This is a genomic window from Burkholderia singularis (assembly GCF_900176645.1).
GTDB lineage: Bacteria > Pseudomonadota > Gammaproteobacteria > Burkholderiales > Burkholderiaceae > Burkholderia > Burkholderia singularis.
This window is the reverse complement of sequence record NZ_FXAN01000034.1, coordinates 57,672-115,342: the sequence shown is the minus strand read 5'-3', so window position 1 is coordinate 115,342 and position 57,671 is coordinate 57,672. Positions and strand designations below refer to the sequence as shown.

The 57,671-nt window shown below is 63.1% G+C and carries 53 protein-coding genes (2 of these 53 cut by a window edge); 35 read left to right on the top strand and 18 right to left on the bottom strand.

Annotated features, from left to right (window positions below):
• Positions 1–1,770: the 5' portion of a patatin-like phospholipase family protein gene (locus BSIN_RS04305; protein WP_089339594.1), read on the bottom strand. 711 nt of this gene lie to the left of the window's left edge; 1,770 of the gene's 2,481 nt are visible here — the first part of the coding sequence; it begins with the start codon at positions 1,768–1,770; the stop codon falls past the left edge of the window.
• Positions 1,771–2,027: 257 nt separating this feature from the next.
• Between BSIN_RS04305 and BSIN_RS04300 the strand changes: the two genes are divergently transcribed.
• From BSIN_RS04300 to BSIN_RS04275, 5 genes are all read left to right on the top strand, one after another.
• Positions 2,028–3,125, top strand: coding sequence for a rod shape-determining protein (locus BSIN_RS04300; RefSeq protein ID WP_089339593.1), 1,098 nt, complete (start codon positions 2,028–2,030; stop codon positions 3,123–3,125).
• 446 nt (positions 3,126–3,571) lie between these two features.
• On the top strand, positions 3,572–5,839 hold the full coding sequence (locus BSIN_RS04290; protein ID WP_089339607.1) for an amylo-alpha-1,6-glucosidase: 2,268 nt from the start codon (positions 3,572–3,574) through the stop codon (positions 5,837–5,839).
• 277 nt (positions 5,840–6,116) lie between these two features.
• On the top strand, positions 6,117–6,380 hold the full coding sequence (locus BSIN_RS04285) for a hypothetical protein (protein WP_059514721.1): 264 nt from the start codon (positions 6,117–6,119) through the stop codon (positions 6,378–6,380).
• A gap of 636 nt (positions 6,381–7,016) precedes the next feature.
• A complete protein-coding gene (locus BSIN_RS04280) occupies positions 7,017–7,496 on the top strand; it encodes a VOC family protein (protein WP_069235658.1) in 480 nt (159 codons plus the stop codon).
• A gap of 1,226 nt (positions 7,497–8,722) precedes the next feature.
• Positions 8,723–9,007, top strand: coding sequence for a hypothetical protein (locus tag BSIN_RS04275; RefSeq protein WP_125910386.1), 285 nt, complete (start codon positions 8,723–8,725; stop codon positions 9,005–9,007).
• A 231-nt stretch (positions 9,008–9,238) separates the two neighbouring features.
• Here the strand turns inward: BSIN_RS04275 and BSIN_RS04270 are convergent, their stop codons facing one another.
• From BSIN_RS04270 to BSIN_RS25105, 3 genes are all read right to left on the bottom strand, one after another.
• Entirely contained in the window at positions 9,239–10,621 is a 1,383-nt protein-coding gene (locus tag BSIN_RS04270; protein WP_059514715.1) for a sensor histidine kinase, read from the bottom strand.
• Complete coding sequence (locus tag BSIN_RS04265) at positions 10,618–11,280, bottom strand: response regulator (protein WP_069235660.1); 663 nt, start codon at positions 11,278–11,280, stop codon at positions 10,618–10,620. The genes BSIN_RS04270 and BSIN_RS04265 overlap by 4 nt, the downstream gene beginning before the upstream one ends.
• A 158-nt stretch (positions 11,281–11,438) precedes the next feature.
• Complete coding sequence (locus BSIN_RS25105) at positions 11,439–11,891, bottom strand: hypothetical protein (protein ID WP_143757322.1); 453 nt, start codon at positions 11,889–11,891, stop codon at positions 11,439–11,441.
• Between the two features lie 192 nt (positions 11,892–12,083).
• Here BSIN_RS25105 and BSIN_RS04260 point away from each other — a divergent pair, with 192 nt between their 5' ends.
• Positions 12,084–12,353, top strand: coding sequence for a YodC family protein (locus tag BSIN_RS04260; RefSeq protein ID WP_082711774.1), 270 nt, complete (start codon positions 12,084–12,086; stop codon positions 12,351–12,353).
• A 78-nt stretch (positions 12,354–12,431) separates the two neighbouring features.
• Here BSIN_RS04260 and BSIN_RS04255 read toward each other — a convergent pair whose 3' ends face one another.
• Together BSIN_RS04255 and BSIN_RS04250 are read right to left on the bottom strand one after the other, a co-directional pair.
• A complete protein-coding gene (locus BSIN_RS04255; RefSeq protein WP_089339606.1) occupies positions 12,432–12,734 on the bottom strand; it encodes a superinfection immunity protein in 303 nt (100 codons plus the stop codon).
• A 122-nt stretch (positions 12,735–12,856) separates the two neighbouring features.
• Positions 12,857–13,282, bottom strand: a complete 426-nt coding sequence (locus BSIN_RS04250) for a rhodanese-like domain-containing protein (protein WP_089339591.1) — start codon at positions 13,280–13,282, stop codon at positions 12,857–12,859.
• Between the two features lie 109 nt (positions 13,283–13,391).
• Between BSIN_RS04250 and ftrA the strand changes: the two genes are divergently transcribed.
• From ftrA to BSIN_RS04220, 5 genes are all read left to right on the top strand, one after another.
• The gene (ftrA, locus tag BSIN_RS04245) at positions 13,392–14,348 is read left to right on the top strand and encodes a transcriptional regulator FtrA (RefSeq protein ID WP_059514706.1); all 957 of its coding nucleotides are present in this window, start codon (positions 13,392–13,394) and stop codon (positions 14,346–14,348) included.
• A 165-nt stretch (positions 14,349–14,513) separates the two neighbouring features.
• On the top strand, positions 14,514–15,965 hold the full coding sequence (locus tag BSIN_RS04235; RefSeq protein ID WP_089339589.1) for a M20 family metallopeptidase: 1,452 nt from the start codon (positions 14,514–14,516) through the stop codon (positions 15,963–15,965).
• Positions 15,966–15,975: 10 nt separating this feature from the next.
• The gene (locus tag BSIN_RS04230; protein WP_089339588.1) at positions 15,976–16,356 is read left to right on the top strand and encodes a TfoX/Sxy family protein; all 381 of its coding nucleotides are present in this window, start codon (positions 15,976–15,978) and stop codon (positions 16,354–16,356) included.
• 113 nt (positions 16,357–16,469) lie between these two features.
• Complete coding sequence (locus BSIN_RS04225) at positions 16,470–17,048, top strand: NnrU family protein (RefSeq protein ID WP_059514700.1); 579 nt, start codon at positions 16,470–16,472, stop codon at positions 17,046–17,048.
• Positions 17,049–17,446: 398 nt separating this feature from the next.
• Positions 17,447–17,665, top strand: a complete 219-nt coding sequence (locus tag BSIN_RS04220; protein WP_089339605.1) for a DUF1653 domain-containing protein — start codon at positions 17,447–17,449, stop codon at positions 17,663–17,665.
• Positions 17,666–17,974: 309 nt separating this feature from the next.
• Here the strand turns inward: BSIN_RS04220 and BSIN_RS04215 are convergent, their stop codons facing one another.
• Both BSIN_RS04215 and BSIN_RS04210 read right to left on the bottom strand, forming a co-directional pair.
• Entirely contained in the window at positions 17,975–19,189 is a 1,215-nt protein-coding gene (locus tag BSIN_RS04215; protein WP_089339587.1) for a winged helix-turn-helix domain-containing protein, read from the bottom strand.
• 458 nt (positions 19,190–19,647) lie between these two features.
• On the bottom strand, positions 19,648–21,045 hold the full coding sequence (locus BSIN_RS04210; RefSeq protein ID WP_089339586.1) for an MFS transporter: 1,398 nt from the start codon (positions 21,043–21,045) through the stop codon (positions 19,648–19,650).
• On the opposite strand from BSIN_RS04210, the gene BSIN_RS25965 reads away from it, so the two are divergent.
• The 4 genes from BSIN_RS25965 (at position 21,032) to BSIN_RS25100 (ending at position 26,356) form a co-directional block, all read left to right on the top strand.
• Complete coding sequence (locus BSIN_RS25965; RefSeq protein WP_173678621.1) at positions 21,032–21,181, top strand: hypothetical protein; 150 nt, start codon at positions 21,032–21,034, stop codon at positions 21,179–21,181. The genes BSIN_RS04210 and BSIN_RS25965 overlap by 14 nt on opposite strands.
• A gap of 236 nt (positions 21,182–21,417) precedes the next feature.
• On the top strand, positions 21,418–23,103 hold the full coding sequence (gene treA / locus BSIN_RS04200; protein WP_089339584.1) for an alpha,alpha-trehalase TreA: 1,686 nt from the start codon (positions 21,418–21,420) through the stop codon (positions 23,101–23,103).
• Positions 23,104–23,424: 321 nt separating this feature from the next.
• Positions 23,425–25,377 carry an asparagine synthase (glutamine-hydrolyzing) gene (gene asnB, locus BSIN_RS04195; protein ID WP_089339604.1) on the top strand — a complete coding sequence of 651 codons (1,953 nt, stop codon included), beginning with the start codon at positions 23,425–23,427 and terminating at the stop codon, positions 25,375–25,377.
• Between the two features lie 463 nt (positions 25,378–25,840).
• Positions 25,841–26,356 (top strand): hypothetical protein, encoded by a 516-nt coding sequence (locus BSIN_RS25100; protein ID WP_143757320.1) that lies wholly within the window; start codon positions 25,841–25,843, stop codon positions 26,354–26,356.
• Between the two features lie 189 nt (positions 26,357–26,545).
• Here BSIN_RS25100 and BSIN_RS04190 read toward each other — a convergent pair whose 3' ends face one another.
• The 4 genes from BSIN_RS04190 to BSIN_RS04175 all read right to left on the bottom strand — a co-directional run bounded on the left by BSIN_RS04190 (position 26,546) and on the right by BSIN_RS04175 (position 32,577).
• A complete protein-coding gene (locus tag BSIN_RS04190) occupies positions 26,546–27,064 on the bottom strand; it encodes a winged helix-turn-helix domain-containing protein (RefSeq protein WP_245637148.1) in 519 nt (172 codons plus the stop codon).
• A 421-nt stretch (positions 27,065–27,485) separates the two neighbouring features.
• Positions 27,486–29,168 (bottom strand): M4 family metallopeptidase, encoded by a 1,683-nt coding sequence (locus tag BSIN_RS04185; RefSeq protein WP_089339603.1) that lies wholly within the window; start codon positions 29,166–29,168, stop codon positions 27,486–27,488.
• Between the two features lie 719 nt (positions 29,169–29,887).
• Positions 29,888–32,110: a xanthine dehydrogenase family protein molybdopterin-binding subunit gene (locus BSIN_RS04180; protein WP_089339583.1), complete on the bottom strand. Its 2,223-nt coding sequence runs from the start codon at positions 32,108–32,110 to the stop codon at positions 29,888–29,890.
• 5 nt (positions 32,111–32,115) lie between these two features.
• On the bottom strand, positions 32,116–32,577 hold the full coding sequence (locus BSIN_RS04175) for a (2Fe-2S)-binding protein (protein WP_069235669.1): 462 nt from the start codon (positions 32,575–32,577) through the stop codon (positions 32,116–32,118).
• Between the two features lie 213 nt (positions 32,578–32,790).
• On the opposite strand from BSIN_RS04175, the gene BSIN_RS04170 reads away from it, so the two are divergent.
• From BSIN_RS04170 to BSIN_RS25095, 3 genes are all read left to right on the top strand, one after another.
• Complete coding sequence (locus tag BSIN_RS04170) at positions 32,791–33,792, top strand: AraC family transcriptional regulator (RefSeq protein ID WP_369828126.1); 1,002 nt, start codon at positions 32,791–32,793, stop codon at positions 33,790–33,792.
• Positions 33,793–33,800: 8 nt separating this feature from the next.
• A complete protein-coding gene (locus BSIN_RS04165) occupies positions 33,801–34,202 on the top strand; it encodes a nuclear transport factor 2 family protein (protein WP_059515482.1) in 402 nt (133 codons plus the stop codon).
• Between the two features lie 112 nt (positions 34,203–34,314).
• Positions 34,315–34,650 (top strand): hypothetical protein, encoded by a 336-nt coding sequence (locus BSIN_RS25095; RefSeq protein ID WP_143757319.1) that lies wholly within the window; start codon positions 34,315–34,317, stop codon positions 34,648–34,650.
• 395 nt (positions 34,651–35,045) lie between these two features.
• Here BSIN_RS25095 and BSIN_RS04160 read toward each other — a convergent pair whose 3' ends face one another.
• Complete coding sequence (locus tag BSIN_RS04160; RefSeq protein WP_069235671.1) at positions 35,046–35,408, bottom strand: DUF3564 family protein; 363 nt, start codon at positions 35,406–35,408, stop codon at positions 35,046–35,048.
• A 196-nt stretch (positions 35,409–35,604) separates the two neighbouring features.
• Between BSIN_RS04160 and BSIN_RS26370 the strand changes: the two genes are divergently transcribed.
• The 6 genes from BSIN_RS26370 to BSIN_RS04130 all read left to right on the top strand — a co-directional run bounded on the left by BSIN_RS26370 (position 35,605) and on the right by BSIN_RS04130 (position 43,828).
• Positions 35,605–37,401, top strand: coding sequence for a sugar ABC transporter ATP-binding protein (locus BSIN_RS26370; protein WP_256583613.1), 1,797 nt, complete (start codon positions 35,605–35,607; stop codon positions 37,399–37,401).
• Complete coding sequence (locus tag BSIN_RS04150) at positions 37,398–38,459, top strand: ABC transporter permease (protein ID WP_089339582.1); 1,062 nt, start codon at positions 37,398–37,400, stop codon at positions 38,457–38,459. Before BSIN_RS26370 ends, BSIN_RS04150 begins: the two co-directional genes overlap by 4 nt.
• Before the next feature lie 256 nt (positions 38,460–38,715).
• The gene (locus BSIN_RS04145) at positions 38,716–39,960 is read left to right on the top strand and encodes an SfnB family sulfur acquisition oxidoreductase (RefSeq protein WP_069235673.1); all 1,245 of its coding nucleotides are present in this window, start codon (positions 38,716–38,718) and stop codon (positions 39,958–39,960) included.
• A 4-nt stretch (positions 39,961–39,964) separates the two neighbouring features.
• A complete protein-coding gene (locus BSIN_RS04140; protein WP_089339581.1) occupies positions 39,965–41,185 on the top strand; it encodes an SfnB family sulfur acquisition oxidoreductase in 1,221 nt (406 codons plus the stop codon).
• Positions 41,186–41,220: 35 nt separating this feature from the next.
• Entirely contained in the window at positions 41,221–42,606 is a 1,386-nt protein-coding gene (locus BSIN_RS04135) for an LLM class flavin-dependent oxidoreductase (RefSeq protein ID WP_089339580.1), read from the top strand.
• A 166-nt stretch (positions 42,607–42,772) separates the two neighbouring features.
• On the top strand, positions 42,773–43,828 hold the full coding sequence (locus BSIN_RS04130; RefSeq protein WP_089339579.1) for a substrate-binding domain-containing protein: 1,056 nt from the start codon (positions 42,773–42,775) through the stop codon (positions 43,826–43,828).
• A 45-nt stretch (positions 43,829–43,873) separates the two neighbouring features.
• On the opposite strand, the gene BSIN_RS04125 is transcribed toward BSIN_RS04130, so the two are convergent.
• A complete protein-coding gene (locus BSIN_RS04125; protein WP_089339578.1) occupies positions 43,874–45,202 on the bottom strand; it encodes an ATP-binding protein in 1,329 nt (442 codons plus the stop codon).
• Entirely contained in the window at positions 45,203–45,925 is a 723-nt protein-coding gene (locus BSIN_RS04120; RefSeq protein WP_059515478.1) for a response regulator, read from the bottom strand.
• 247 nt (positions 45,926–46,172) lie between these two features.
• Here BSIN_RS04120 and BSIN_RS04115 point away from each other — a divergent pair, with 247 nt between their 5' ends.
• Positions 46,173–46,919: a MipA/OmpV family protein gene (locus BSIN_RS04115; RefSeq protein ID WP_173678625.1), complete on the top strand. Its 747-nt coding sequence runs from the start codon at positions 46,173–46,175 to the stop codon at positions 46,917–46,919.
• A 30-nt stretch (positions 46,920–46,949) separates the two neighbouring features.
• The gene (locus tag BSIN_RS04110) at positions 46,950–48,140 is read left to right on the top strand and encodes an SDR family oxidoreductase (RefSeq protein WP_089339576.1); all 1,191 of its coding nucleotides are present in this window, start codon (positions 46,950–46,952) and stop codon (positions 48,138–48,140) included.
• 25 nt (positions 48,141–48,165) lie between these two features.
• On the opposite strand, the gene hpaR is transcribed toward BSIN_RS04110, so the two are convergent.
• A complete protein-coding gene (gene hpaR, locus BSIN_RS04105; RefSeq protein WP_059572840.1) occupies positions 48,166–48,606 on the bottom strand; it encodes a homoprotocatechuate degradation operon regulator HpaR in 441 nt (146 codons plus the stop codon).
• Between the two features lie 153 nt (positions 48,607–48,759).
• Between hpaR and BSIN_RS04100 the strand changes: the two genes are divergently transcribed.
• The 7 genes from BSIN_RS04100 (at position 48,760) to hpaI (ending at position 54,717) form a co-directional block, all read left to right on the top strand.
• Positions 48,760–49,449, top strand: coding sequence for a fumarylacetoacetate hydrolase family protein (locus tag BSIN_RS04100; protein WP_089339575.1), 690 nt, complete (start codon positions 48,760–48,762; stop codon positions 49,447–49,449).
• Positions 49,446–50,210 (top strand): fumarylacetoacetate hydrolase family protein, encoded by a 765-nt coding sequence (locus tag BSIN_RS04095; RefSeq protein WP_089339574.1) that lies wholly within the window; start codon positions 49,446–49,448, stop codon positions 50,208–50,210. The genes BSIN_RS04100 and BSIN_RS04095 overlap by 4 nt, the downstream gene beginning before the upstream one ends.
• A gap of 23 nt (positions 50,211–50,233) precedes the next feature.
• Positions 50,234–51,700, top strand: coding sequence for a 5-carboxymethyl-2-hydroxymuconate semialdehyde dehydrogenase (gene hpaE / locus BSIN_RS04090; protein WP_089339573.1), 1,467 nt, complete (start codon positions 50,234–50,236; stop codon positions 51,698–51,700).
• A 66-nt stretch (positions 51,701–51,766) separates the two neighbouring features.
• Positions 51,767–52,615 (top strand): 3,4-dihydroxyphenylacetate 2,3-dioxygenase, encoded by an 849-nt coding sequence (hpaD, locus tag BSIN_RS04085; RefSeq protein ID WP_089339572.1) that lies wholly within the window; start codon positions 51,767–51,769, stop codon positions 52,613–52,615.
• Positions 52,616–52,672: 57 nt separating this feature from the next.
• Positions 52,673–53,065, top strand: a complete 393-nt coding sequence (locus BSIN_RS04080; RefSeq protein WP_089339571.1) for a 5-carboxymethyl-2-hydroxymuconate Delta-isomerase — start codon at positions 52,673–52,675, stop codon at positions 53,063–53,065.
• 24 nt (positions 53,066–53,089) lie between these two features.
• Entirely contained in the window at positions 53,090–53,893 is an 804-nt protein-coding gene (gene hpaH, locus BSIN_RS04075) for a 2-oxo-hept-4-ene-1,7-dioate hydratase (protein WP_089339601.1), read from the top strand.
• 14 nt (positions 53,894–53,907) lie between these two features.
• On the top strand, positions 53,908–54,717 hold the full coding sequence (gene hpaI, locus BSIN_RS04070; protein WP_089339600.1) for a 4-hydroxy-2-oxoheptanedioate aldolase: 810 nt from the start codon (positions 53,908–53,910) through the stop codon (positions 54,715–54,717).
• Positions 54,718–54,809: 92 nt separating this feature from the next.
• Here hpaI and BSIN_RS04065 read toward each other — a convergent pair whose 3' ends face one another.
• On the bottom strand, positions 54,810–55,682 hold the full coding sequence (locus BSIN_RS04065) for an MOSC domain-containing protein (protein WP_089339570.1): 873 nt from the start codon (positions 55,680–55,682) through the stop codon (positions 54,810–54,812).
• A gap of 248 nt (positions 55,683–55,930) precedes the next feature.
• Entirely contained in the window at positions 55,931–56,680 is a 750-nt protein-coding gene (locus BSIN_RS04060) for an SDR family NAD(P)-dependent oxidoreductase (RefSeq protein ID WP_089339599.1), read from the bottom strand.
• Between the two features lie 107 nt (positions 56,681–56,787).
• On the opposite strand from BSIN_RS04060, the gene BSIN_RS04055 reads away from it, so the two are divergent.
• The gene (locus tag BSIN_RS04055) at positions 56,788–57,021 is read left to right on the top strand and encodes a hypothetical protein (protein ID WP_089339569.1); all 234 of its coding nucleotides are present in this window, start codon (positions 56,788–56,790) and stop codon (positions 57,019–57,021) included.
• A 243-nt stretch (positions 57,022–57,264) separates the two neighbouring features.
• Positions 57,265–57,671: the beginning of a porin gene (locus BSIN_RS04050; RefSeq protein WP_089339568.1), read on the top strand. It continues 796 nt past the right edge of the window; the window shows 407 of its 1,203 coding nt (coding positions 1–407); its start codon is at positions 57,265–57,267; the stop codon falls past the right edge of the window.

The window sequence follows — 57,671 nt, the reverse complement described above, 5'->3', positions numbered from 1 at the left end:
ATCGCCGAGGTGGCCGATCGGCCAGCCGACGTCGACGCCGACGCGCTGCGTCTGCAGCCGGTACTGAGTGAGCTTGACGTCGTCGTCGTACATGTTCACGAAGCGCCGCTGATATTCCGCGTAGGGCGCGACATACAGGCCGGGACGGTTCAGCAGCGGCTGGCGCAGTTCGACGTGCGCCGATTGCAGATCGCTGCCGAGCGTCGTGTCGACGCGGAATTCGAGGCCGGACGGCGTTAGCCACGGACGGCGGTAGCCGATGTGCAGCCGGAAGCCGCCTTCGTCGCTCGAACTGCTCGACAGGCCGAGCCCGAACAGCAGGAAGTTCGGCCCCCAATATTTCTCGCGCGCGTCGATCACGAGGCGATGTTTGTCGCCGTCGCTGACCACCTGTTGGGTGACGCTGTCGAAATTGCCGCTGGTCGTCAGCGCAAGCAGATCCTGGCTGATCTGCTTCGGATCGTAAGTGTCGCCGGGTTTGATGTGCAGCGCGTCGCGCACGATCCGTGCCGGGACGGGGCCGTTGGTTTCGACGTCGATCGCCGTGATGCGGATCGGTTGCGGCGGCGGTTGCGTGTGCGCGGCGCGGTATGCCGCGTATTGTGCGGGCGACAGCGCATAGCGCTTCAGGCTCGGCAATGCATTGGTGGCGGCTTTCTCGCCGGCTGCGATCGCATCCTGCGCGTTCTGGAAATCGGTGAAGCTGAGCTTGCCGAGCGCCGGTTCGAGCAGCACGTCGCCCGGCCTCAATTGCTTGCGCTGTCCGGCGAGGTTTTGCCGGATCAGGATGCCGACCATCTGCTGCATCACGTCGGCCGGCGACGCGAGCGAGTCGAGCGGCTTGAGCTGCGAGCCGATGTTGACCGCGATGACGACATTCGCGCCCATCTGCCGCGCGGTGTCGACTGGCAGGTTGCTGACGAGCCCGCCGTCGACGAGCGTGCGGCCGTCGATCTCGGCGGGGGAGAACAGGCCCGGCATCGCCATGCTGGCGCGGATCGCGAGCGGCAGTGAGCCGTGGTCGAGTTCGACCATCTCGCCCGTGCGCAGATCGGTCGCGATCGCGCGAAACGGAATCGGCAGTTGATCGAACGGCTGATTGGTCGGCACGGCCGCCGTCCAGGTCGATAGCAGCCCTTGCAGCCGGTTGCCCTGCACCAGCCCGACGGGCGCCTTGAAGCCTTTCTTGCTGAAACCGAGCGTCAGGCCATCGATATACAGCCGCTCGTCCTCGCGCCGTTTTTGCGGCAGATCCGAGCGCTCGGTGACGTCGAATGCGATGTCGGACAGATTGACCTGCGACAGCCGCCGCTGCATCTCGTCCGCGGTCATGCCGCTCGCGTACAGGCCGCCGACGACCGCGCCCATGCTGGTCGCCGCGATGCAGTCGACCGGAATGCGGTTTTCCTCGAGCACTTTCAGCACGCCGAGATGCGCATAGCCGCGCGCGCCGCCGCCGGACAGCACGAGGCCGATCGCGGGACGGCCGTCGGGGCCGCCATCGGCCGCGCAGGCCGCCGGCCCCGCGCGCCGGGCGGCCGCCGCAGCGGCCGGCGCCGGCGTGGGTGAAGGGGACGCGGCAAGCGTCGCGGTCGGCTGCGCCATTGCCGGCGCGGCTGTACGGGCGGCAGCATCGGCGGGCGTGCCGGACGTATCGGCGGCCCGGGCGCGCGCGGGCCATCCCGCGGCGGCGCAGACGATCAACAGCGCGGCGACAAGGCCGGTGCAACAAGGAATGGGCCGGATGGAATCGGGCGTGGACGCCGTCATTGTCTTGGCTATCGCTGAAGTGAACGGGATAGTCGGAATACCGGACCAGGGCCGGCGGAAGCGAGAGAGTACCGCTTTTGTCCATCTATCGCTAATCGGTCGAAGATATTCGATAAAAATCAGCGAAATTGCCTAAAGTATTTTTGCGTCCTGCCGCTAAGCGACTGAATGGATGGCGCGCGTCGCAGCGGATTGCGCTTGAGGCGCCTGCGGTTTGCCCGCATCGTCGTTTTACCGATTCGAATAGAGGCTTCACCATGGCGGCACCGTTTCTCGAAAGGCTCTTTGCGCACCAGGTCGCGGTTGATCCGGGCACGGCAAGCACGTTGATCTATGTCCGCAACCGCGGCGTCGTGCTCAATCAGCCGTCGGTCGTCTGTTTCAGCAGGCGCGGCGACGCGAGCGCGAAAGCGCGCGTGGAGGCGGTCGGCGAGCAGGCGAAAGCGCTGCTCGGCCGTTCGCCGGAGCATCTCGAGGCGGTCCGGCCGCTGCAGCACGGCGTCGTTGCGAACTACCACGCGGCTGAGCAGATGATGCGTCTGTTTGTCGGCATGTCCAATGCGCGCTCGATGTTCGGGCGACGCGTCGCGTTCACGCTCTGCGTGCCGTCGAATGCGACGGCGCTCGAACTGCGCGCGATCCGCGATGCAGCGCTCGCGGCCGGCGCGTCGCGGGTCAGCGTGATCAGCGAGCCGCTTGCGGCCGCGCTCGGCGCGGGGCTGCCGGTGTCGGCCGCGATCGGCTCGATGGTTGTCGACATCGGCGGCGGCACGACCGAGGTTGCGGTGATCGCGCTCGGCGGCATCGTGTATCGCGAGACGGTCCGCGTCGGCGGCGAGCAGTTCGACGCGGCGATCATCAACCACGTGCGCAACGTCTACGGAGTGCTGCTCGGCGAGCAGACGGCCGAGCACGTGAAAAAAACGATCGGCGCGGCCAGCGGCCGCGTGCCGCGCGTATCGATGCAGGCGGTGGGGCGCAGTGTCCGGGACGGCTTGCCGCGCACGATCGAGCTGAGCAACCATGACATCGCCGATGCGCTTGCGATGCCGTTGAATCAGGTGGTCAGCGCGGTGAAGGGCGCGCTCGAGAATGCGCCGCCCGAACTTGTCACCGATATCGCGGATCGCGGCATCGTGTTGACGGGCGGTGGCGCGCTGCTCGCGAATCTCGGCAAGCGGCTGTATGACGAGACGGGGCTCGTCGCGCGGGTGGCGGACGATCCGCTCACGTGCGCGGTTCGAGGCGCCGGCATCGCGATGATCGAGCGCGGCGGGTTCGACGTCGGCGCGCAGGAGATGAGGGTGCGATGGGGTTCGATGCGGCTGCTGGGGCGAAGCGGGGTATCGATTTGACCGCGGTGGCAGGCCGCCCCACGTGCACGCGATGGCCGGACCGAACCGGACGTCGCGCGAACTCCGTCATCCAGCCGCGCCGCGTTGCTGGCTAAAGCGCCGCGGCGTTAGCGTCGAATACGGCCGCGGCTGTTGGCCGCCGGATGCAGCCCGTCCGCCGACCGCTCCGACCGGGGTGATCGCGCCGGCCGCGGCTCCCGGCGCTTGCGGCGCTGGCGGTGCAGCGCGGTGCCGGTCGTGTCGTCCGGTGGGTCGGCGCTGCCGACTGGCGTTTCGGCGGCCGCGCGCAGGCCCGTCATCGACGAGCTTGGCCGCCAAGCCTCGCGGCAAGCCGGTAGGCCGATAGGCCAACGTGCGGCGCGAGGCTGCGCGCCGGGCGCATTCTGCCCTATGCTGTGCCAATCCTGTCGCGCACACCGCGCGTTGCACGCAGCATGGGAGTTTCGATGTCGACGACTGCAGATGATTCCTCCGTTCGCGGCCCGGCCGCCGCGCGCGCTTGCACATCCACGCTGACACATGCACCAGCAACGGCTTCGCCGGCGCCCGTGCCGTCGCCCGCCGTGGCGTTCGTCGCGCCCGAGCCCGACGTGCGCAAACCCGCGCGCGGCAGCCAGCACGTGCTGAAGGCGGGCAGCGCGTTCGTGGTCGGCGATGCGCTCGGCGACATCACGGGGCACGACGACGGCTTTTTCGTCGACGACATGCGTGTGCTGTCGCAATGGCGGCTCACCTTCGGCGGCCGCGCGCCATCGCTGCTGTCTGGGGCAACGAGCGCGGACAACGCGTCGTTTACCGCGCATCTGACGAACCGGCCGCTGCCGCCGCTCGGCGGCAGCGAGACGCCCGAAGGCGTGATCCACATCGAGCGGATGCGCGTGCTGGCCGGCAATGTGCTGCACGAGGCGCTTACGCTGACGAACTATGGAACGGCCGATGCCGAAGTGCCGCTGTCGATATCGTTCGGCGCGGACTTCCTCGACATGTTCGAAGTGCGCGGCACGCCGCGTGCGCGGCGCGGGGTGATCGCGCCGCCGCGAATCGACGCGGGCGGCGTCCAGTTGCGTTACGACGGGCTCGACGGCGTGTCGCGCTCGGTTTGCATCGGTTTGTCGCCGGCGCCTGCCCGCTTGTCGGTCGACCGCGCCGATTACGCGCTGAACATCGCCGCGCAAGCGTGCGTGTCGATCTATCTGAGCGTCGACGCACGCGTGGGCGAAGCCGCCGGCGCTGCGCCGCCGATTCCCGACACAGGCCGCGGCGCGCTGCGCGGCGCACTCGTCGGCGTGCACCGCGCGATGCGCGAGCGCCGCCGCGCGATGGCGCGGGTGCGCACCAGCAATCCGCTGTTCAACGCGTGGCTCGACCGTTCGCTGGCCGATCTCGGTTTGTTGACGACCCAACTCGACACGGGCCCTTATCCATATGCGGGCATTCCGTGGTTCTCGACGCCGTTCGGCCGCGATGCGGTGATCACGTCGCTACAGATGCTGTGGCTGCAACCGTCGCTTGCACGCGGCGTGCTGCGCTTTCTTGCCGCGCACCAGGCGCGCGAGACGTCGGCGTTTCGCGATGCCGAACCCGGCAAGATCATGCACGAGTTTCGCCGAAGCGAGATGGCGGCGACGGGCGAGGTGCCGTTCGCGCTGTATTACGGCGGCGTCGATACGACGCCGCTGTTCGTCGTGCTCGCGGGCGCCTACGTCGAGCAGACCGGCGACGATGCATTGATCGACGAGCTGTGGCCCGCGCTCGAACGGGCGACGCAATGGGTGATCGACGTATGCGACCGTAATCCGCGCGGACTGCTCGATTATCAGCGCACGTCGGAGCGCGGTCTCGCGAATCAGGGGTGGAAGGACAGCCACGATTCGGTATTTCACGCGGACGGCCGGTTTCCGGATGGGCCGATCGCGCTCGTCGAGGTGCAGGCGTATGCGTGCGCAGCGTTCGAAGCGATGGCCGAGTTTTCGCGCAGGCGGGGCCACGCGGCCGATACCGGGCGCTATGCGCTGCGCGCGAAGACGTTGCGCGAGCAGGTCGAGGCGTTGTTCTGGATGCCCGAGGCGGGCTTCTACGGGATCGCGGTCGATGGGCACGGCCAGCTCTGCCGCGTGCTTGCGTCGAACGCCGCCCATCTGCTCGCGTTCGGGCTGCCCGAGCAAAGCCGCGGCGAAGCGGTCGCGCGCGTGCTCGACTCGACGCTGTTCCAGACCGGCTGGGGCGTGCGCACGCTCGCGGCGGGGCAGCCGCGCTTCAATCCGATGGCGTATCACAACGGCTCGGTCTGGCCGCATGACAACGCGCTTGCCGCACGCGGTCTCGCGCGCTACGGCGACAAGCGCGCGGCGATCGAACTGCTGCGGGCGCTTTTCGAAGCGGCCGTGAGCTTCGACATGCGGCTGCCCGAACTGTTTTGCGGCTTCCCTCGCCAGCGCGGCGAGCCGCCGACTGCGTATCCGGTTGCGTGTCTGCCGCAAGCGTGGGCGGCAGGTGCGCCGTTCATGATGCTGCAGGCGTGCCTCGGCATTGGCGTCGACGCGGCGCGCGGCGAGGTGCGCATCGAGCGGCCGGCGTTGCCGGAGGGCGTCGACTGGCTGCGCATCGACGGCTTGCGCGTCGGTGACGATAACGTGTCGCTGACGTTCCGGCGCGTCGACGGGCAGGTGGTCGCGGTTGCCGACGGCGGCGCGCGGGTTGTCGCAGTGCTGTGATGCGCGGGGATTTCGTCGAAATGCGCGCGGATTGCGCTGAATCGAGGCGGCGCGCGCTGCGCACCATACAATGGGATCGCGGTGCCGAAGTTCGGGCGGTTGGATATCCGCGATGTTGACGGGCGGCGTTGGCTAGCCGCTCGAACGCCGGGTCAACCGATGCTGCGCGCCGGTGATCGAACACCGCAGCGTGACGCGCGCCGATTAACCGCCCGGCGCTGGCCGACGGGAGTGCAGGCGCGTCGAGTGCAACAAACCGTATGGCGAGGTATTCACGATGACGAACGACAAACCCGGCAACACGCGTTCGCAAGGCGAGCAGCCGAAGCTCGAACAACTCGAGGCGGCGGTCGATCATCTGCACGAGTCGATTCAATCGCAAAGCATCGCGCTCGGTGCGGCCAAGGGCATCTTGTTCAGCCTGATCGAGACGCTTGGCGCGCTCGTCGGCGATCCCGATTTGCCCGAGCACGCTCGCTCCGGCTATGAAGCGTTGCGCAACAAGGCGAGCGAGCTGACGGCGAATCTCGACAAGCATTGACGCAGTGTGTCGAATACCGGGTACGCGGCGGCGCGCGGGATCGCCGCCGCGCCGCGTTGCCCGTGGATTGCCGCGATGCGGAAACCGTCGTGGTTTCAACGGTTTGGCGCTTGCATGCGCAGGATATCCACATGTTTGTCGACAGAAACTGTGGAAAACCGGCCGGGCAGATTGCGTCGCGCGCCCGTCTATCCGGTAAGCGCGGCAATGCGTATGGGTCGGTACTCTTTATGGGTCGGTACTCTTCACTCCTCCGCTGCGGCGTTTTTTTGCGCTGACCATGGGAGCTGAGATTCGGTGCGGACCAGTATCCGATTCGACAACCGGTCTTTACCGTGCATCGGGTATCGGCGCGATGCTCGCGGTTTCGACGTTGAGCGGCGTATCGATCATGCTGCCGGGCGTTGCGCGTGGTTTCGCTGGCTACATTCGGGCGCAAGAGGGCTCATCGAGTTGAGCCGCCGTAGTGATCGCGCGGCGGCGCACAGGACGATTATTCCTGCTTTGGCCGTCGAAGCTAAAAAATGTCGTGGCTTGTGTCGATTTCGGACGAGCTGGTTCGTCGTGGTGATAGAGCGCCCACACGTGGCGCGCTCGAATCGTCCGATTAATCACCCACAGTCCAGGAGCCGCACCATGTCCGCTGCAGTCAAACCGATCCCCGAAGGGATGCACTCGCTGACCCCCCATCTGATTTGCGACGGCGCTGCCGCCGCAATCGAGTTTTACAAGAAGGCGTTCGGCGCCGTCGAACTCAGCCGGCTGCCTTCGCCGCACGAGCCTGGCCGGCTGATGCATGCATCGGTCAGGATCGGCGATTCGACGCTGATGCTTGTCGACGAAATGGCCAATTGCGGCGCGCTCGGGCCAATCGCGCTGAAAGGCTCGCCGGTATTCATCCATCTGTACGTGCCCGATGTCGACGAGACGATCGCGCGTGCGGTCGAGGCCGGTGCGAAGCTGACGATGCCGGCCACCGATATGTTCTGGGGCGATCGCTATGGGCAACTGGACGATCCGTTCGGCCATCGCTGGTCCGTGGGGACTCATAAGCAGGATCTGACACCGGAACAGATTCGTGAAGCGATGCAGAAGGCGATACCGCCTGCGCGGTAAGCGCGTCCTGGTCGTTTCCCGATGACGGATAGGCGGCGTGCGGGACAGGCGCCGTTTTCATCGGAGGAGTGCGATGAGCACGGAAGTGCTACGGCCGCCTTTCCTACTGTAGGCGCGTATCGACAAGGCCGCTGCGTCCGCGCGGCTGGCTGCGCGAGAACCGTCCGAACGATAGGTCTATGTGGCTATACCTCGACGCCGTGCGCTGCATGGGCGGTACGGCGACGTGACTCACAATGAATGAAGAATGCGCCTAGGCGTGTGTCCGAGCGTTCGTGCGAAGCGCTCCCCGCCGTGCGTCGAGATAGCCGCGCGCGCTGCCGCGCTTCTGACGCCCTTCGAAAAAGCGAGTCGGATCAACGTGTTGGCCGGCACATGCCCAGGATGTCCACAGGCTTGCCAACAAAAATTGTGGAAAAAGCGCAGGACGGCGGCCACGGCGGTGTGTGGCGTGATGAACGGCCGGGCGGGCATGTGCCGGCTGCCGCGCGCCTGATACGATGGAAAAAATATCGCCGGATCAATGGGTTGAGTGGTGGATGCTCAGGATGTCCACAAGTTTGCTCACAAAAATTGTGGACAAGACGGGGATGAGCCCTCGCGAAATCGCGGCGTCGAACGTCGGCGTGTCGTTTATCTGGCGCATTGCCGAAATTACTGTTGCATCAAGGAGTTGATCGATCGATGCTCAGGATGTCCACAAGCTTGCCAACAAAAATTGTGGAAAAGCGGATTCGTCAACGAAACGGGCCTGACGATGCGTGACGGCTTGCGTTGCGGCGAACGTCGCGTTGTGGGCGGCCCGCTTACCGGCGTGTCAATGAACTCCCTGAAGTGAAGATTTCCTCGCCGTCCGGATTTCCCGCCGCGTGGCCGGCTCGCATGGCCGTCACGCTATCGACGGCACTCCCGGCTTATTCGGCAAAGTCGTTCTCCCGGATTAATAAGATTGAATGGCTTTTGCTAAAGCCATCACCACCTTTCTAATTGAAAGATTATTAAAAATTTATAAAAAGTAGTTTCTTCATATCTTCTGAATATAATGGATATATCTTTTGTCGTTGCCATCGCTTCAAAAGCAAAAAGCAGAATCCGTTAGACGCGTAATCACATTTTGATTTACTGATGCGCGGGCTGCGAGATTGGCCGACGGCGATGAGGTCTAGGCCGATAACCTGGCCAGATGGGGCATCTGGCATATATATCACCCTATAGGAATGCTGAACATGCAAGAACTCAACATGCAGGAAGTGGAGGCTGTTTCCGGTGCGGGTCTGCTCGGCGGGGTCCTCGGTGCTCTCAGCGGTTTAGTCAATGGTGCGTGGGGCGGCGGATTGACGCTTGCTCAGCAGGGCGGCTGGATTGCCGGCCAGGACGGCAGCGCCGGTGTGCTGGCTCCGGTGACGTCGCTGGTCGGCGGCGTGCTGGGCTACCCTACCGGTCTGGTGGTGGGCGGGCTTGCCGGAGCCGTCAACGGGCTTATCTCCGGTTTTACCAACTCGGGCTTGTAATCGCGGCGCTAAAATAAAAATTGATCGGGCGGCTTGTTGGCTGCCCGTTTTTTACTACCGAGATTTTATGAGAAATGGGGAAAGACGGAGGGCGGGAATTTTTTGCAAATGCCTGGCTTCTGTGCCTTTCCCATTTTTATTTATCGAAAAATTCCCGCCGAGTTTCTGTCGAGCCGATCATTGAATCGAATAGATGGCGAAATTGCCGCGTGCATGTTCGAGCGCGGTCAATTACGTTTGCGAAGCCGGAAACCGCACCTTGACCGTCAATCCGCGTCCGTTCGCGCCGCTTTCGAGCGATACCGCCGCACCATGCTGCTCGGCGATGCGCTTGACGATCGACAACCCGAGTCCGCTGCCCGATGTCGACACGAGCTGCGCGCCGCCGCCCCGATAGAAGCGCTCCCAGACTCGCGGCCGATCCGCTTCGGCAATGCCGGGGCCGTTGTCGCGCACTTCGAGCGCCGTGCCGCCCGAGCCGGCGTTGGCGTGCACCTCGACGTCGACGCGCGCGCCGGCGCCCGCGTAGCGGATTGCGTTGTCGACGAGATTGTTGAGCAGCACCCGCAGCATGTCGGCGTTGCCCGACACATGCACGGGCGCCGCGCCGCCGATCATGCCGAGGTCGACGCGCTGCGCGCTTGCCACGCGCGCGCGCTCGGCGACGACCGAGCGGCCCAGCGCGACGAGATCGACATCGGCGAACGACGCGGCCGGTGCGTCGGGCTCGAGCCGCGCGAGCGTCAGCAATTGCTCGGCCAGGTGTGCGAGCCGGGACACGCCCGCGTGAATCTGCGCGACGATGCGCGCGTGTTCGTCGGCGCTCGCCGCGCGGCCGAGAAGCTGGGTCTGAATCGACAGGCCCATGATCGGCGTGCGCAACTCGTGCGCCGCGTCCGCGATGAAGTGTCGCTGCAGCGTGAACGAGCGGTCGAGCCGCGCGAGCAGATCGTTGATGGCGGCGGCGAGCGGCTTGGCTTCCGCCGGTACGGTCGCGATGTCGAGCTGTTCGAGGTGGGCGGCGTGGCGGCGCTTCAAGCCGGCCGCGATTGCGCCGAGCGGTCGCAGCCCGTAGCCGATGCCGAACCACAACCCGAGCGCGAGCAGCGGCAGCAGCGACAACACCGGCCACAGCAGATGCACGGCGATGCCCGCAATCGCTTCCCAGCGCGCTTGGCGCTGTTGGGCGACGCGGATCGTCGTGCCCGCGCTTTCGCGCGTGAAGGTGTGCCAACGCTGGCCGGACGTGTCGAGTTGCACGAAGCCGGTTCGATCGGGGGGCGGCAGATGCGTCGCGGGGTCGGTCGTGAATTCGAGCTTGCCGTCGCGCCAGACTTGCAGCAGCACGTCGTCGGGATCGTAGTCGAGCGGATGGTGCGTGCTGCTCTTGTCGCGGCCCGCGATCGACAGCTTGCCGGTGGCATCGACTTGAATTTGCTTCGACAGGCTGCGCATCTGGTCGTCGAGCAGATCGTCGAGTTCGCGCAGCGCACCCCAGTAGGTGCCCGCGCTCGCCAGCAGGCCGATCACGCACGCGGCGGGCAGCAGCCATGCCAGCAGCCGGCCGCGCAGCGACGCCGGCAGGCGTGCGAGGCGCCGCCGCTTGCCGCTCATGCGCCGTCTCCGATCCGGTAGCCGACGCCACGCACGGTCAGGATCGCTTCGTGGCCGAGCTTCTTGCGCAGATTATGGATATGGACTTGCACGGCGTTGCTCTCGATTTCTTCGCCCCAGCTATACAGCCGCTCCTCGAACTGCTCGCGCGAGATCACCGCGCCGGGTTCGCGCATCAGTTCGTGCAGCAGCACGAACTCCTTGGGCGACAGCGTGATTTCCTCGCCGTCGCGCCAGACCTGGTGGCGCGCCGGATCGAGGCGCAGCGCGCCGGCCGTGAGCATCGTCTGCGCGCGGCCCGCCTGACGGCGGTTCACCGCGCGAATGCGCGCGAGCAGTTCCTCGAGCGCGAACGGCTTGACCAGATAATCGTCGGCGCCGCAATCGAGGCCGGCGATGCGCTCGGGCAGCGCGTCGCGCGCGGTGATCACGATCGCGGGCAGCGTGTCGTCGCGGCGGCGCAGCGCGGCGAGCACCGTGAGGCCGTCCTTGTCCGGCAAGCCGAGATCGAGCAGCAGCAGGCCGTATGGCGTGGTACGCAGCGCGAGCGTCGCGGCCTCGCCGTTTTGTACCCAGTCGACCGCGAAGCCTTCGTGTCGGAGGCCCTGTTCAAGCCCGCTGCCGATCAGCGGGTCGTCTTCGACGAGCAATACGCGCATGGGGATCATCCATTCGAGTCCGGCGCGCGCGCTTTCGCGCGCGCCTCTGCATGCATGATAAGCGCGGCAACCTTAGCTGCGGCTTAAAGGCGCGGCGAGGGCAGGCGAACTGAACGGCCGGACGGCGCTGGCCGGGCGCGCTTGACCGGCGTGCCGGTTCATGCCGGATAGTGAGTGGAAGGGGGCCATACGACGCGCTCGCGAGGTTCGGCCCGACGACCGGCTAGGCGCACGGAATCGCCAGGCGCGCACCCGCGCGCGGTGAGCATGGCGTGCGCGGGCGTGCGGCGTGCTGCGACGCACGATCGCACCATGCCGCACGGGGCGATGCCGATTTGCCGCCGGATATGTTGGGCGATATGGCTTACCGTGCCGATCCGGCTGAAATCCGCGCGCGCCGGACGAATGCGGGCCCGCCGGATTGCGGCAATGCCGCAATATCCAATTAAATAATCTGATGTAGATGTTTTTGCAAAATCAAAAATTAATTTTTGTATATTCCGATTGGAAAAATTCGGAGAATGGAAGGCGTTTCCCGAGGTGATTCCGGGGGAACTGGCCGTGAGACGATCGTATCCCGTGATGAAATCGGTTTGCTTGCGCTCTGGCAAGTCAGGCGGGCATGTGAGGTAGGTGCCACATAGTTGCGCAATGTCATCAGTTATTAACTCAAGTCAGAAAAAATCTCTGAAGAGCACTTGCCGGTTATTTTGACGATTGCTAATCTCTGGGTGATGCGGAATGGCAGTACCGCAGATATCGAGAAAATGAATAAATAAATGACTTCGAGAAGGGCCACCAAGATGATGACTTACCGTGATACGGATACTCCGTCGTTTCGAATTGGCGATGTCGTGACGCTCAGGACGGGCGGTCCGCGCATGACCGTTACCCACGTCGGCCCGGTCGTGTTTGATCAAGGTGAATGGGTGATCTGTCAGTGGTTCGACGAGCACGGCGAATTCCGGCAGGAGATGTTTCCGAACCACGCCGTCGTGGGCGAGCCACGCACGATTCCTGCGGGGCTCGTGCGGATGCGCTCGTTGGCGGCTCGCGGCCCCGCGCAAGCTTGATGCGCGGCGCACGGAGGTATTCACTGGCTGGGCCAAGCCGGCGGAGCATCGGCGCGACGCGTTTGCTTCGTGCCCCGGCTACCTTTGCTGAGTGGCAATGCGCCGCTGCACGCGTTCGACGAGGCCGGTCGAGAAAGCCTTCATGCTGAGCGCGCGGCGCTTGAGCCGCACCTCGCTCGCGATATCGCCGGGCGGGTTCGGTTGCGTCGCCCACGTGAGCGTCAGCAGCCAGCCGATGATTGTCCAGCCGAACAGTGCGTTGAACAGCGCGATCGTCAGCTTGTCATGCCGGCGGCGGCGATCGGCGACGATCGCCGGCAGGAAGTAGAGCGCGGCGGCGGCGACCGAGCCGGCGATCTGAACCAAAATGCTTGTCTGCATGTTGCTGCTCCATCGTGCGTCGGTGCAACGGCATGGCCGTTCGACTTGATGCTGAACCTGCAATGGAGCCGATTGTCGCGCGTTTCGCGTGGTTTTGCAGGCAATGCATTGTTGCGGATTTGTCATTGATCGACGGCAGCGGACGGCGGCGCGGCCGCCGTCCGCGCGAGCGCGAACCCTTCGGCCAGCCACCCCGTGACGCCGCCCGCCATCAGTTTCACCGGCCGCCCGAGGCGGGCGAGCCTGAGTGCCGCGCGCGCCGCGCCGTTGCAATGCGGGCCCGCACAGTAGACGACGAAACAGGTGTCGCGCGGAAATGCCGATAACTTGCTTTCGATGATCTTTCGATGCGGCAGGTTGCGCGCGCCGGGCACGTGTCCGGCGGCGTAGCGTTCAGGACTGCGCACGTCGAGCAGCACGAAATCGGGCGCGCCGGACGTCAGCGCATCGTGCACGTCCGAGCAATCGGTTTCGAAGCCGAGTGATGCTTCGAAATGGGCGATGGCGGCGGCGCTGTCGGCGGGGGCAATATCGGTGACGAGGGACACGCTGAGGGCTCCTGTTTCTGGCGAAGCTGTGATGAACATGTGCCCAGTATCCGCAATGCACGCCTGGCACGACAGTGGCGCGATCGACAACTTCCGGTAACATCGCGCCATGCACAATCATCTCGTTGTCGCGCTTGCCTACGATCGGCTCTGCACCTTCGAATTCGGCTGTGTGGTCGAGTTGTTCGCGTTGCCGCGGCCGGAGCTGGGCGTCGACTGGTATCGCTTCGCGGTTTGCGCGAGCGAGCCGGGGCCCGTGCGCGCGGCGGGCGGCATCACGGTTGCCGCGCCGTACCGGCTCGCGCTGATGGACCGCGCGCAGACGATCGTGATTCCCGGCTGGCGCGATCCCGACGAAACGCCGCCCGAGCCGCTGCTGAAGAAGATTCGCGCCGCGCACCGTCGCGGCGCACGTCTTTGCTCGATCTGCTCGGGCGTTTTCGTGCTCGCTGCCGCGGGCATTCTCGACGGCGTCACCGTGACCACGCATTGGCGTTATGCGCAGCGTCTGCAGGCGCGTTATCCGTTGCTGCGCGTGAATCCCGATGCACTGTATGTCGATGCGGGACAGATCGTCACGTCGGCGGGCTCGGCCGCGGGCCTCGACATGCTGATGCACGTGGTGCGCCGCGATTACGGCAGTGCAATCGCGAATCGCGTCGCGCAGCGGCTCGTTCTGCCGCCGCATCGCGACGGCGGCCAGGCGCAATTCGTGCCGCGTCCGTTACCTCGTGTCAGTGGCGACCGGCTCGCGAAACTGATCGACTGGATGCGTGCGCATGCTGCACAGCCGCATACGCTTGCGTCGCTGGCCGCGCGCGCGGCGATGAGCCCGCGCACGCTGCAACGGCTGTTCCGCGACGCGACGGGGCTTGGGCCTTACGAATGGCTGATACGCGAGCGTGTCGGGCTGGCCAAGGAGTTGATCGAGCGCGACCCGGCGCTGAGCGTTGCACGGGTCGCTGCGCTGGCCGGATTCGGTTCGGAGGAATCGTTGCGACGTCACTTCAGACGCATTGCCGCGACGAGCCCTGCGGTGTATCGCCGCAATTTCGATGCGCGTTAGCGTGCATTCGCGCCGGCGGCAAGCGGCTTGGGCCCGGGCCGGCGTTGCGGGCGCGTTGGCGGTCGAACATGCGGCCACCGGGCTCGCGACGCGCATGTCAAAGCGGGCGTATCGGCGCTATCATCGCCACTTCATCTCGTCATACAGCTCGCGCTGCCCATTGCCATGACTACCGCCACTGCCTGCGTCATCGACCACGACCGCCTCGCCGATTTCATCGAACGCAAATGGAACGACGAGATTCTGCATGCGCTGACCGACTACATCGCGGTGCCCGCGAAAAGTCCTGCGTTCGATCCCGACTGGGCGAAGCACGGCTATATCGAGCGCGTCGTTGCCGATGCCGCGCAGTGGGCAGAGCGGCAGCCCGTCAAAGGGCTGAAGGTCGAGATCGTGCGGCTTGCGGGCCGCACGCCGGTGATTTTCTTCGAGACGCCCGCGACACGCACGGGTAGTACCGAGACGATCGCACTGTACGGTCACCTCGACAAGCAGCCCGAATTTGACGGCTGGCGCGCCGATCTCGGCCCGTGGACGCCGAAGTTCGAGAACGGCAAGCTGTACGGCCGAGGCGGCGCCGACGACGGCTACGCGATCTACGCGAGCCTCACCGCGCTTGCCGCGCTCGATGCGCAAGGAATCGAGCGGCCGCGCTGCGTTGGCCTCATCGAGACATGCGAGGAATCGGGCAGCTACGATCTGCTGCCTTACGTCGACGTACTGCGCGCGCGGCTGGGCGACGTCAGCCTCGTCGTGTGCCTCGATTCTGGCGCGGGTAATTACGATCAGCTTTGGCTGACGACGTCGCTGCGCGGGCTCGTGTCGGGCGATCTGCAAGTCGAGGTGCTCGAGGAGGGCGTGCATTCGGGCGTGTACGGCGGCATCGCGCCGTCGAGCTTTCGCGTGATGCGGCAATTGTTCGAGCGGCTGGAGGATGCGGCGACCGGCAACCTGCTGCCCGCGTCGTTCCATTGCGAAGTGCCGGCAAGCCGTCTGCGCGAAACCGAGGCGGCCGCGTCGATTCTCGGCGACGCCGTCTGGAAGGCTATGCCATGGGCCTGCGGGCAGGACGGCAAACCGGTACTGCCCACTACGACCGATCCGGGCGAGGCGCTTCTCAATTCGACATGGCGACCGTCGTTGTCGGTCACGGGCGCCCAAGGCTTGCCCGCGCTGGAAAACGCGGGCAACGTGCTGCGGCCGCGCACCGCGTTCAAGCTTTCGCTACGGCTGCCGCCGCTCGTCGACGCGGCGCAGGCTGTTCAGCAGTTGAAGGCGCTGCTGGAACTCGATCCGCCGTACAACGCGAAAGTCACGTTCAAGCCCGACGCGGGCGCGGCGACCGGCTGGAGCGCGCCGGATCTCGCACCGTGGCTCGCAACGGCGCTCGACGACGCGTCGCGCCGGCACTTCGGCGCGGACTGCGCGTACATGGGGCTTGGCGGCACGATTCCGTTGATGAACGTACTGCAAGCGGGTTTTCCCGCGGCGCAGTTCATGGTGTGCGGCGCGCTGGGCCCGAAATCGAATGCGCATGGGCCGAACGAGTTCCTGCACGTGCCGTATGCGAAGAAGCTGACGGCGGCGGTTGCCGACGTGATCGCCGTCGCGCATTGACGCCGGCCCGGTGAGCTGGCAAACCGAAAAGCAGCGCGCTGACGAATTCGCCGAGCAGCTTGCGGATCTCGGCCGGATCGCCGTTACGCGCTTTTTCAGTGGCGCGGCGCTCAGGGTCGACGGCGTACTGTTCGGCTTTGTCATACGCGGCTCACTGTTCCTGCGCGTGGACGAGGTCAACCGCCCGGCATTCGAGCGCTGCGGCATGGGGCCGTTCTCGTATCTCGCGCGCTCGCGTGCGGTGGTCATTGGTGGTTATTACGAAGCGCCCGCCGACGTGCTCGAGGATATTGGCGCGCTGCGCGATTGGTGCCGTGACGCGTACCGCGCCGCCGTGCGCGCGGGGGCGGCGATGAAAACGAGCGCGCGCCGCGCGAAGCGCATGCCATAGCGCACCGGCGCGTTTGCGTTGCGGGTGGCGGACGGCGGCGCGTGCATGTACGATGCTCGGCGCAACACATGCCGATTGAGTCGATAAAAAATTCCCCATCTGGAGACGCGCGCATGGTCGTCCTGATTCTCGGTTTGTTGATCTTCCTGGGCATGCATTCGATTCGGATCTTCGCCGACGATTGGCGCGCCGCGCGGATCGCGAGCCTGGGCGAGCGTCGCTGGAAGGGCCTTTATTCGCTGGCATCGGCGGCGGGCCTCGCACTGATTGTTTGGGGCTATGCGCTTGCTCGCGAGAACGCCACGCTATTATGGCTGCCGCCTGTCGGCATCCGGCATCTGGCGGGACTGCTGACGGCAATGGCGTTCGTGCTGTTCGCTGCCGCCTATGTGCCCGGCACGAGAATCAAGGCGCTGGTCGGCCATCCGATGCTCGCCGGCGTGATGGCATGGGCGATTGCGCATCTGCTTGCAAACGGCATGCTCCATGCGGAGCTGCTATTCGGCGCGTTCCTGGTGTGGGCGTTCACCGATTTCATTGTGTCGCGTGCTCGCGATCAGCGCGACGGCAAGCGCTATCCGGCCGGGTCTCTCATGCGTGACAGTGTCGCGGTCGGCGCGGGGCTCGTCGCCTGGGCGCTATTCGCGCTCGTGCTGCACGGTTTGCTGATCGGCGTGCGGCCGTTGGCGTAGTCATCGTTCAAATGCAAGCGGCTCGGATGAGCGTTGGCGCTCGACGATCCGGCGCAAGTGCGCAGAACCTTCGGATGATGAAAGATCGAACGGGCTCATCGGCATGAGCATTCGAGCGTTCGACGCCCGATGGCCCGTGAGGCCGATCAGCCCGGCATCGCGCCGCAACGACGGCCACGCGCGTCGATCGACGCCGGTTCACGCTAAAGCCACGCGTGCCTGCGTTGCCGTTTCTGCCATTACGCGTTCCCGCGCTGGAGCTTTACCGTGCCTGTCCAGCCGCATGCTGCCTATGTTTTTGACCGATGAGATTGATTGAGCGCGGCTGACCCGCTGTCGCCGCGTGCGGCGGCTTGCGCGCATACAATACGCGCTCGTCGATTTTTATGGAGCATGCGATGACTGAGCAGGAGGCCGAACGAATTGCGACTCACCGCCATTACAAGGGCGGATTGTATCGCGTGATCGGCGTTGCACGGCATTTGGAGACGGAAGAATCCGTTGTCGTTTACGAGCAGTTGTGGCCGAAAGCGCGCAGCCTATGGGTGCGGCCCGAAGCGATGTTCAACGAGACCCTCGCAGACGGTACGCCGCGATTTCGTCAATTGGGCGATTGACCGGCCATGCATGGGCGGTGCGGATGGCTTGGACCTGTTCCGCCTGCCGGTAATGGGTCGGGGAGCGGGCGCGGCTAAACTCGGACCGTTCGTTAGCGGCGCGCGACATCGGCAGGTTTGTGCGGTGGAGGATCTGCTGTTTCGTTGTCGCCGCCGCGTACCGCTTGCCGGAAACGGGCGCTGGAACTGCAAAAAGGACGCACGCGCTATTCACGGCCGGCGATCCGCGAATCGCCGAGCCGCGCACGCCGGTCGAACGCGCCGCGCCATTTTTTTTGGCGCACGGCGTTGATCGCGTCGCGGCGGCGTTCAGCGTGTCTCGAACGCACGCACGATTTCCTTTGGCGCATTGCCGACCTTGACGACCGGCGTGTCGTGCCAGTCGGCGAGCTTGCGCACCGCACGGCCGACATCGGCCAGCAGCCCGGCGCCAAGCCGCACGCCCGGCTCGATATGCACCGACTTCAGCTCGAAGATGTGCTGCGCGCGATGCGCTTTCGCGTCGATGCGGCCGATCAGTCGGCCGCGGTGCAGGATCGGCAGGCAGAAGTAGCCGTAGCGGCGCTTGTGCGCGGGCGTGTAGCACTCGATCGTGTAATCGAAATCGAACAGCGCCGATGCGCGGCGCCGGTCCCAGACCACCGGATCGAACGGCGACAGCAGCGTCGTGACGGTCGAGCGCAGTGCGTCGCGACTTACGGCGTCGACGAGCGGCGCGAGATCGCGGTGCACGAATGCCTGTTCCTTCCAGTCTTCGATCGTCGCAGGCAGCAAATCCCCCGCATCCGCAAGCGCATGCAATGTATCGCGATACGAGCGCTTCGGCAGACGGTAGTAGTCGGCGATCCAGTCGGCACGCACGACGCCGAGTGCGCGGCACGTGTTGTCGATGAGACGCGGCAGCACCGCATCGCGCGGCGGCAGGTCGCGCGCGTCATCCCAGCTTGGCAGCACGCGCTCGGTAACGTCATATACGCGCTGGAAGTTGCGTCGCTCGGCAACCATCAGGCGTCCTAGCGAAAACAATACTTCGAGATGCTTCTTTTCAGGCTTGCGGTTCCACCAGCCGCTGCTAGTATGGCCGTCGTTGCGCATGAAATCGGCCGAGCGTACTGGTCCGTTGATTCGAACGTGGGCAAGCAGTTTATCGATCTCGTCGCGATGCTGCGCGTGCCAGTCGGCCGGATATTTCCAGCCCATGCCGACTGGATTGAGCATCGTATGACGCATCAGCCCGAAATCCTCGATCGGCAAAAAGCACGCTTCATGTGACCAGTATTCGAACAGCTTCGCTTGCGCGAGATGCTCGTCTAACCACTGCGGTGCATAGGGGCCGATGCGGCTGAACAACACCAGATACGGGCTGCGTGCGACGACGTGGATCGTGTCGATCTGCAACTGTGCCATCTGGCGGATCGCGGCGAGCACGTCGGATTTGGTCGCCTTGCTGCGAGGCGGAGTCAGCAGGCCCTGCGCGGCGAGATGTAATGCGCGGGCGCAAGCAAGCGAGAGCGTTAGGGACACGGGTGGGGCATGCTGGAAATGGGATGCGTCACTTTAGCGCGAATCAATGTGGGATACTGAATGGAGTGAAACAACACTTCAACAGAATGCAAAAGTTGGATAGCATGCATACGTCTGACAATCGTTGACAAAAGCTTGTCCAAAGTTTCCTTATAGTTTGGACTAGTACGTATTTGCTTCCGACGCACGATATTTCTATGGCACGCAGGAAGCAAGTCCGGATGTCTCAACCCCCGTCGAGACGTCCGGAGCCGTTGAAGCGGACATCCATGCGGCTTAAAGCCGGCCCCGAGTGGATGTCCGCTGATTTTTTTAGCGGCGTCAACGGTCTTTTACTTCATTTAGTCTGACGAGATTCTGAACGTGAGCCCTGTCAGGGCGGCCCGTTGGTGCGCGAACGGCGTATATCGTGTCTCGTACCGTGGACTAACTGTCGCGAACATTCGTCACGGACGGCGTCAACCCCGCTTGCCGCGCGCGACTTCATCCCCGGCATTCGGCGCGAGCCGGCGCGTGATCGGAATCGATGCGAACGAGCAGAGGCCAACCACCACGAACGCTGGCCAGAAATCGGACCAGACGATCGTCTCATGGCCTTGTATCCAATGCGACGCATGCAGCACGAGCCCAGCGACGGTCACGCCGAGGCCGAGCGACATTTGCTGGACGACGCTGCCGAGGCTCGTCGCGCGAGCCGCATCGCGTGACGGGATTTCCGCGTAAATCATCGAATTGAGGCTCGTGAACTGCAGTGCGGGGAACAGTCCGCCGATCAGCACGACGAGCCAGATCGCCCATACCGGCATGCCTGGGTGGAACGTTCCGTATGCGGCGATCGCAAGGCCCGACAGCGCTGCGTTATACATCAATACGGTGCGGAATCCGAAGCGTTTGAGTGTGCGCGATGCGATGACTCGCGTGAACGCGCCGCCGACCGCCGATGCGCACGTGATCGCGCCTGAATGAAATGCGCTCATTCCGAGCCCTTCCTGGAGCGCGAGCGGCAGCAGGAACGGCACGGCGCCGAGCCCGATTCGAAACAGCGAACCGCCGACGACGCTCGCGTGATAGGTAGGAATGCGCAGGAAGCGCAGATCGAGAAGCGGGCGTTTGGCGCGCCGCGCATACAGCACGTAGAGACCCAGCAACGCCGCGCCCGCCGCGCTCATCGCGAGCGCGGCGCCGCGCGACGTGAGCGCACCGTCGATGAGCGTGAGGCCCATCAGCAGCAGCGCGGCACCTGTGGCGGACAGCAGGAAGCCCAGCCAATCGAGCGGGCCGGGGTCCGGCTCATGCGTGTTGGCAATGTGCTTGTTCGCGAGATAGATGCCGATGAGGCCGACCGGTATGTTGATGAAGAAGATCAGCCGCCAGTGCAGGTAGGTCGTGATGAATCCGCCGAGCAATGGGCCGGCGACCGGCCCGAACAGCGCGGGCACGCTCAGATAGTTCATCGCGCGCACAAGTTCCGAGCGCGGTATCGCGCGGAAGATGATGATGCGCCCGACGGGCACCATCATCGCGCCGCCCACGCCTTGCACGAAGCGTGCAAATGTGAACAACTCGAGATTGAACGAAGCCGCGCACATCAACGAACCGACGACGAAGATGCCGATCGCGGTACGGAATACTGCGCGTGCGCCGAAGCGGTCCGCGAGCCAGCCGCAGATCGGAATAAACACGCCGAGGCCGACGACGTAAGTCGTGATCGCAATGTTCAGTGTGACGGGATTGTGACCGAAGTCGCGCGCCATCGCGGGCAGTGCCGTGACGATGATATTGGCATCCACGCTTTCCATGAACAACGCGCAAGCAACGATCAGCGGTGCAATGAAAGCGTGAATGGCGAGCGGCATGGGAACAATGCGCGATAAAGATTCCATTATTGCATCGATTGGTCCGTCATGCTTGCGCGCACAACGACTCTTCGGCGCGTATTGCGGCAAGTGGGCAAAAGAAGCCGCGCCGTTTCCGGCCGCTTCGCGCTGGTGAATTTCCGAACCCGCCGGCGCGGTAGCTGCGATCTCGAAAAGACGCATATGCGGCGCTGCGTGCGCTATGTGCGCTACATGGCCGTTTGCGCGCCGCATCGACGGATCCGCTTGCTAGACCGCGGATTTTCATGCGAAGCTGCGCGCCGCGGCATCCGATAGATAAACCAGCCGCGCCTGCAGGGGGCTGCGGGACAGGAGACCATATCGCCGTTCATTATCAGAATAGGAGCAGACATGGTCACATCACGGCGTTTTCCGCTTCATGTCGAAAATCCGCTGTATCGCCGCTTGGTGAGTGCGCCCGTGTGGGCTGCGCTCGCTGCGTCAGCCGGCATCGGTTGCACGGGCACGCTTGCGCATGCCGATTCGCTGCCCGCGCCGGCATCTGCTGCTGCGCTCACCGCTTCGGCACCGGCCGCGACGATTCTGCCGCCGCCGAGCGTGCTTTATGGCGATCTTTTTGTTGCGGTGCAAACCGCGCAAATCTTCCCGGACCAGAAAACCTTCGTCGATTCGACGCCGAACACCGATCCCGCGACGATTGTCCAGCTCTATCAACAGCAAAAGGGCGCGCCGGGCTTCTCGCTGCAAGCGTTTGTTTCGAAATATTTCACGCCGCCGACCGATCAGTCGGTGACGCCGCCGGCAAATCAGACGCTGCGCGAGCATATCGATTGGCTATGGCCGAAGCTCACGCGCACGACGCAGACCGTGCCGCAATACAGTTCGCTGATTGCGCTGCCAAAACCCTATGTGGTGCCGGGCGGACGTTTCCGTGAAGGTTACTATTGGGACACCTATTTCACGATGCTCGGCTTGCAGGAGTCCGGCCACGAAGATCTCGTCGACGACATGCTCGACAACTTCGCCTATTTGATCGATACCGTCGGCCACGTGCCGAATGGCAATCGCACGTATTACGTGAGCCGCTCGCAGCCGCCTTTCTTCGCATACATGGTGGCGCTTGCGGCGAAGGTCGAGGGCGAGCGCGTCTATCAGAAATACCTGCCGGCGTTGCGCAAGGAATATGCGTACTGGATGCAGGGTGAGCGCTCGACGGCACGCGGTTCGGCCACGCGCAACGTCGTCAAGATGCCGGACGGCTCGGTGCTGAACCGCTATTGGGACGAACGGGATACGCCGCGCGACGAATCGTATCTCGAGGACGTGCAGACCGCGCAGCAGGCGAGCGGGCGGCCCGCGGCCGAAGTGTGGCGCGACCTGCGCGCGGCGGCCGAAAGCGGTTGGGATTTCAGCTCGCGCTGGTTTGCAGACAGCAAGACGCTTGCGACGATTCGCACGACAGCGATTGTGCCGGTCGATCTGAACAGCCTGATGTTCAATCTGGAGACGACCATCATCAAAGGCTGTGCAGTGGCGCGCGACATGCGCTGCGTCGTCGAATTCACCGGCCGCGCGACGAAGCGCGCGCTCGCGATCAACCGATATCTGTGGAACGATAAAGGCTATTACGGCGACTATGACTGGAAGCTCGGCAAGCTGCGCGACAACCTGTCGGCCGCGGCGCTGTATCCGCTGTTCGCCGGTGTCGCATGGCCTGACCGCGCGAAGCGAACCGCCAGCAATGTCAAAAAGACGCTGCTGCAGCCAGGCGGCCTCGCGACGACGGCCTACAACACGGCGCAGCAGTGGGACGCGCCGAACGGTTGGGCGCCGTTGCATTGGATCGCGCTCGTTGGCCTCAAGCGTTATGGCGAGACTGCGCTCGCGAACGATATCGGCACGCGTTTTCTTGCCGACGTGAAAAACGTCTATGCGTCGCAAAGCAAGCTCGTCGAGAAATATATCGTCGAAGGAGCGGGCTCGGGTGGTGGCGGCGGCGGCGAATATCCTCTGCAGGATGGATTCGGCTGGACCAACGGCGTGACGCTCAAGCTGCTCGATCTGTACGGCGGGTGATGCCGGGTATCGAGCGTTTCCGGCGCTTGCTTGCTACTTGCGAGACGAGCGCCGGCGCGGTCGCCACGCATGTCGTTGCGCCGATAGCAGGAAATCGAACAATGGTGGATATCGACTCGTATCGATTGACAATCCCCATCAATCGATGAAAAAGCGCCGGGCAATCCGGCGTTTTTTTTCGAGTTATTTTTCTTTAAAAAAAGAATCCGGCACACAAGCGCGAATAATTCGCGAATATTTTCTCCGTAATAATTTGTGGACGCACGGCGCTGCGTCCCGTTGCGCCGCGTCGCCGATCGACTTCAAACGGGGATGCTCGCCATGTGCGGAATCACGGGTTTCTGGCGTCCAGAGGCATGCAGCCGGCAGACAGCGGGCGAGGTGCTCGCCCGAATGACAGACAGTCTCGCTCATCGCGGTCCCGACGATGCGGGCGCATGGTTTGATACCGCGGCCGGTGTCGCGTTCGGCCATCGGCGGCTGTCGATCGTCGATCTGACATCGAACGGTCATCAGCCCATGGTGTCGGCTTGCGGCCGCTACGTGATGACCTTCAACGGCGAGATCTACAACTTTCGCGAATTGCGTCGCGAACTCGATGCATCCGCTCATGCGCCAAACTGGCGGGGTAATTCGGATAGCGAAGTATTGCTTGCCGCATTCGAAACCTGGGGGATCGACCGCACGCTGAAAAAAGCGGCCGGCATGTTTGCGCTCGCGCTGTGGAACCGCGACGCTGGCGTGCTGACGTTAGCGCGTGACCGGATCGGTGAGAAACCGCTTTATTACGGCCGCATCGGCGGTGCGCTGGTGTTCGGCTCGGAACTCAAGGCGCTGCGCCGCTACCCGGGCTTCGACGCGCGAGCGATCGATCGCGACGCATTGTGTTTATATTTGCGCTACGCGAGCATACCTGCACCGCATACGATCTATACGGCGATCCGCAAGCTGCCGCCCGGCACCTACGTGCAGTTCGAAGATGCAGCGCAGGAGCCGACCGCGCGGTGCTATTGGTCTCTCGAGCAGACGGTCAGCGCAGGTCAGGTGAACTTGGTCGAAGGCGATGCCGACGCGGTCGTGGATCAGCTCGATGCAGTGCTGCGCCTCGCGGTCGCGCAGCAGATGGAGGCCGACGCGCCTCTTGGCGCGTTCTTGTCGGGCGGCGTCGATTCGTCGGCAGTCGTCGCGCTGATGCAGGCGCAATCTGCGCGGCCGGTGCGCACATTTACGGTCGGCTTTCATGAGGCGGGCTATAACGAGGCCGGTTATGCGAAGGCTGTCGCGCATCATCTCGGTACCGACCATACCGAGTTGTACGTAACGCCGGCTCACGCACTCGATCTCGTGCCGAAGCTGCCCGACGTCTATGACGAACCGTTTGCGGACGCATCGCAGATCCCGACGCTGCTTGTCTGCGAGATGACGCGGCGGCACGTCAAGGTGAGTCTGTCCGGCGACGGCGGCGACGAACTGTTCGGCGGCTATCCCCGCTATTTCTTGACGCCGTGCCTTTGGAAAAAGCTAAGGCGTGTGCCGACGGCGATGCGCGCGCAAATCGCTGCCGCGCTGCATGCGCTGCGGCCCAATCACGCGGATCAGATTGCCGCGTTTGTGCTGAGTGCATGGGGCTCCGCCACGCCGCGCGTCGGCGATCGGTTGCACAAGCTTGCCAACGTGATGACGGCGAACAGCCGAGCGGGGCTCTATCGGCTACTGATGTCGGTTGTGCATCATCCCGAGCGGCTCGTGCTGACTGGCCGTGAGCCGCATACGCTGCTCGACGCGCCGGACGCATGGCCTGCGGGCCTCACGTTTGCCGAACAGGCGATGATGGTCGATGCGCTCACATATTTGCCGACCGATATTCTCGCAAAAGTCGACCGTGCCGCGATGGCGATGAGCCTCGAGACACGCATGCCGTATCTCGACCATCGCGTGGTGGAGTTCGCGTGGCGTGTGCCTGCCGCGCTGAAGGTGCCGGACGGGCAGCAGAAGTGGCTATTGCGCCGCTTGTTGTACCGGTACGTGCCGCGCCAGCTGATCGACCGGCCCAAGCAGGGCTTTTGTGCGCCGGTCGGCGACTGGCTGCGCGGCGAGTTGCGCGACTGGGCCGCAGCGCTTCTCGAACCGGCGCGACTGCGTGCGGAGGGCTTCTTTGATGCGGCACACATCGAGCGCCAGTGGCGGCAGCATCTTGCAGGGCGGATGAATTGCCAGCATCCACTGTGGACGGTGCTGATGTTTCAGGCTTGGCTCGATGCGCAGGGGGGCTGACAGTGGAGAGTGCTTGCCGGGAATCTGAAGCAGCGTCTGGCGCGGCCGCGGTTTCGCGCTGTTTCTTGAAATGTCCGGCGCGGTACATTAAGTTCGGATTGTGGCGGGCAGTGATTCCTGTGATGTATTGAAAAAATGTTTGCCGAGTTAATTCGTCCTGCAAATGGTTTCTCAGGCTTGGCGTGTCCTGGATTTGCCGGGCGACGTTGCTACCTGGTTGGCAGAATCACGTGATGTGGGCTGCTGGCATCCGGCGCCCGATTAGGCTTGTTGCTTGCGAGCAGGTGCTATATGGCGAATATCGCGACATGTCGCAGTAATATCGTGTTGCCGTATCTTGCGCTCGTTACCCCGAAACAGTAGGAGGTACGCTGGCGAATTGGTGGCATGTACGCTCTGAATGCATGCCGGATATCCCGGCATAACGCAGGCGAACCAACCTTTTTGCCTTCGCGAGGTTTCCATGAGCACAGACGGTAATGACCAAGATAAAGCGCCAGTTAGAACGATAGCCGCTGACAGTGAGCCGTATGGCGTGGTGTACTTGGCCGGATCAGTTAATGGATGGTATCTCGGCACCGGCGTTAGCAATAGCGAACCCGGGGTGCTGATGGCGATGTCGCCGGAAATAATTGGTAAATTGACTGGTCTCAACAATTCCGCCTACTGGTGGCAGGTGGAGACTCAGGAAGGATCGCCGCTAATAAAGGCAGTGAAGTCGGTCAAATATGGAACATATTTGACCGTATTCAAACGTGGCGGCGATAATCCATGGGGCCTCAAACCATTAGATACGGTGCCTGCAGTCAATTCAACGTTTAGAATTGGTCCCCATCCTAATTATCCAGGGAACATCTTTTATCACGGCACCAGCTTGACTTGGCAATTATATGATGCTGTTTCCGAAGGATATGGCATGATTGCACTCCTTCCCGGGTCTGGCGGCGCATATCCTTTGCAGATCATTCCCAGAGATTGAATGACGGGCGTTATAAATCCATAAAAACTCGTCGCTGAGTGTGCAGGGGCATGGCAATTTTACCGACTGCGGAATTTGTGACGTCTCATCATGCGGTATTGCTCGTTCAAGAAGGCAATCTGCGGGAAATCCTGCGGCGCGGCTTCCAGCCGCGCCGCTTGCGCACATGCGTGCGACGCAGTAAATGCGTTAGCGTAACTCGACGCTGTAATCGCGGGAGTCGATCGTGCTGCTGCGCACCGCCGGCGGGCTCGGGGGCGTAGGCAAGCGAGACAGCGATGCCAGGCCGGCTACGCCCGATGTGCCGGACAAGTCTTGCATACTCGACGCCGGCGGCAAAGCGGGCAACTCGGGTGCAGGCGGTTCATCGTGCGGTTCGACGTAAGTCGTCGCTGCCCCGAACAGTACGAGCCGATAGCCGATCGAATAAATCGGGATGATGCGCATGTTCTTGTCATGATCGAGACCGAGCTTCGAGCGGATGCGTGAGATGTGCGTGTCCAGCGTGCGCGACGATACGGCAAGTTCCCGCCCCCATACTGCTTCCTGAATCGCCTGGCGCGACACAACCTTGTTCATGTTGTCGAGTAGAAATTCGACGACGTCGAATTCGCGTGGGGTCATGTTGATCGGCTCGCCGCCGATCTCGATGTTGCGCCGAACAAAGTTGATCTTGATGTTGTCGATGTGCAGGTGCTTGCAGTCCATGATGGTCCTCGTAATTCGCGGTTGAGTGGCGAATGGCTGAGGGGATTACTGCAATTGGCGGGCCAGCTTGCGCAACGCAACAGGCAAACTCTTTGAAAGAAATGGTGTGACGATATAGTTGATTGAATATAAAGTGTTTTTTTTGTGGATGAGCCGTGTGCGATTGCACGGGCGGCGTCACAATTTGAAGTGGGTTGAAGGTGTGTTACGTAGCACGGGAACGTTGGTGTTACGTTTGCGCGGATGTCGCCGTAACATGGGCGGCGGTCGGCCTGGGACACTGAGAGCGCAAAGCGTCGATCGGCGAGGTGAGCCGCAGTTTCGGCGCGATGCAGGACAGCGTTCATCGGAGAAACCGCGTGACGCGAACCGGGCCGCTCGACGCAGCCCGGCGCATAAGGCGTTAAAATCTGCCGTCCAATTATCGGACGTTGACTGCGTCCCATGCCCTCGCCACGGTCTGCGCTTCAATGGAAGCGGCTCCGTACAAATCGCTTGCTGCTCGAATTGACGCTGCCCGGGCGTTGGGATAGGTCGAACCGGATGTCAGATAGACCGACAGCGTTCGATACCAGATTTTCCCCGCCTTATCGCGTCCGATTCCGGTAAGCGATGTGTCGCCGTTGCATACGAGCTGACTCTTGGATAGCGACGGATCGGTGGAGGGAACCGTCGCTCCTTCGGCAAGCAGATAAAAGAATCGGTTGCCGACTCCCGAAGAAAGGTGCGGATTCGTGTTGGTGAACCCGCCGCTCGGATAACAACTGGACGAGCGATTATCCAAATCCTGCTTGTACATCTTACGCAAGCCGCCTGGCATTAACGACGCGCCTATGACGTAGTTTCCCGGATCGTTCGGATTGTTTGCATAGAACTTAACCAACGTCCCGAAAATATCGGAAGTCGATTCATTGAGCCCGCCGGAATCGCGGTAGTTGTATGAAAGCCGCGCGGTGTTTTGAGTGACGCCGTGGGTCATTTCATGTCCCGCCACGTCTAGCGTTACCACCGGCTGGTTACCGAGCGACGGGCCACCGTCTCCGTACAGCATGACGCCCGAATACCATGAAGCATTGGCTCCATCGTCGCCGAACAGCACGTGAGCATAGCTTCTCACGCCGTTTCCATCATTCGCAACGCCGGAGCGGCCATGGGTATTTTTATAGTAGTCCCAAGTAATTGCCAGTCCATAATCGATATCGGCAGCAACCGTCTGGCGATTGCTTGTATTGTAGGTTCCCCATGTATTGGTGGTACTGGTGTAGATCGGAAGACTGTCCGCCTGGGACACGACAACGTAATCCTGAAGATCGGCGCCGTCATGCACGGACCCATTGCCACGTTTGGGGTCCAGCATCCGATAGCCGTTCGCGGAGGTCTGATCGGTCGTCAACGTGACGTCACCGTAATAATATGACCGCCCGATACCCGTTGCGGCGCTTTGCTGTATCAGGCTTTCGGTTTCCAATACGCGGCCGGTGCGCGCATCTATCGAATAGCGCATCACCGACGAATGGTCGCGCGTGGAAGGGCCATACACGTCTACCTGATAGGCGAGAACGGGCGCGGTATTGCGTGCATAGATTACTTTGACGGGGCTGCCGGTATGATCGACGCGCGTCGCGAACTGGGCTGCCGCAATTTTTTCCGCGGCGGCCGCGCCGATGTCGGATGTGCTCGAAAGCGCTTTTTGACTGGGGGCTAGATTAGCCAGGTTTATTGGGGCGTTCAGCGTCGTGCTCGGCTGCTGCAATTGACCTTGCTTCGAATGCACGACGACGTCTGCGCCTATCACTGGTAATCCGCCGTAAAACCGGTCGAATCGAACGTGCTCCGCCCCGTTCTGATCCACGATGACATCGCGGACCTTGAATTGATCCGTGGCTGCGCCGGAAATCGTGTCAGCGCTGCTGGCCGCGTTGATATCGAGCGCCTTTGCCGTGCGCGCGACTCGGCTTGGCGCCAGTTGGAAGATCGATGGATTGGTTTGAATCAGCGCAAGCGCGCGATCGACGGCGGCCTGTTTGTCGGCAGCTTGGGCAAATGCGCTGGCACAGGCTGTTGCAATGATTGATGCACAAGCAATGCGATACAGCTTCTTCATATTGCCTCCTGAGAAAAGATCGAATCGCCTGAGCGACTCGGGCTTCACCTGCGATGTGATGCAATGGGACATATCAATCGGCACTGCTGAATTGATGTGCTTGGTCGGCATATTGATTCGACGCGTGAAATGGCCTGCACGTCATCCCGGCATTGGCGCGTGTCGGCCCGTCGAATAAACGTCGAGCTGACGACAGGCGGCCCTATACGCTCAATTAATTAGGCTTGCTAATTAATTGGTGAAAAAACCGAACCTGGCCTGTCAAGCCGGCGTCAATCTAATTGGGAAATCTGTGCGGGAAATCGCGAAGACACGTCGTGAAATCGGTGGGTCTTTTCGCTCCTTTGTTTGAAACGCTCGATCGGCCCTCGGTCGTTTCTTGGTGTAATGAACATGACGTATGAATCCAAGGTTCATTGCGTCTTCCTTTCGGTACGTTAGTTCTGCAAAAAGCGAACGTCAAACTTTTTTTTATAGCGCTTAAAAAAGTTGGATTCGAGGCGAAGCCGCCTGGCCGCAGCAGGCGGGCGGCTCGGATCGGATAGAGGAGCGGTTGCAATGCGCGACTTTCTTAGGGCAACCGTGTGGTGGGGATAACCGCTGGGCCTCAAATGGGGCCGGTTTGAAGGGCGAAAACGCGTAGACGCCGCGCCCGGGTGGTGGGCGCGGCGGCGCGGGCGGTCAGGCCCGCGATGCGGGAATGCGTTTGCGGTTTATGTTTATACGCTGCCGTGCTGGTCCGGCGCCGACAGCGGCAGCGTGTACGTTCGCTTGCCGGTTGCCGAGAAGATCGCATTCGCAACGGCCGGCCCAACCGGCGCGACGCCCGGTTCGCCAACGCCGGTCGGTGCTTCGCCTGACGGCACGATATACACTTCGACTTTCGGCATCTCGGCGATCCTCAATACCTGATAGCCGTCGAAGTTATTCTGCTCGACCTTGCCATCCTTTAGCGTGATCGCGCCTTTCAACGCCGCGCCGAGCCCGAAGCCGATGCCGCCCTCCATCTGTGCCGCGATCACGTCCGGATTGATCGCGGTTCCGCAATCAACCGCGCAAACGATCCGCTCGACCTTCACCGCGCCTTGCTCGTCGACCAACACCTCGGCGACCTGTGCGACGTAGCTCTTAAACGCCTCGGCGACCGCGATTCCGCGCCCGCGTCCTTTAGGCAGTGGCGTGGCCGAATCCCAGCCGGCTTTTTCCGCGGCGAGATCGAGCACCGCGCGCATTCGCGGCTCATGCGCGAGCATATCGCGCCGGAAACGGTATGGATCCTTGCCCGCCGCATGCGCGGCTTCATCGATGAACGCCTCGACCGCATAGGCGGTGTGCGAGCTGCCGACGACGCGCCACCATAGCACCGGAACGCCTGTTTGAGTGGTCGTCAGTTCCACTGATATGTTTGGAATGGCATATGGCAGGTTCGACGCGCCTTCCACCGAGGTCGCATCGATGCCGTTTTTCACCAAGCCCGCGGCGAAAGGCGTGCCGGCGACGATCGATTGACCGACGATCCGGTGCCGCCAGCCGACGAGTTTGCCGTCCGCGCTCAACCCCGCGTCGAGCTTATGGAAGTACATCGGCCGGTAGCGTCCGCCATGGAGATCGTCCTCGCGGGTCCATTGCAGCTTGATGGGCGTGCCGTTCGCGCCAAGCGCTTTTGCGATCGACACCGCCTCGACGATGTAGTCGGACGCCGGGTTCGCGCGCCGCCCGAAGCTGCCGCCGGCGTACAGCGTGTGGATGAACACCTGCTTCGGGGCGAGCCCCGCCGCGCGTGCGGCGTTCTCCTGATCGATCGTCTGGAACTGATCGCCCGCCCAGATTTCGCAGCGATCGGCTGTCAGCTTGACGACCGCGTCGAGCGGCTCCATCGGTGCATGGGCGAGAAACGGGAATTCGTAGGATGCCGAGATCCGCTTTGCCGCCTCTGCAAGCGCCGAGTTCACGTTGCCATCACGGCGGGCGGAGGCGCCTGCACGCTCCGCCAGTTGCCGGTATTCACGCATGATTGTGTCGGAACTGCGTTTTTCGGCGTGTGCGTCATCCCATTCGATTTGCAGCGCGTCGCGGCCTTGTTTTGCGGCCCAGAAGCCTGTCGCGACGACGGCGACGCCGCGCGGCACCTGAACGACCGACGTGACGCCGGGCACGGCCTTCGCCGCCGACGCATCGAATGACTTCACGGTCGCGCCGAATAGCGGCGGGCGCTGCAGTAGTGCGACCAACATGCCCGGCTGCGCGACGTCGATCGTGAATTGCGCGGTGCCGTTGGATTTCGCGGCGGCATCGACGCGAGGCACCGGTTTGCCGATCAAGCGGAAATCGGCCGGTGATTTCAGTGCGACCTTGTCCGGCACCGGCAACTCGGCTGCAGCGTTCGCAAGCGCGCCGTAAGTCGCGCTGCGCCCGCTTGCGGCGTGACCGACCACGCCGTCGCGCGTGCTCAGCTCGGCAACCGGTACGCGCCATCGCGCGGCTGCCGCCGACATGAGCATCGCGCGCGCCTTGGCGCCCGCTTCGCGCAATTGCATCCAAGAATTCGCCATCGCGGAACTGCCGCCCGTGCCCTGCAACTTGCCCCACTGTAAGTTCGCGTAGCGCTCGGCATCGGCCGGCGCGCTTTCGACGCGCACGTCGCGCCAGTTCGCATCGAGTTCCTCGGCGACGATCGTCGCGATGCCGGTGTACGCGCCTTGGCCCATTTCGACGTGCTTAGCGATTACGGTGACGCTGTTGTCCGGTGCGATGCGCAGAAATGCATTGGGTGTGAATGCGTCGGCACCGGGCGATGCAGCGGCTTGTGCCGCCCGGCTCGCGTCGGGCCATTCGAAGCCGATCGTCAGGCCGGCGGCTGCTATCGCGCCGGCGGCTTTCAGAAACGTGCGGCGGGACGCGCGCACCGCGTCTGTTTCGGGTAGATCGAGATGGTTTGTCATCGTTTTCAGGCCTTCAGCGCGGACGCGGCTTCGTGAATGGCGGCGCGAATGCGAGTATAGGTTGCGCAGCGGCAGAGGTTGCCGTTCATTGCGGCGTCGATATCGGCATCGGTCGGCGCGGCATTCTGCTCGAGGAGCGCCGTCGCCGACATGATCTGCCCAGACTGGCAGTAGCCGCACTGCGGCACTTGGAGCTTGACCCACGCCGCCTGGACAGCTTGCGCGGGCTTGCCCGACAGCCCTTCGATCGTCGTCACCCGTTTGCCGGCGACAGCGGCAAGCGGCAGTACGCACGAGCGTACCGCTTGGCCTTCGAGGTGAACCGTGCAGGCGCCGCATTGTGCGGCGCCGCAGCCGAATTTCGTGCCGGTGAGTCCGGCGCGTTCGCGTATCGCCCAGAGCAGCGGCATCGCGGGATCGGCGTCCAGCGTCAGATTCTTGCCGTTCAGCACAAACGTCGTAGACATGGACTTTCTCCGTGGGGGGCATCCCCGGACTTGGCGCCGGGTAACAGCCGGCAGTGTGACGGATGGGCTGCTGGCGCGTGTATATACGATTCTGCAAAAATATTGAACAATCCTGCAAATTGCCGGCTCGGCGCGAGGGCGCTGCGCGGCTTGAGTCTTCGCCTGTTACGATCGGAGCCTGAATGCTTCCCATGCTGTCTCATTGAAGGTGTATTGACGATGAATTCGCGGCTCGATACGGTCGAAGCGCCTTCACGCATCGCCTCTGGCGTGCCGCATGGCGCCTCTGCGTTAGCACAATCGTCGGCGTTGCACGACGCGCGCCGCGAGTTGGCCGCGCGCGTCGCGCGTTTTGCGCCAGTGGACGGCGCGCATCAGACGGCGATTTCCGCACTGTCGTTCCATCGCTTTTCGTCGCCTGTCGATCTCGGTTGCAGCGTGCCGCGTGCTTCGTTCGTGTTTGCCGCGCAGGGGGCAAAGCGGGTGACGGTCGCCGGACATGTGTACGAATACGATCCGCAGCATTGCCTCGTTACGTCGGTCGATTTGCCGATGCTGTCGCAGGTCACGCGCGCATCCGTCGACGCGCCATATCTGTGCGTGTCAGTCGCGCTCGACTTGCAGCGCATCGCCGAGTTGGCGGCCGAGATGCAAATGCCCGCGCCGGATGCGCTGCCGGCCGGTGAGGGGATCGTCGTCGGCGCATTGTCCGAGCCTCTTTTCGACGCGGCGCTCAGGCTCGTCCGATTGCTCGATACTCCGGGCGATATCCCGATTCTCGCGCCGCTGATCGAAAAGGAATTGCTGTACCGGTTGTTGACCAGCGAACTGGGCGCGCGACTGCGGCATATCGCGATCGCGGGTAGCCAGACATATCGGATCGCGCGCGCGATCGAATGGATTCGAACCCATTATGCGCAGCCGCTTCGGATCGAGACGCTGGCGCAGCAAGTGAACATGAGCGTGTCGTCACTGCACCATCATTTCAAGCATGTGACGACGCTCAGCCCGTTGCAATATCAGAAGCAACTGCGGCTGCATGAGGCGCGTCGGTTGCTGCTCGCGCAGGGCGGCGATGTCGGCTCGATCGCGTTGCGGGTCGGGTACGAGAGTCCGTCGCAGTTCAGCCGGGAATACAGCAGGTTATTCGGCGCGCCGCCGTTGCGCGATGTGGGTCAATTGCGACGGCGCAATGGCGGCGGTACCACGGGGTGATTTCGCAGATGAGCACTGATCGGGACGACGAACGATTGGCGGTGGATGTCGTGCGCGCATTTTGGCGTTTGATGCAAACGAATGATTTTGGCTCGGTCGCAGCCGTGCTTGCCGACGATTTTGTACTCGAGTGGCCGCAATCGAACGAGCGAATTTGCGGTGCGGCGGATTTTGCAACATTGAATCGCGAATATCCCGCGCATGGCCCGTGGAAGTTCACGCTCAATCGCGTGATCGGCGACGCGCGTGAAGCGGTGTCCGATGTGTCCGTAACCGACGGCGTTCAGCGTGCGCGGGCAATCTCGTTTTTTACGATCGAGCATGCGAAGATTGCGCGCATCGTCGAATTTTGGCCTGATTCTTATGATCCGCCATACGACCGCTCGCATCTCGCCAAGCCGATTACGTAAGCGTACCGGCTGGTACTGGCCCGCGTGGCCGCGTTACTTTGCTTCACTGAAGATTCCGTCGACCATTGTCTCGGCGGCTTTCATTTGATTGCCTGCCTGCGTTGCATATTTCATGCTGTCGTATCCTAATCAATTCCGGCCTCTCGGCGGGTTGCAGCCGGCATTTTTCACGAAGGTCATGCCACAAGAGCTTTCGCCGAAGAGGAAGCGGGATACGGCTTGCGGCCGTGAAAGACGACGTGCAACCGGCATGCGCGAGCATTTTCGCAAATGGCCGGCATGTGCCCCCAACCAGTGTCGCCATGCCGTGCCGAAGCAGATGGGATATGAATTCGCTTTGGTCGAACGCGATGAAATGCCCGTCGTCGAGCGGCTGAGTTTTTCGAGTTCAGTGGACCGTAAATCCATTGGAGTAATGCTCCGGCCGCATCGAACTGGCAATTGTTGATGGATGGGCCGCCGAGCAATCCGCAAGCGTTGCCGTAGGAGTCCGTCGGCATCGCGCGTTCGGCAGGCATGCTCCTAATGTATTCGAGTTTTTTTCGCCGACGAAAGATTGATAGTAGACGTAAAGTGCACCATTCACGACTGGCTGCTTGATTACCGTCTCGGTGGTACCGGAGAGCATCCGGATCTTCTGGCGGGATCGACGGTGAGCAGGCCGTTGCCGCATTCTCGGCTACAAAATGCGAAGCGGCGCTCGCTTGCCGAATGAGCGCCGCTGTCGATGGTGAATGCCGGTGTGTTTTGAATTGAATCACGACGAACGCTGCATCGATACGTCCGTCTCACATCTCGATCGAGGCCATCCGCATTGCGGGCCGTTGAGATCGCTGCAGGTTCTCAGCGGGTGACGACGGTGAACTCCCGGTTTTCCGGGCGAATGGACTCCGTATCGATTGCTTGCAATCGCCATGCGCCGCGAAGCGATTGTTTGTCGAGCACTGCGGCGCCGTGTTCCTGCTCTTGCGTCGATGGTTGCAGGCCGGAGAGCGACAGCCCTTGCAGCCGGCACAGCGCTTCGCCGCTGTCGGCGGAGCACAGCGCAACCGCACCCGCGACATCCGTCACCTTGCCCCACGTCGGCAGATCGATACCCTGATGCGCTTCGCGCGACCACAGATGTTCGTCGGTATCGAGCCACAGAACCGCGAAAGACGGCTGTGCAGAAGTACTGTTGCCGCTGATTCGAATGGTGAGGCGCATATTTCGTCTCCTTTCGAAATTTATTCGGTCAGCTATCCAGTCTAGATGGATCGGGGCGGAACACAAGCGTATGACGTGCAACAGTTAATGTCCATTCCTTCGACTATCGATATGACGAACCCTTGGTTCTCGAATGCGCGCTTGCTCGCTACGATCGCGACTTGGTTCGATAAAGCTTGCCACGCAATGCTCAACGATGTCTGAAACCGTTTTCGCCGCACGTGCGGTTGCGAAGCGCTTCGGCGCGACTGCCGCGCTCGATTGCGTCGATTTGTCGCTGCGCGCGGGCGAGGCGGTTGCGCTGATGGGCGCAAACGGTGCGGGCAAATCGACGCTCGTGAAGATCGTCAGCGGCGTGTTCGCACCCGACGCCGGCACGCTTACGCTGCGCGGCGCGCGCTATGCGCCGGCTTCGCCGTATGCGGCCAAGCGCGCGGGCGTTGCAACGGTTCATCAATCGGTTGCCGACGCGGTCGCACCTTCGCTGTCGATTGCCGACAATCTGCTGCTCGATACGCTGTGCGATTCCAAGTCGCGCTGGCTCGCGACGCCCGCGTCGCGTGTCGCGGTCGCGCTGCCGCTGGCGCGCCGGGTGGGTCTTCAGGTCGACCGCATGGATCTGCGCGCGCCGCTCGGTACGTTTTCGCTCGCCGCGCAGCAACTTGTCGTGATCGCCCGTGCGCTTGCTGCGCAGCCTGCGCTGTTGATCCTCGACGAACCGACTGCAAGCCTCGGCGCGGCAGACGCCGAGCGTTTGTTGACACTCGTCGACGCGCTGCGTGCCGATGGCGTTGCAATTCTGCTCGTGTCACATCGCACCGGCGATCTGCGGCGTATTGCCGATCGCATCGTTGTTCTGCGAGACGGCCGTATCGTATCGACGCAGGTTACGCCATTCGATTTTGATTCGGCACACGAAGCAATGATCGGGCGGCGGGTGCCGGGCGGCTCGCGTGCGGCGAAGGCAGCGGTGACACCGGGTGCGGATCATGTGCATGTGGTCGAGGCGGAATGTGCCGAAAGCGCCGCACCTGAGCTTACATCCGTATCGACTGCAATCGATGCGCGTTCCACCGGGTCGATTGCGGCTTCGGACAAGGCACCGCCTGCCTATGCCGATCCGGCAGATGCCGTCTTTTTTGCCGATGTCGAATCTGTTGATGCTGTAACGGTTACCGCGTTATCTGCCGCATATCCCGATTCGGTGCCCCTGCGTACACACCACACCGGCAGCGTTTCATTCCCGGCTGCAATGACAGGTGGAACCTGTTCGAATCCGGCAGTGCAGTGTTTCAGTGCGCGCGGCATTCGGCTTTTGGAGGACAGCGAGCCGTTCGATCTCGATGTACGGCGCGGCGAGATCGTTGCGATTACCGGGCCGGTCGGCGGCGGCAAATCGCGTTTCGCGCGCGCGGTATTCGGCGCCGAGCGCCTCGCGGCCGGTTCGATGAGGTTGGATGGTATGCCGTGGCGTCCACGTTCGCCTGCGCACGCGATTCGTGCGAATGTGTTTCTCGTGGCCGAGGATCGCTGGCGCACGTCGCTGTTTCCGGACAGCGTGCCGTTCGCGACGCTTGCGGGCACATTGTCGTTGCCGTTTCTGTCTCGCTGGTTTCCATTCGGTTTCGTGAGCGCGGCGCGCGAGCGGCAGGCTGCGCTCGATGCGATTGCGCGCTTCGGCATTCGTTGCATGGGGCCTGACGACCGCTTGACGCATTTGTCGGGCGGCAATCAGCAGAAGGCCGCAATTGCGCGCTGGCATCTCGCGCCGGCGCGGCTACTGCTGCTCGACGAACCGTTCCAGGGTATCGATGTCGGCGCGCGCGCCGAGTTGATCGCGCTGTTGCGCAATGAAGCGGCTGCACGCGCGACGCTCGTGTTCGTTAGCGATCTCGACGACGCCTATGCCATTGCCGACCGCGTGTTGCCGTTCGATCGCGGCACGCTCGATATTCAATTCCGATTCGCTGAACCGGAGGCTTCGTCCGTATGAAAAACTCCACGCCCGCCGAGGTTGTGGCGGCACCCGCGCAGCGATCGGCAGAGCGTGCCCAACCTTGGATCGCCGTCGCGCGCGAGCGCATCGAGCGCGTTGGCATCGTACTCGTGCTCGCCGCACTCGTGGCCGGCTTTGCGGCGCGCGAGCCCGCGTTTGTCGCAATCGACAATCTGTTCAGCATCTTGCAGGCGGTATCGATCGTCGCGTTGCTCGGCATCGGCGTGACGATCACGCTGGCGGCAGGCGGCTTCGATCTGTCGGTCGGCAGTGTCGCGGCATGTGCGCAGATGGCCGCGAGCTATGTGCTGATCGTCTGGCACGGCGGCGCTGCGGCAGCGGTTGGCGCGTGCGTCGCGCTCGGCGTTGGTGCGGGCATGTTCAACGGTATCCTGATCACGCGCTTGCGCGTGCCGGATCAGCTTGCGACGCTCGGCACGCTGTTTTTGCTCGCGGGGTTGCAACTGATTCCGACGGGCGGCCGTTCGCTCGCAACGGGTGCAATCCTGCCCGACGGCACTGAGGCGACAGGCAGCTTTCCGCAGGCGTTTGTTGCACTCGGACGGCTGCGCGTGCTCGACGTCGTGCCGTTGCCGGTGATCGTGGTGGCTGTCGTCACACTCGTCGCATGTGTCGTGATGGAGGCGACGCGGTTTGGCCGCGTGCTGTATGCGATCGGCGGCAACGAGACAGCCGCGCGGCTGGCGGGTGCGCCGACCGCGCGTTATCGGATCGCCGCCTATGCGGCGTCGGGAGCGATCGCATCGCTCGGCGGTGTGTTGATTGCCGCGCGGGTCGGCCGCGGCGACGCGAGCGCCGGCCATTCGCTGCTGCTCGATGCGGTGGCGGCATCGCTGATCGGCTATGCGGTGTGGGGCGCGAAACGTCCGAACGTCGCGGGCACCGTGCTCGGCGCGGTGTTCGTCGGCGTGCTGTTGAACGGACTCACGATGCTGAACGCGCCATACTATATGCAGGATTTCATTAAAGGCGGGCTGCTCGTGTGTGCGCTCGCGTTCACGTTTCGGATCGGCAGCGTGCGATCCACGCGCTAGCGTCGGGGTATCGGGTTCGCCGAGGGCGATGCGTGCACGCGGAGGCATGCATCGCAGCCGCTTACATCGCGCGTGGCGCGCCGAATCCGAGGGTGGGGTCGATTCGCGACGGCGGGAGCGGCGTGATCTCGATCTGTTCGCGCGGATGCGCGGCGCATTTTGCAGACGCGGGAATATCGTTTCCAGAAACCATCGGTTTGTGCCGAGGCGCGGCGTTGTTAGATTGATCCATTGTTCCAGACAATGGAGAAGCCAGATGTCAGCAACATTGGAGACGCCCGGCGATGTGCGTGATGCCGCATCGGATCAGCTTGGCGTTGCGCGCGTCATCGCGAGCGATGCGCAGGCGCTCGAGGTCGCGCGCGAACTCGCGCAACGGCTCGCCGAGGGCGCGATCGAGCGCGATCGTGACCGCCGGCTGCCGTATGCGGAAGTCGATTGGTTTTCGCAAGCGGGCCTATGGGGCATCACGGTGCCGAAAGCCTACGGTGGCGCGGGTGCGTCGTATGTGACGCTCACCGAAGTCGTGAAGATCATTTCGGCGGCGGACCCGTCGCTTGGCCAATTGCCGCAGAACCATTTCGGTCTTGTCGACGTGATCGCCCTGACGGGCACCGACGAGCAGAAGCGTTTCTTCTTCGGCGAGATCCTGAAGGGAAAACGTTTCGGCAACGGCTTCTCGGAGAAGGGCACCAAACACGTGCTCGACTTGAAGACGAGGATCACGCGCGACGGCGACCGCTATCGCGTGAGCGGCACGAAATTCTATTCGACCGGTGCGCTGTTCGCTCACTATGTGCCCGTGCTTGCGCTCGACGAGAACCGCAAGGGCTGGCTCGCTTATATTCCGAAGGGCACGCCAGGGCTTTCCGTGATCGACGACTGGTCGGGATTCGGCCAGCGCACGACGGCAAGCGGCACTGTGCAGCTCGACGATGTGAGCGTGCCCGCGTCGCATGTCTTTCCGGCGCATCGCGTATCGGATCTGCCGACGTTGAACGGCCCCGTTTCGCAAATCATCCAGGCGGCAATCGACGCGGGTATCGCGCATGCGGCGCTTGACGATACGCTGCGCTTCGTTCGCGAGCGCTCGCGTCCGTGGATCGACAGCGGCGTCGAGCGTGCGAGCGACGATCCGTTGACGGTGCGGGAAACAGGGCGGCTCGTGATTCAGCTTCATGCGGCCGATGCGCTGCTGGAACGCGCGGCGCGCACGCTCGACGCCATTTCGGCGCAGCCCGCGATAACCGAGGACGACGTTGCGCGCGCATCGGTCGCGGTGGGCGAGGCAAAGGTGCTGACCACCGAGATCGCGCTGCTTGCAAGCGAGAAGTTGCTCGAACTGGCCGGCACGGCCGCGACGCTTGCAGAGCACGGTCTCGATCGCCACTGGCGCAACGCGCGCACCCATACGCTGCACGATCCGGTGCGCTGGAAATATCACCTGGTCGGCAACTACTACCTGAACGGCGTCAAGCCTGCACGCCACCCGTGGAATTGATCTGATGAACGCGATTGTCCAACCGAGCAGTGGGTCGGCACCAGCGGTCGCGCGCCGCATTGCCGATGATCGGCAGGCGCTCGACGTCGCGCGCAAGTATGCCGCGCGAATTGCCGAAGGAGCTGCGCAGCGCGATCGCACGCGCAGGTTGCCTTACGACGAGCTCGACGCCTATTCGGCGACGGGACTCTGGGGCATAGCCGTGCCGCGCGAGTTCGGCGGCGCGGCGGTATCCGCGACGACGCTCGCTGAAGTGACAGCGATCGTATCGGCCGCCGATCCGGCGATCGGCCAGATTCCACAAAATCACTTCTACATGCTCGAAGTGCTGCGCGTGAACGGCACGCGCGAGCAACAACGCTTCTATTTCGAACGTGCGCTGGCAGGCGAGCGTTTCGGTAACGCGCTGTCCGAACTCGGCACGAAAACCGTGCGTGATTATCGGACGACGATCGAGCCCGACGGCCCTGGTTTCAGGCTCAACGGACAAAAATTCTATTCGACGGGGGCGCTGTTCGCTCACTGGATTCCGATCGTCGCGAAGGACCGCAACGGCGTGCTGTATGTCGCATTTGCGCCGGCGAGTGCGCCGGGACTGTCGGTCGACGATGACTGGAGCGGCTTCGGCCAGCGCACGACGGGAAGCGGCTCGACGCGGATCGACAACGTGTATGTCGACGCATCGGCAGTCGTGCCTTACGGCGCGGCATTCGATAAACCGACGCCCGTCGGCCCGCTCGGTCAATTGATCCACGCGGCTGTCGATCTTGGTATCGCACGTGCGGCGTTTGCCGATGCGCGCCGCTTCGTGCGCGAGCGCGCGCGGCCGTGGGTGGATGCGCATGTCGAGCGGGCGAGCGATGATCCGCTTACGCTCGAAATCTTCGGCAAGCTCGCAGTCGAACTCGATGCGGCCGAAGCGTTGACCGAACGAGCGGGCCTGCGCGTGGACGCATCGATTGACGATCCGAACGAGCGCACGGTTGCGGCCGCCTCGATCGCGGTCGCGAAGGCGCGCGCCGCGACGACCGAAGTCGCGCTTGCTGCGTCATCGCGGCTGCTGGAACTTGCCGGTACGTCGGGCGTGCTTGCCGAGCACGCGCTCGATCGGCATTGGCGCAATGCACGCACGCATACGCTGCACGATCCGGTACGTTGGAAATACATCGCGATCGCCGACTATCTCGTCAACGACACACTGCCGCCGCGGCACGGCGCGCTGTAAGCCTGTTACTTCGCTGTCCGGAGTGCTTAGCCGTCATGACTCGTCAAATCCGTTTCAATGCCTTCGACATGAATTGCGTCGGACACCAATCGCCTGGATTGTGGGCGCATCCGCGCGACCAATCGTGGCGTTATCGTCAGATCGGTTACTGGACCGAGCTTGCTCGATTGCTCGAACGCGGCAAATTCGACGGCCTGTTTATTGCCGACGTGCTCGGTATCTACGATGTTTATCAACACAGCGGTGAAGCCGCGATCAGGCAAGGCGCGCAGGTGCCCGTGAATGATCCGATCCTGCTCGTGTCCGCGATGGCCGCCGTCACGCAGCATCTCGGTTTCGGTATCACGTGCTCGCTGTCATATGAACATCCGTATCCGTTCGCACGGCGGATGTCGACGCTCGATCATCTGACGAACGGGCGCGTTGGCTGGAATGTCGTCACATCGTATCTCGACAGCGCCGCGCGCAATCTGGGCCTGCCGCGCCAGACCGATCACGACGACCGTTACGCGCTCGCCGACGAGTATCTCGAAGTTTGCTACAAACTGTGGGAGGGTTCGTGGGAGGACGATGCGGTGGTGCGCGACGCGGTTCGGCATGTGTTCGCGGAGCCGTCGAAGGTGCACGCAATCGGCCATCACGGCAAGCATTTCGACGTGCCAGGCATCCATTTGTGCGAGCCGTCACCGCAGCGCACACCGGTGCTGTATCAAGCCGGTGCGTCCAAGCGCGGCAAGGATTTCGCCGCGCAGCATGCGGAATGCATTTTCGTCGCGGCACCGTCGCGCACGATCCTGAAGACGTTCGTTGCGGACATTCGCGAGCGCGTGCGCAAATACGGCCGAAATCCGCGTGACGTGCTGATTTTTAATCTACATACGGTGATAACCGGCCGCACGTCGGCTGATGCACACGCGAAGTACGCCGATTACCGGCGCTATGCGAGTGACGAGGGGGCGCTTGCGCTGATGTCCGGGTGGACCGGCATCGATCTGTCGAAGCACGGGCTCGACGAGCCGCTCACGCACGTCGAGAGTAATGCGATCCAGTCGGCCGTCGAGGCGCTGTCAAGCGCCGACCCGACACGCGTATGGACGGTTCGCGAAATTGCGAAGTGGGGAGGCATTGGCGGGCTCGGTCCGGTGTCGGTCGGCGACCCGCGCGAGATTGCCGACGATTTGCAGTCCTGGGTCGACGAGACCGACGTCGACGGTTTCAATCTTGCTTATGCGGTGACACCGGAAACGTTCATTGACGTTGTCGAACTTGTCGTGCCGGAGCTGCAACGGCGGGGCGTCTACAAGACCGAGTACGCGCCGGGCACGTTGCGCGAGAAATTGCATGGCGCGGGGCCGCGTCTTGCAGCGCCGCATCCCGGAGCACGCTATCGCGTGCCGACCGAGTATGCGCTCACGCGCTGATGGCGAATTGGGCGAGCGGCAGGGCGGCGCAATGCCAGCTGCTTGCCGCACGCGACGAATGGCCGGCTCGTCGCTTGGCTGATTCATCGACCGGCGCACTAACGCATCGCTCGCTTGCCGAATCGAGGCGAGCCCCATCCACCTGCTTATACCGATAGGAGTTGCCATGCGTGTGCCGCTGCGGGGGCTGTGCCGGATCGCGTGCGCCGTTTCGTTATCCTTGATATTGCCGGTCTCGGGCGCATGCGCCGCGCCGCCTAAGGATGCGCCGCCGCCGTTCGATAAGGCCGGCGTGAAGATCGCGCTCGTCAATTACTTGTCGACGGGCGATTTCTTTCAAGCATACGAGGCCGGCGCGCAGCGGCAAGCCAGGGCGCTCGGCGTGGATCTGCGCATCTACGAAGGCCGGCAGGACGCGGCCGAGCAGCGCGAGCAGATTCAACAGGCAATCAGCCTCGGCGTCGCGGCGATCATCGTCAATCATGGACTGCCGGAAGCACTGACGGACGTCGTTCAGCGTGCGCTCGACAAAGGCATAAAGGTCGTCGCGTTCGACGTCGATCTGAATCATCCGAAAGTGCCGCAGATCGAGCAGAGCGACCGCGATATCGCGACGCTTGTGCTGGAGCAGGCGGTAAAGGACAATGGGCCGTCATTTGCGGCGGGTTACGTGTACGTCGCGGGCTTCGCTCCGCTCGACCGGCGCGATGCGGTTTGGCGTGAGTTCAAGCGTGCCCGGCCGGGCATCCAGGAGAAGGCGCGCTGGGGAACGGTCGATGCTCCGATTGCGCAGTCGGTCGCGAACCAGGCGGCTGCCGCGTATCGTGCGCATCCGGATATCCGGGTGGTATTCGCCCCATATGACGAGTTTGCGCGTGGCGCACTGATTGCCGCGAACGAAGCGAAGCTCGGCTCGCGAGTGAAGATCTACAGCGCGGACATCTCCACGGCCGATATCGAGGCGATCCGTGCGCCGGGCAGCGCATGGGTGGCGACCGCCGCAACCAATCCGGCCGTGGTCGGCGCGGTGTCGGTGCGGGCAGCGGCGCTGCTCGTCGCAGGGCAGGATCCCGGGCGGCATATTGTCGTGAAGCCGGCGTTGATTACGCGGGACGACCTGATTCGTAATCGTGTCCGCACAGTCGGCGAACTGAGCGCGAAATATCCAGCGTTCCGTGACAGTGACGCGGCAACGGCGAAGTGGATCCCACCAGCGCAGTGAGCGCGGCTGTCCGCCGCCGGCCGGTTGCGGACAACTGCGCACGCATCACGTCACCATGCTCGGCGCGTTTTGGCCGCGAGCCGGCAATTCGAGCACCGGCAGCGTGATGACGAAGCGGGCGCCGCGTGTCGACGCGTCGTCAAGCCGTGCTTCGCCGCCGTGGGCGAGCGCGACGTGCCGGACGATCGTCAGGCCAAGCCCGAATCCGCCCGTCTGCCGGTCTCGGCTTGAGTCGAGCCGGCAGAACGGCTCGAACACGCGGTCGCGATCGGCGGGCGCGATGCCGGGACCGTCGTCTTCAACCGCCAGCACGAGCGCCCCTGCTTCATTGTGCGATGCGCTCAGCGAGATTGTCGTCGACGCATAGCGCATGCCGTTGCGGATCAAATTCAGCAGGGCACGCGCGACGAGCTTCGGATCGCAGATATGGCTCGCGCGCACACTGTGCGTCGAGACATTGAACGTGAGCCGGCGATCGGCGATATCGTTCGCGACATTAGCCGCGACGCTATCGATCAGCTCGGCCACCGTCACCCGCATCAGCGCGAGATGCGCTTCGCGTTGTTCCAGCCGGCCGATCGTCAGCAGTTCGGTGACGAGATCGTCCAATTCGCGCACGTCGCGGCGCAGCGCATCCTGTCGCTCGCGTATGCGGACGGGCGCATCCGGTTCAGCGAGCAGTGCAAGGCCGAATTCGAGCCTTGCGAGCGGCGTCTTCAGCTCATGCGAGATGCTGTGCATCATCTCGCGTTGCTGCTGAATCGACGTTTCGATACGTTGCGCCATGTCGTTGAACTGCTGCGACAGCTCGTAGATGTTCGATTTGCGCGACAAGCGTACGCGCGTCGCCAGCCGCCCTCGGCCGAACGTGCGCGCGGCCGCTTGCAGCTTGCGCAAGTCGCGCCAGTGGTAGTGCACCCATAGCACGATCGCGAGCAGCATCGCGAACGAAACGGTCAGGTATGCGTAGATTTGGATGTCGAGATTTGCCGGCTGGACCGGCCGCGCATGCAATACGGAGCCGTCGGCGAGCGGCATGTAGTAATCCTTGCCGTCATAGCTGATTGCGATGTCGCCGCGCTCGAGGTCGTGCAGCGGCGTGCCATGCAGCGCGCGACGCGCGGCATCCATCGAAATGAAATTGAATCCTTCGTTGCCGTGCAATGCAAGCTCGCGCAGTGCGAGTTCGCGCTGCGCGCCCGGATGACGTTCGAGATAGTCGTTGAGCACGAACGCGTAGGTGGTCAGCGACGCGCGTTGCGCGGTTGCGAGCCGCTCATAGAAGAAGCGGTCGAAAGACGTGTTGATGAACACGACCGATGCGGCGAAGCATGCGATCACGAACAGGTACAGTTTGATCAGCGAGCGCAGCATTCAATCGTCCCATGCCGACGGGCTGAACAGGTAGCCGCGTCCCCAGATCGTCTTGATCCGATGCGGTTCGGACGAATCGTCCTCGAAGCGGCGCCTTAGCTTCGAGATGCCTGAGTCGACCGAGCGGTCGAGGCCGTCGAACTCGATGCCGCGCAATTGCTTCAGGATATCGTCGCGGCTAAGCACGGTGCCTGCCGCGCGCGCGAGGATCAGCAGCAAGTTGAATTCGGCCGTTTTCAGATCGACGAGTTCGCCGCGCCACGCGACAGTGCGGTTCGGCGGAGAGATGGTAAGCTGACCGAACGATAGCGTCTGGCTCGTCTGCACGTCGGCGACGGGGCCGGGCTGCGCGCGGCGCAGCAGCGCGCGGGCGCGTGCGACGAGCACGCGTGGTTCGATCGGTTTCGTCACGTAGTCGTCGGCGCCGGTTTCGAGGCCAGCGATCTGATCATATGCATCCGCGCGCGCGGTCAGGATCAGCACCGGCACGTTCGAGAACGCGCGGATGCGACGGCACACTTCCATCCCATCGAGATGCGGCAGCATCAAATCGAGAATCACGAGCGCGGGCTGATGCTCGCGCGCGGCGGCAACGGCGAGATCGCCGCGCCGGACGATTGTCACGGAGAACTCGTAGCTGTCAAGGTATTCGCGGATCAGTTGCGCGAGCCTGTCATCGTCTTCGACCAACAGCACGCGATATCTGAGCGGCACGTCTTTCATGATCTCCTCGTTATATTTGCGCCGCATGCGCCCGGCCGGCATATGCGGGACCCGCGAATTCTAGCCGTGTGTATATCCCTGCAGCGAGGGCGTCACAATTACCGACAATCGAACACAAATACGCACATATTCCCGAAACATTCGGGACAGAATCGTCAGACGCATGCTCATAGACTGCGAGCTTCTTGACTCTCGTGCCAATATCGTGCGCCTGCCCCTTCATCCTCTACGGTCTTTCCAGTATTGCGTGCCGCTCGTCGGCTTGATAACCGCTGCGGCTTCTCATGCGGAGAATGTCTATACGGTTTCGCTCGGCGGCGGTTTTGCGCCGCGCTATGCGGGCAGCAATCAATACCGCGGCGTGTTCGCACCGTCGTTTTCCGCGACGTTCGACAACGGCTGGTTCATCGGCCCGCTCGACGGCGTCGGCTACAGGTTAAATCTGCCGGGCGACACGTTTGTTGCCGCGGCGCTCAGCTATGACGGGGGGCGCATCGACGAAAACCGCTTCGGCCGCTCGGGATCGGACTATCTGAAGGGCATGGGAAGCGTACCGGGCTCGGTGATCATCGCGGTGCAGGCGGGCGTGAAATTGTATGGCAACAGCGTGTTGAGCGTGACGCTCGATACGCCGGTCACCCATACGGCGCGCGGCTTGTCCGGGCATGTCGATCTCGCCGTGCCGGTATTTAGCGCCGGGCGTCACGCAGTCGTCGTGACCGGGTCCGTGCACGCGGGCTCCGGCCGCTATATGCAGACGTTTTATGGCGTGACCGACGCGCAGTCGGCGGCCAGCCGCTTTCGGCCGTACTCGACGAAAGGCGGTATCGACAGTGCGTCGATGGCGCTCGCCTGGACCTACACATTCTCGCGTCATTGGTCGGTGGAGACGACGCTCGGCGTGTCGCGTCTGCTGGGCAGCTACGGCAACAGCCCGATCGTGCAGGCCAAGAGCAATTACTTCGGACTGTCGTCGGTGAGTTATCGCTTTTGATGCTGAATTCGCGGAAAAACGGAGACTATCGTGTTGATCTGGAAACGGGCCTTATCGTTTACTTGGCAGACCGGCCTCATGTCGCCGGCGAGCGTGCCTGCCGCGGCCGCGCACGTCGAGCGTCTCGTGCTGACGGGAGCGACAGGGTTCATCGGCGGCTCGGTGCTGGTTTCGCTGATCAATGCCGGGTTGATCGACCGGGTGGTCTGCGTGGTTCGCGCCTGCAATCGTGCACATGCGCTGACGCGGCTGCGCGCGGCGGCACTCAGAAGCGGCCTCGCGCCATACTGGGCCGAGCGCCTGACCGAGGCGAACGTGATCGTGGGCGCACTCGAAGGCGAGTTCGACGATGCCGACGCGGCGCGTTTGTCGGCGGCGTCGCACGTGATTCATTGCGCGGGGATTGCGTCGTTCTCCGCAGCGCCCGTCGTCAATGCGACGAACCGCGACGCAACGTTGCGCTTCGCGAGCCGTTTCGTCGGCAGCCGGCGGCTGAAGCGCTTCGTGCATGTGGGCGCGGCGTTCGCAACCGGCGCGCGCGAGCGCGGCGCGATTCGTGAGGACGCCGCCGCTTTTGCATCGCGCGATCGAGATATCGGCGCGATGCCATATGCGCGCGGCAAGCGCGATGCGGAAACGGGCTTGCGCGCGCTGGGGCTGCCGCTCGTCGTCGCGCGGCCTTCCTGTGTCGTCGGTCATACGCTGCTTGGCACGCGGCCGTCGGCCAGCACGTTCTGGATGTTCCGGATCGTACACGCGGTGCGCCGCTTCACCGCGCGGCCGATGACGCGCGTCGACGTCATCGCGGTCGACGACTGCGCACGCGCGCTGATGCTGCTTGCGCTGAAACCGGCGCTTGCTTACGACGCTTATCATGTCTCGGCAGGCGATGAAGCGCCGAGCGTCACGCAGATCGTGCGGGCGATGGATGAAGCGGCCGGCATCGAGGGCCAATCGCGTTACGCACTGTGCTCGGATGCCGAGCTTTGTGCGATCGCGCGCGACGTGCTCGGCCGCCGCGATCCGGTGCGCGAGCGGGTGATCGAGCGGGCCTTGCTGTCCTACGCGGCGTTTGCCGATCTCGACTGCGTGTTCGACAACGCGCGCATCCGTGCGGAGATCGACTTCGAGCCGCTGCCGTTCGTCGATTACATACACGAGTGCATGCGCACGTCGCGCGGCATCGACGTGTTCGCGCAGATGCCGAGAACGGGCCGCTGACGGCGTGCGTGACGGCGGCCGCCGGTTATTGCAGGCCGCCGACCTCGATTAATTTGTCGAGTGCCGCATACATTTCGCTTAATGCATCGACCCCGAAACGTTCTTCGATGAGCCGGTATTGTTCATCGATGCGCGGGCCGATCTGTTTGACGAGCTGGCGGCTTTGCAGGGTCAAGCTGACCATCAGTCGACGCTGATCCTCGGGCGCGCGCATCCGGCGAATCAGGCCGTCGCGCTCCATTCTTTCGAGTACGCCCGTGAGGCTCGGGCTTAAAATGCTGCAGCGCTTCGCGATCTGCCCGGCGTCGAGTTCCTGGTTCGGAGCCCCGTCCAGCAAGCGGATGATCCGCCATTGCTGCTCCGTCAACGCGAATTCTTTGAGAATCGGCCGGAACCGTCCCATCAGCGTTTCACGAGCTTCGAGCAGCAGCATGGCCAGATTGCGGTGATCGACCGTTCGATTCATGAAGTATCCGGAAAGCGATTGATCCGACAATCTTAGCAGGACGAAATCGCCGAGGCGACCAATTAGGGTTATTGTGGTTGTATGTTGGCTGGCAGTTAATTAATATATTAACAAATTAGGTTTGGCCGCGCGACGCGGCAAAGGAAGGAACGGATGGAGTTGCCTTTTATCGTCGATGGCGAAGCGGCGGAGGCGGTCCGCGTGGGCACCGTGTACGGCGCGTTGCTGAACGATCGCGGCGCGCTCGCCGCGTTGGGCGACGCGGTGCATGCGCCGCCCTACGGCAAGCCGCCGGCCGCGCCCGTGCTGTATGTGAAACCCGCGAACACCCATGCGGCCGACCGCGCGGCCGTTGTGGTGCCGGCGGGCATCGATGCGCTCGAAATCGGCGCGACGCTCGGCGTCGTGTTCGCGCGCCGCGCTACCCGGGTACCGTGCGAGCGAGCACTCGATTATGTGCTCGGCTACACGCTCGTGAGCGATGTATCGGTACCGTCTCCCGATTACTACCGGCCTGCAGTGCGCTTCAAATGTCGCGACGGGTTTTGCCCGCTCGGCCCGGCAATCGTTGCGCGCGCAAGCATTGCCGATCCGGACAGGCTCGAAGTGACCGTGCGCATCGACGGCGTGCCGCGCTATACCGCGAGCACCGCGAACCTGGTCCGGCCGGTGGCGCAATTGATCGCCGAGGTGTCGTCGTTCATGTCGTTCGACGCGGGCGATGTGCTGCTGGTCGGCGTCGGGCCGAACGCGCCGCGCGCACCGGCCGGCAGCGCGATCGAAATCGCCGCGCCGGGCCTGGGCGTGCTGCGCCACTCGCTGATTGCGGAGGATACGATATGAAAACCGCGCGCGTGGTGTTCAATGGCGCGTTGCATACGGCCGAGCCGGCAGGCGAAGGGCGCGTAAGGCTCGATATCGGTCGCGTGCTTGACGAGACGGACGTCGCATGGTTGCCGCCGCTGGTGCCGCGCACAACGTTCGCGCTTGGGCTGAACTATGCCGATCACGCGAAGGAACTCGCGTTCAACGCGCCAAGTGAGCCGCTTGTCTTCCTGAAAGGACCTAACACGTTTGTCGGTCATCGCGCGCGGACAGTGCGTCCCGCCGATGCGACGCACATGCATTACGAGTGCGAGCTTGCGGTGGTGATCGGTCGCGCCGCGCGCAACGTGAAGCGCGCGCAGGCGCTCGATTACGTGCTCGGCTATATGGTTGCGAACGATTACGCAATTCGTGATTATCTTGAGAATTACTATCGGCCGAACCTGCGCGTGAAAAATCGCGACACCTGCACGCCGCTCGGGCCGTGGCTGGTGAGCCGCGACGAGATCGGCGATCCGTCGAATCTTACGCTGCGCACGACGGTCAATGGCCATGAAACGCAGCGCGGCAACACGCGGGACATGATTTTCGACGTCGCATCATTAGTCGAATACCTAAGCGGCTTTCTGACGCTCGCGCCTGGCGACCTGATCCTGACTGGCACGCCGCAAGGGCTTGCCGATACGAAGCTGGGCGACGAGGTCGTGACCGAGATCGAAGGCGTCGGCCGGCTCGTCAATACGATCGTGAGCGAGGACGATTATTACCGTGCGGGCTGACGCCGCCGCACCAGGAGAGATGCATGACCTTCATCAAGCATTGGATCGACGGCAAAGAAGTGGAAAGCCGCGAGACGTTTACAACGTTTAACCCGGCCACGGGCGAGCCGATTGCCGATGTCGCATCGGGCGGCGCGCAGGAAATCGATGCGGCTGTGCGTGCCGCGAAGGAGGCGTTTCCGAAGTGGGCGAACACGCCGGTCAAGGAGCGCGCGAAGCTGATGCGCCGGCTCGGCGAGTTGATCGAGCGCAACGTTGCGCCGCTTGCCGAATTGGAAACACAGGATACGGGGCTGCCGATCTCGCAGGCGAAGAAGCAGTTGATTCCGCGTGCGTCGGAGAATTTCCATTTTTTCGCCGAAGTGTGTGCGCAGATGAACGGCCGCAGTTATCCGGTCGACGACCAGATGCTGAATTACACGCTGTATCGGCCCGTTGGCGTGTGTGCGCTGATCTCGCCTTGGAACGTGCCGTTCATGACGGCGACGTGGAAGACCGCGCCTTGTCTCGCGCTCGGCAATACCGCAGTACTAAAGATGTCGGAGCTTTCGCCGTTGACCGCGGACCAGCTCGGGCGTCTGGCGCTCGAAGCCGGCATTCCGCCGGGCGTGCTGAACGTCGTGCAGGGTTACGGCGCGACAGCGGGCGACGCGCTCGTCAAGCACCCGGACGTGCGTGCGATTTCGTTTACCGGCGGAACCGTCACCGGCAAGCGGATTATGGCGAACGCGGGATTGAAGAAATATTCGATGGAACTCGGCGGCAAGTCGCCCGTGCTGATTTTTGACGATGCCGATTTCGACCGTGCGCTCGACGCATCGCTGTTCACGATATTTTCGATCAACGGCGAGCGTTGCACGGCGGGATCGCGGATTTTCGTACAGCGAACGATTTACGATAAGTTCGTTGCCGAATTCGCGCGTCGCGCGAGTAACCTGCTCGTCGGCGATCCCGCCGACGAGCGCACGCAGCTCGGCTCGATGATCACGCGTGCGCACTGGGAAAAGGTGACGGGCTACATCCGGCTTGGCGAAGAGGAGGGCGCGCGTCTCGTCGCGGGTGGCGCGGACAAGCCCGAGCATTTGCCCGAGCATTTGACGAATGGAAATTTCGTTCGGCCGACCGTGTTCGCCGATGTCGACAACCGGATGCGTATCGCGCAGGAGGAGATCTTCGGGCCGGTCGCCTGCCTGATTCCGTTCGATAATGACGAGGATGGGTTGCGTTTGGCGAACGATACGAATTACGGCCTTGCTTCGTATCTGTGGACGCAGGACGTCAGCCGTGTGCATCGGCTCGCGCGTGGGATCGAGGCGGGGATGGTGTTCGTCAACAGCCAGAACGTTCGCGATCTGCGCCAGCCATTCGGCGGCGTGAAGGAGTCGGGCATCGGCCGAGAAGGCGGCGAATACAGCTTCGAAGTGTTTGCCGAAATCAAGAATGTCTGCATTTCGATGGGTAGTCATCACATTCCCCGTTGGGGCGTGTGACGCCCGGCGATCAAGATACGCCGCGCGCCGGTGCGGGAAGCGCCGACGTGCGGCTGGAGACTCACGATGGGAAAGTTGTCTCTTGCCGCGAAGATCACTCACGTGCCGTCGATGTATTTGTCCGAGCTGCCGGGTAAGCATCATGGCTGCCGTGCGGAGGCGATTCGCGGGCATCAGGTGATTGGCGAGCGCTGCCGCGCGCTCGGCGTCGATACGATCGTCGTCGCCGACACGCATTGGCTGGTCAATGCCGGCTATCACGTCAACTGTAACCAGTCTTTCTCGGGCATTTACACGAGCAACGAACTGCCGCACTTCATTCGTGACATGCGTTATGCGTATCCGGGCAATCCGGCGCTCGGGCATCTGATCGCAGAGGTCGCGAACGCGCATGGGATTCACACGCGCGCGCATGAAATCGATAGTCTCGAACTCGAATACGGCACGCTCGTGCCGATGCGCTACATGAACGCCGACCAGTATTTCAAGGTTGTGTCGATCGCTGGCTGGTGCATGTGGCACTCGCTCGACGAGAGTCGCCGTTTCGGCATGGCACTGAAGGAGGCGATCGAAGCCAGCGATGCGAATGTCGCGTTCTTCGCAAGCGGCTCGCTGTCGCATCGGTTCAACGACAACGGCAGCCCGGAAGATTCGATTCACGAAATCAGCCGGGAGTTTTTCCGGCAGGTCGATCTGCGCGTGGTCGAGCTGTGGAAGCAGGGCGATTTCGCCACGTTCTGCAAGATGCTGCCCGAATACAACGAACACTGCCACGGCGAGGGCGGCATGCACGATACCGCGATGCTGCTCGGTTTGCTTGGCTGGGATCGTTACGACAAACCGATCGAAACCGTCACCGATTATTTCGCAAGCTCCGGCACGGGCCAGATCAACGCGATTTTCCCGCTGCCGTGACACGGGCCGCGCTCCCGCCTCTACAACGAAAAACCGTTCGGAATACGGAGAATTTCCATGCCGCACATCATCGTCGAATACACCGCGAATATCCGCGAAGCCGCCCGGGTTCCGGTGCTGCTCAAGACGATCAACGATACGCTGATCGCGCAGGACGGCGTGTTCCCGATCGGCGGTATCCGTTCGCGCGCGATCGAGTTGCAGGATTACTGCATCGCCGACGGCACTGCCGACGACGCGTTCGTCCATGTGACGTTCAAATTCGGCTCGGGTCGCGATGAGGCGACGAAGAAACGGGTTTGCGACGCGTTGTTCGACGCAATCAAGGCCCATTTTGTGCAGCTGTACGCAAGCCGCCCGCTGGCGTTGTCGATGGAGGTGAACGAGTTCAGCGAAGCGGGCACCTACAAGCACAACAACATTCATGCGCGCTATAAGCGCGATGCGTGACGGTGATCGGCGATCATGACGACCATGCTGGATTTAACTACCATCGATCTTCTCGCGCGCAAGTTGCACACGGCGGAGCGCGAGCGCAAGCAAATCCGCCAGATTTCGCTCGATCATCCGGATATCACGATCGACGACGCATATGCGATTCAACGCACGTGGGTCGACATCAAGCTCGCCGAGGGCCGCGTTCTGAAAGGGCATAAGATCGGCTTGACGTCGAAGGCGATGCAGGCGTCGTCGCAGATCGACGAGCCGGATTTCGGCACGCTCCTCGACGATATGTTTTTCGACGACGGCGCGACGATTCCAACGCAGCGCTTCATCGTGCCGCGTGTCGAGGTGGAACTCGCGTTCGTGCTCGGCAAGCCGCTGAGCGGGCCGGGCTGCACGCTGCTGGACGTCTACGATGCCGTCGATTATGTAGTGCCCGCGCTTGAGATCATCGACGCACGCAGCCAGTCGATCGACCCGGATACCATGCGCCCGCGCAAGGTGTTCGACACGATCGCTGACAACGCGGCGAACGCGGGCGTGGTGATCGGCGGCCGGCCAGTGCGGCCTACGGACATCGACTTGCGTTGGGTCGCGGCGATCATGTCGCGCAACGGGGTGGTCGAGGAAACGGGCGTCGCGGCCGGCGTGCTGAATCATCCGGCAAATGGCGTCGTATGGCTCGCGAATCGGCTGGCGCGCTTCGGCGTAACGCTCGGTGCCGGCGAGATCATTCTGGGCGGTTCGTTTACGCGGCCGTGCGCGGCGAAAAGCGGCGATACGTTCAGTGTCGATTATGGCCCGCTCGGTGCGGTTCATTGTCATTTCGAGTGATGAGCGTGATGATGATGTGTACACCTGATAATTCGTTCAAGGCGGCGCTCGCACGCGGCACCGCGCAGATCGGGCTATGGCTCGGGCTTGCGAATCCCTATAGCGCGGAGCTTGTCGCGGGCGCCGGATTTGATTGGCTGCTGATCGACGGTGAGCACGCGCCGAACACGGTGCCGACGATACTTGCACAATTGCAGGCGATTGCGCCGTATCCGTCGCATCCCGTCGTGCGCGTGCCATGGAACGACGCGGTCGTCATCAAGCAGGTGTTGGATCTCGGCGCGCAGACGCTGCTCGTGCCGATGGTGCAGAGCGCCGCAGAAGCGAGCGCGGCTGTTGCGGCCACCCGTTATCCGCCGCGCGGCGTGCGCGGCGTGGGCAGCGCGCTGGCGCGCGCGTCGCGCTGGAATCGCATCGACGACTATTTGCAGCGCGCGAACGATGAGATCGCGCTGCTCGTGCAAGCCGAGACGCGCGCGGCGGTGGACGCGATCGATGCGATCGCGCGCGTCGAAGGCGTCGACGGCGTGTTCATCGGCCCGGCCGATCTGGCTGCCGACCTCGGGCATCTCGGCAACCCCGGGCATCCGGACGTGCAAGCGGCGATCGATCGCGCGATCGCGGCGATCGTCGCGACAGGCAAGGCGGCCGGCATTCTTTCCGCCGATCCGGCCGCCGCGCGCCGCTATCTCGATGCGGGCGCGACATTCGTGGCGGTTGGCGTCGATACGACGTTACTCGCACGCGGTGCCGAACAGCTTGCCGCGCACTTTGGCCGCGGGGTGCACGAGCGCGCGCCGGCGGGCGGCGCGGCGACGTACTGATTGTCGAATCGGAGCATTGAGCAAGCGCGCGTGCGCAGTCCGCCGCGCGCGCAGCCGCTGGCATCAGGCCAAACTCAATCAAGTCGGCTTGCTCAATCGCCGAAGCCGATTTCCGCTTCGACTGCCTGCCCGAGTGCGAGCGATGCACCGGTGCCGTTGACGACGATGCCGTTCTTGCCGAACGTGAGCGCGCCGTTGAGCTGGGCATTGCTGCGATAAGCGCTCATCGTGTCGAGCGGTTCGTGCGGCCACTCGGGGGCCGGCATACCGGTGCGCTGGTCGATCGTCGGCACCGGGCAGCGTGTGCATAGCTTCACAAGATTGATGCGCACGCGGGCGCTTTCGGTCTCCACGTCGAGCGAATCGACATAGTCTTCTTCATGGGCGTCGAGCCCTGTCAGCACGAGGTTCGGCCGGAAGCGGTCCATCGGTACTTCGGGCGCGCCCTTGTCGCGCAGGCGCTTGTTCAGTTCGTCGAGCGATGCTTGGCCGATGACGAGCAGCGGGAAGCCGTCCGCGAAATGCGTATGCGCTACTCGTTCCCCCGTCCATTTCGAATCGACTACGCGGCGCGTGCCAGGTGCGAAGCGCACGAGGCGCGCGGGGGTTTGCAGGAATTCGGTGAACCAGCGAGCGGTATGCTCGCCGGTGTCGAGCGCATGGACGGTATCGCGCCAAACCGTCGCCACGATTGCCGTGGCGTGCGGCTGGAGCGCCGCAACGGCGAGCGGTGTACGCAGTTCGGGCATTCCCGGCGCGCAGAGCACGAGATCGTGCCCTCCGATCGCGGTGTGCACGAGCGCGAGCTTCGGGTGAGTGCGCTGCGTGAGCATTGCGCCTGTCGGGTCCGTCACCATCCAGTTTCGATCGTATTCGAGGCCGGTGTCGAGCAGGCGCGCATGCGTGACGGCGATGCCGCGGCAGGATTTGATCGGATAGACGAGAAGATCGCTGATGACTGGCATGGGGCGGAGAAAGTGAGCGGAGTGGGCGGGCTCGGTCGTAACCGGCGTAATGGCGGATATTGTATTGGCTGAACGGCTGCACTGCCTTCCCGCTGCGGACTTTCGTGGTTTGTCTCAAGGCCCGGGCGGCTGCCGCATTGCCGATCGGAAATCCGGCGATCGCGTTTTAGACGAGCATCGCGCGTCCGCGTCCGCGCCGGCAATCGGCACGGGCACCGCGGTGCCGAATTTCGTTCGGCCAAGCCGGTTTATTGCGCGGTATATCCGCCGTCGACGACGATGCTTTGCCCGGTCAAATAACGCGCGCGGTCACTCGCGAGGAACAGGATGGTTTCGACGACCTCGTCGATCGTGCCGGCCCGCTTCGCGGGCACGGCCGACAGGAAGCTCGCTTTCGCATCGGCGTTTCTCCCGGAGAAGCGCTCGAGCATTTCCGTCTGGATGGGGCCCGGCGCGACGGCGTTGACGCGCACGCCCGCTTGCGCGCCTTCGAGCGCGGCGCTCTTCGTGAGCCCTTCGACCGCATGCTTGCTCGCGACGTACACCGACGCGCCAGCGAAGCCCACCCGCCCGGCGATCGACGACAAATTGATGATCGAGCCGCCGCGTTGCGCGAGCATCACGCGCAGCTCGTATTTGAGAGACAGCAGCGTGCCGAGCGCGGATGCGCCCAGCGTGTTGTTGTAGTTGTCGACGGTTTGCTCGACGATGGGCGCGACCATGCCTTCGGTGCCCGCGTTGTTGACGGCGACGTCCAACCGGCCGAAGCGTTCGACCGTGCGCTCGACGAGGCGGCGCACGTCGTCCTCGACGCTCACGTCGGCGCGCACGAATTCGGCTTGCGCGCCCAGCTCGCGTAACGTTTGCACGAGCGCTTGACCTTTATCGTCGTGGCGTCCGCTGACGACGATGCTGCTGGATTCGCGGGCGAATGCGAGAGCGGCCGCGCGGCCGATGCCGGTCAATGCGCCGGTGATGAGCACTACGGGTTGAGCCATGAGAATCTCCATTGATAGGCGGATTGGCAATGACAACGCGTAAACTGTAACTTTTTATGTTCGGTTTCGAAAGTAAACTAGTTTCATCATCATGCCTTTAGGCCGACATGACGGAATCGACCGGCACCACGCACGGGCGGCTGCCAACTTTCGATCGATACGATCCGCTCGCGCCCATGGCGCTGCGGGTGCATTTCGATCGGCAATCCGTGTTTAATGGTTTGCCCAGCCGCGAAGGCTCGTATCGCTTCGACGCCTGCGGCGAGCCGCTTGGGATGACGCGCCGGGTATCGCACTGTTGTGCGAAAGCATTCTGGAAGGCCTGTGGAGGGATTGTTTGAATGTAAATCCGGGTAAATCCCGGTTTAACAGGAACCGGTTCCAAAAAAAGGCGCGGGTGCCGTGAAATCCTTGCTGGGCCGGCATAAAAACTAACTGGTTAATGAATTCCCGCGTTGCGCGGACCCGACGCCTTTTTATTCTCCGTTTTACAGAAAAAATGAATCGGTGAGAATGGCGGCCGCATGGGCAAGCCATGAGTGCCCGGCGTCATACGAGAAAAATTTCTTGAGGATGGGGATTCAATGAAAAAGCGTGTAGCGGTCGCGATGACGACCGTCGGACTGGCGGCCGTTGCCACGGCGCATGCCCAGAGCAGCGTGACGTTGTACGGCATCGTCGACAACGGTATTGCATATCAGAACAGCAGCGGCTCGCTTGGCTCGACGACGGGGGGCCGCTCGGCCGTCAAGATGTCGACGGGCGTATGGGCGGGCAGCCGCTTCGGCCTGAAGGGCAGTGAGGATCTGGGCGGCGGCTCGAAGGCGATCTTCCAGCTCGAGGCAGGCTTCAATACCGCTAACGGCACGTCGCAATTCGCAGGCGGGATTTTCACGCGCCAAGCCTGGGTCGGCTTGACCAACCCGACCTACGGTACGCTGACGGCCGGCCGCCAGTACACCGCGTACTACACGCTGCTGTCGCCGTACAG

Coding starts and splice junctions, on each gene's coding strand:
- hpaI (WP_089339600.1), top strand. CDS start 53,908: ATGTGTACACCTGATAATTCGTTCAAGGCGGCGCTCGCACGCGGCACC.
- BSIN_RS04140 (WP_089339581.1), top strand. CDS start 39,965: ATGAACGCGATTGTCCAACCGAGCAGTGGGTCGGCACCAGCGGTCGCG.
- BSIN_RS04065 (WP_089339570.1), bottom strand. CDS start 55,682: ATGCCAGTCATCAGCGATCTTCTCGTCTATCCGATCAAATCCTGCCGC.
- BSIN_RS04145 (WP_069235673.1), top strand. CDS start 38,716: ATGTCAGCAACATTGGAGACGCCCGGCGATGTGCGTGATGCCGCATCG.
- BSIN_RS04220 (WP_089339605.1), top strand. CDS start 17,447: ATGACTGAGCAGGAGGCCGAACGAATTGCGACTCACCGCCATTACAAG.
- BSIN_RS04235 (WP_089339589.1), top strand. CDS start 14,514: ATGACTACCGCCACTGCCTGCGTCATCGACCACGACCGCCTCGCCGAT.
- BSIN_RS25965 (WP_173678621.1), top strand. CDS start 21,032: ATGGCGAGCGGCATGGGAACAATGCGCGATAAAGATTCCATTATTGCA.
- hpaH (WP_089339601.1), top strand. CDS start 53,090: ATGCTGGATTTAACTACCATCGATCTTCTCGCGCGCAAGTTGCACACG.
- BSIN_RS04125 (WP_089339578.1), bottom strand. CDS start 45,202: ATGCTGCGCTCGCTGATCAAACTGTACCTGTTCGTGATCGCATGCTTC.
- BSIN_RS04175 (WP_069235669.1), bottom strand. CDS start 32,577: ATGTCTACGACGTTTGTGCTGAACGGCAAGAATCTGACGCTGGACGCC.
- BSIN_RS04120 (WP_059515478.1), bottom strand. CDS start 45,925: ATGAAAGACGTGCCGCTCAGATATCGCGTGCTGTTGGTCGAAGACGAT.
- BSIN_RS04265 (WP_069235660.1), bottom strand. CDS start 11,280: ATGCGCGTATTGCTCGTCGAAGACGACCCGCTGATCGGCAGCGGGCTT.
- BSIN_RS25095 (WP_143757319.1), top strand. CDS start 34,315: ATGCTGTCGTATCCTAATCAATTCCGGCCTCTCGGCGGGTTGCAGCCG.
- BSIN_RS04255 (WP_089339606.1), bottom strand. CDS start 12,734: ATGCAGACAAGCATTTTGGTTCAGATCGCCGGCTCGGTCGCCGCCGCC.
- BSIN_RS04150 (WP_089339582.1), top strand. CDS start 37,398: ATGAAAAACTCCACGCCCGCCGAGGTTGTGGCGGCACCCGCGCAGCGA.
- BSIN_RS04285 (WP_059514721.1), top strand. CDS start 6,117: ATGACGAACGACAAACCCGGCAACACGCGTTCGCAAGGCGAGCAGCCG.
- BSIN_RS25100 (WP_143757320.1), top strand. CDS start 25,841: ATGAGCACAGACGGTAATGACCAAGATAAAGCGCCAGTTAGAACGATA.
- BSIN_RS04300 (WP_089339593.1), top strand. CDS start 2,028: ATGGCGGCACCGTTTCTCGAAAGGCTCTTTGCGCACCAGGTCGCGGTT.
- BSIN_RS04270 (WP_059514715.1), bottom strand. CDS start 10,621: ATGAGCGGCAAGCGGCGGCGCCTCGCACGCCTGCCGGCGTCGCTGCGC.
- BSIN_RS26370 (WP_256583613.1), top strand. CDS start 35,605: ATGTCTGAAACCGTTTTCGCCGCACGTGCGGTTGCGAAGCGCTTCGGC.
- BSIN_RS04185 (WP_089339603.1), bottom strand. CDS start 29,168: ATGAAGAAGCTGTATCGCATTGCTTGTGCATCAATCATTGCAACAGCC.
- BSIN_RS04135 (WP_089339580.1), top strand. CDS start 41,221: ATGACTCGTCAAATCCGTTTCAATGCCTTCGACATGAATTGCGTCGGA.
- hpaR (WP_059572840.1), bottom strand. CDS start 48,606: ATGAATCGAACGGTCGATCACCGCAATCTGGCCATGCTGCTGCTCGAA.
- hpaD (WP_089339572.1), top strand. CDS start 51,767: ATGGGAAAGTTGTCTCTTGCCGCGAAGATCACTCACGTGCCGTCGATG.
- BSIN_RS04260 (WP_082711774.1), top strand. CDS start 12,084: ATGATGACTTACCGTGATACGGATACTCCGTCGTTTCGAATTGGCGAT.
- BSIN_RS04080 (WP_089339571.1), top strand. CDS start 52,673: ATGCCGCACATCATCGTCGAATACACCGCGAATATCCGCGAAGCCGCC.
- BSIN_RS04130 (WP_089339579.1), top strand. CDS start 42,773: ATGCGTGTGCCGCTGCGGGGGCTGTGCCGGATCGCGTGCGCCGTTTCG.
- BSIN_RS04190 (WP_245637148.1), bottom strand. CDS start 27,064: ATGGACTGCAAGCACCTGCACATCGACAACATCAAGATCAACTTTGTT.
- BSIN_RS04055 (WP_089339569.1), top strand. CDS start 56,788: ATGACGGAATCGACCGGCACCACGCACGGGCGGCTGCCAACTTTCGAT.
- BSIN_RS04160 (WP_069235671.1), bottom strand. CDS start 35,408: ATGCGCCTCACCATTCGAATCAGCGGCAACAGTACTTCTGCACAGCCG.
- hpaE (WP_089339573.1), top strand. CDS start 50,234: ATGACCTTCATCAAGCATTGGATCGACGGCAAAGAAGTGGAAAGCCGC.
- BSIN_RS04100 (WP_089339575.1), top strand. CDS start 48,760: ATGGAGTTGCCTTTTATCGTCGATGGCGAAGCGGCGGAGGCGGTCCGC.
- BSIN_RS04165 (WP_059515482.1), top strand. CDS start 33,801: ATGAGCACTGATCGGGACGACGAACGATTGGCGGTGGATGTCGTGCGC.
- BSIN_RS04180 (WP_089339583.1), bottom strand. CDS start 32,110: ATGACAAACCATCTCGATCTACCCGAAACAGACGCGGTGCGCGCGTCC.
- BSIN_RS04275 (WP_125910386.1), top strand. CDS start 8,723: ATGCAAGAACTCAACATGCAGGAAGTGGAGGCTGTTTCCGGTGCGGGT.
- BSIN_RS04060 (WP_089339599.1), bottom strand. CDS start 56,680: ATGGCTCAACCCGTAGTGCTCATCACCGGCGCATTGACCGGCATCGGC.
- BSIN_RS04280 (WP_069235658.1), top strand. CDS start 7,017: ATGTCCGCTGCAGTCAAACCGATCCCCGAAGGGATGCACTCGCTGACC.
- BSIN_RS04290 (WP_089339607.1), top strand. CDS start 3,572: ATGTCGACGACTGCAGATGATTCCTCCGTTCGCGGCCCGGCCGCCGCG.
- BSIN_RS04225 (WP_059514700.1), top strand. CDS start 16,470: ATGGTCGTCCTGATTCTCGGTTTGTTGATCTTCCTGGGCATGCATTCG.
- ftrA (WP_059514706.1), top strand. CDS start 13,392: ATGCACAATCATCTCGTTGTCGCGCTTGCCTACGATCGGCTCTGCACC.
- BSIN_RS04095 (WP_089339574.1), top strand. CDS start 49,446: ATGAAAACCGCGCGCGTGGTGTTCAATGGCGCGTTGCATACGGCCGAG.
- asnB (WP_089339604.1), top strand. CDS start 23,425: ATGTGCGGAATCACGGGTTTCTGGCGTCCAGAGGCATGCAGCCGGCAG.
- BSIN_RS04210 (WP_089339586.1), bottom strand. CDS start 21,045: ATGCCGCTCGCCATTCACGCTTTCATTGCACCGCTGATCGTTGCTTGC.
- treA (WP_089339584.1), top strand. CDS start 21,418: ATGGTCACATCACGGCGTTTTCCGCTTCATGTCGAAAATCCGCTGTAT.